Here is a 53759-nt window from a genome sequence, read left to right as displayed (position 1 = left end):
GGTAACTGCGATAGCCCTGGGAATGGCATGGTGTCATCCGCTCCGAGCCAGATCACCCTTTAGGCCTAAGTCGAATGTTGTTACCATGCCATCGCTCTGGTCGGCGTCACGTCCCATCGACGCACACATCCTCCGCAACTAGAGCATTCCCATACCTTCTACCCCACCCCCTGCACCCGCCAGGGCCTCGGCGCCGTCGCGCCTGGGCGACCCCATCGTGCTGCTGCTCACGGTCGGCTTCATCATCGCCTTCGTCGGCCTGTCGCTCTTCGACATCGACCTGGTGGCCGACAGCATCGGCGCCGGCTTCGCCTGGACGGCGGCCACCCTGGGCACCTACTTCCAGCTCCTGCTGCTGCTGACCTTCCTGATCGCCATCGGCGTGGCCATCTCGCCGGCGGCCGGCGCCCGGGTCGGCAACCTGGAGAGCCCGCAGATCGGCACCTTCAAGTGGCTGTCGATGATCATGTGTACCCTGCTGGCCGGGGGCGGCGTCTTCTTCGCCGCGGGCGAGCCGGTCTACCACTTCGTGGTGACCCCGCCGGCCTTCGACACCGAGGCGGGCACCGCCGAGGCAGTGGCCGGGGCCCTCGCCCAGTCGTTCATGCACTGGGGCTTTCTGGCCTGGGCGGTGCTGGGCTCGCTCTCCGCCATCGTGCTGGCCCACGCCCACTACGTGAAGGGCCAGCCGCTGCAGCCGCGCACCCTGCTCTACCCGGTGCTCGGCGAACGCGTCATGAAGGGGGCGCTGGGCAGCGTGGTGGATGCCTGCTGCGTGATCGCCGTGGTCGCGGGCACCGTCGGTCCCATCGGCTTCCTGGCCACCCAGATGAGCTTCGGCCTGCACGAGCTGTTCGGCGTCAGCGAGGGTTATGCCACCCAGCTCGGCATCTTGGTGCTGCTGGCGGGGGTCTATGTCACCTCGGCGATGACCGGCATCCACAAGGGCATCCAGATCCTGTCGCGCTTCAACGTCTTCCTGGCGCTGGCCATCGCCGCGGTGATCCTGGTGGCCGGCCCTACCCTGTTCCTGGTCAACGCCTTCAGCCAGGGCTTCGGCGAGTACCTGTCGTCGTTCTTCACCATGGCCACCATGACCGCCGAGACCGCCCCGGCCTGGTGGATGCAGTGGTGGACGGTGTTCTTCTTCGCCTGGTTCATCGGCTATGCGCCGCTGATGGCGATCTTCGTGGCACGCATCTCCCGCGGGCGCACCATCCGCGAGATGATCCTCGCCGTGGCGGTGATGGCCCCGCTGGCCACCGCGATCTGGTTCACCCTGCTGGGCGGCTCGGGCATCCACTACCAGCTGACCGGGGCGATCGACCTGGCCGAGGCGCTGAACAACTTCCAGTTCGACGTGGCGACATTGACCGTGGCCCAGGCGCTGCCGGGCGGCCCCCTGATGGCCCTGGCGATCCTGCTGCTGACCAGCATCTTCGTGGCCACCACCGGTGATTCCATGAGCTACGCCATCGCCGTGGTGTGCACCGGCCACGACGCGCCGAACCGCCTGGTACGCGCCTTCTGGGGCATCGCCAAGGCGCTGATGGCGGGCATCCTGCTCTACATGGGCGCCGGGCAGATCGGCGCCCTGCAGCAGTTCATCGTGATCACCGCGATCCCCGTCTCGCTGGTGCTGCTGCCCTCGCTGTGGGCGGGCCCCAGGGCCGCCTATGCCATGGCCCGGGAGCAGGGCATCATCGCCCCCGCGGCGAAGGCCGCCACCCGCGCCGACTGACCCGCCCCCGGCGGCCGGCACCAGGCGCGAAGGCGGCACCCGATCGGGTGCCGCCTTTCTCTTGTCTGGCCTTCTCTTGCCTGTCCGCCGGCCTGGCGCCTGGACGCCTAGGGTGTCTCCAGCCCCAGCCGACGATGCCACTCGGCGAGGCTCTCCTCGGGGTACTCGTCGAAGCAGCGGTCGTTCTCCCGCGCCTCGACCTCGACCCAGCCGGCCTTGCTGCCCAGCAGCAGGTGGACCCGCTCCGGCGGGATCGGCAGCTCGCTGTCGATGGCGGAGGCGAAGGGGTGCACCAGTTCCGGCCAGCGCGGGTCATAGACCCACAGCGCGCTGGCGCAGTGACGGCAGAAATGGCGCTCTCCAGGGCTCTGCTCGCCATCGATGACGGCGCGGTAGACGCCCGTGTTCTCCTTTCCCTGGACCTCGAGGGTCGCGGCGCGGCCGCCAAGGTTGATGGCGTAGCCGCCGCCTCCCGCGGTCTTGCGGCAGATGGAGCAGTAGCAGCGCTGGTAGGGATAGGGGTGCGGCGCCTCCAGGGTGAAGCGCACGGCACCGCAGTGACAGGAGCCTTCGAGTCGCATGGGAACCTCCGATGTCGGGATGACGCTATCGCGCCAGCTCAAGGCGCATGATGGTGACCCGTTCGCCGCGATAGTCACGCTCCTCCACGGCACGCCAGCCCAGCCGGCGGTAGAGCGCCTGGCGGTCCGGGGTGAACAGGTGCAGGGTGGCGATGCCGTGCTCGCTTGCCTCCTGCTCCACGCGGCGCACCAGGCGCGAGGCGATGCCATGGCCGCGCCACTCCGGGCGGACATAGACCGAGGCGAGCCAGGGGTTGAGCGCCGGGCGGTCAGGCATGTCGTCGTCGATCAGGCTGGCCATGCCCACCGGCGTGTCGCCGGCCATGGCGACGAACATCGAGGGCCGCCCGCCCTCGCCGCACTGGTCGCGGAAGTCGGCCAGCGCCTGGTCGAGGCGCCGGTCGGGGTCGAGGTGACCCCACTGGGCGAACGCCCAGCGCGCCAGGGTCAGCAGGTGGGGCGAGTCCGCTGCCAGGCGGGCGACCCGGACGCGCGCCGCGGTGGCGTCCGCCTCCCCGCCGGGCACCCGCGGCTCGGCCTCCGCCGCCGTGACCCTCACGCCCCCGGCTCCATCACGCCGGCGTAGCGAACCCCGCTGAGCAGCGCCATCTCGCGCTTCCAGGTGGCCAGGTCGTTGGGGTTGAGGCCGGCCAGGCGGTCGTGGCCGCAGGCACGGGCCATCACCTGCATCAGCCCGGTGGAGGCACGCAGGAAGCGTTCGAGCTGGGCGGCGGACCTGTCGACGTCGAGGCGCTGGCGCAGGTCGCCACGCTGGGTGGCGATCCCCGCCGGGCAGTTGTTGGTGTGGCAGATGCGCGCCGCCACGCAGCCGATGGACTGCATGGCGCTGTTGGCGATGGCCACGCCGTCGGCGCCCAGCGCCAGCGCCTTGACGAAGTCGATGGGCAGGCGCAGCCCGCCGGTGACGATGAGAGTGACGCGCCCGCTCACCCCCTCGTGGTCGAGGTAGCGCCGGGCGCGGGCCAGGGCGGGGATGGTGGGCACGCTGATATGGTCGCGGAACATCAGCGGCGACGCGCCGGTGCCGCCGCCGCGGCCGTCGAGGATCAGGTAGTCGGCGCCGGCGTCCAGGGCGAACTGGATGTCGCGCTCGATATGGTTGGCGCTGAGCTTGAATCCCACCGGGATGCCGCCGGTGACCTCGCGCACACGGTCGGCGAAGCGGCGAAAGTCATCCACCGAGTGCAGGTCCTCGAAGGTGGCCGGCGACTCGGCGGGCTGCCCCTCCTCAAGGCCACGTACCTCGGCGATCTTGCCGGTCACCTTGCTACCGGGCAGGTGGCCGCCGGTGCCGGTCTTGGCCGCCTGGCCGCCCTTGAAGTGGAACGCCTGCACCTTCTCGAGAAGCGCTTCCTCGTAGCCGAAGCGGGCGCTGGCCAATTCATAGAAGTAGCGGGAGTTCTCGGCCTGCTCCTCGGGCAGCATGCCGCCCTCGCCGGAACAGATGCCGGTGCCGGCCCGCTCGGCGCCGCGCGCCAGCGCCGTCTTGGCCTCCTCGGAGAGGGCGCCGAAGCTCATGTCGGAGACCAGCACAGGCGTCTCGAGGGTGAGCGGCTTCCTGGCCTCGGGGCCCACCACCAGGTGGGTGTCGACCTCGGCGTCGTCGAGCAGTGGCTGGGTGGCGAGCTGGGCCACCATCAGCTGCAGGTCGTCCCAGCTTGGCAGGCGGTGGCGCGGCACGCCCATGGCGTCGATGGGGCCATGGCGTCCCACGCCCTCGAGCCCCTCGCGGGCCAGCTGGTGAATGAACTCGACGGTGGGCTCCTCCTCGGTGGCCTTCGCCTCGGGCATGCCGTCACCCTTCGCCTCCTCCGGCTCCGGGGCCTCCTGGCCCACCTGATCGGCGTCGAAGTTCTGGTGGGTGCCGTCGCAGTAGGGGGCGTCACCGGTCTGCTTGCACTGGCACAGGAACGCCTCGCCGTCCTCCTCCGCGGTGAACATCTGCGGCGTGAAGCCGGTTCCCTGATGGGAGCCGTCACAGAAGGGCTGGTCCTTCGAGCGCCCGCAGCGACAGAAGGCGTACTCCTTGCCCTGCTCCAGGGTGACCTTCTGCGGCTTGTTGTCGGCGATGATCGGCTGACTCATGGTGCCCTCCTGTCGGCGTGGCCGCCGCGCGGGACGCGGCGGCGAGGATGTCACTCCAGTCTGGCGGAGGGGCGCCGGCGTAGCCAGGGGGCGGGCCGGGGAGCCGTCAACGCAGGCATGGCCGGGCAGCGTTGAGCCGGGCGATTCCCGCCCCGGCGGCGCTTCGCTACCATGGCCCTTTGTCGATTCACGAGACCCCACCATGCAAGCCACCCTCGAGCAGCGCGCCCTGAAGCTCTCCATCGTGATGACCCTGGTGGTCTCGAGCCTGGGGGTGAGCGTGGGCCTGGCGGCCGGCTCCCAGTCGATCCTCTTCGACGGCGTCTTCTCCACCATCGACGCGGCGATGTCGGGGCTGGCGCTGCTGGTGGCGCGCCTGGCGGTGCGCGAGGCCAGCGAGCGCTTCCAGCACGGCTACTGGCACCTGGAGCCGCTGGTGGCGGCGCTCAACGGCAGCATCCTGATGCTGCTGTGCTTCTACGCCTTCCTCACCGCGGTGCTCGACCTGCGCGAGGGCGGCCGCGAGCTCGCCTTCGACCTGGCCATCGCCTACGCGGTGGTGGTGGCCATCGTCTGCTTCGCCATGACCGCCTACCAGAGGAGCATCAACCGGCGCGCCCAGTCGGAGTTCGTGCGCATCGACATGCAGGGCTGGCTGATGGCGGCGCTGATCACCACCTCGCTGCTGGTCGCCTTCCTGGTCGCCCTCGTCCTGCAGCGAACCGCCTGGGCCCACCTCACCCCCTATATCGATTCGCTGCTGCTGATGGTGCTCACCGCCGGCTTCATGCCCGTGCCCATCGGCATCGTGCGCCGCGCGGTCAAGGAGATCTTCCTGATCGCCCCCAGCGCGCTGGACGAGGAGGTCCATGCCGCCATGGCCCCGGTGATGGCCCGGGAGGGGCTGCTGCGCTACTACAGCCACGTGGCCAAGGCGGGCCGCGGCCACTTCATCGAGATCCATATCGTCACCGCCCCCGAGTTCGCCGCCGGCCAGGGGGTGGCGCTGATGGACGAGATACGCGCCCAGATCGCCGAGCAGCTCACGCCACCGCCCGAACGGCGCTGGTTCACCGTGGCTTTTACCGCCGACGAGCGCTGGGCCTGAGCCTCGCCCCATCACGCTGACCCGCCGCCGGTGATGTCGTGGCGATCGACGGCGACCACCTCGCGCGGCCACCACGCCGGATGCTCGTCGCGAATGAAGGCCAGCAGCCGCTCGCGCAGGCGGTTCTCGGCGGCCCAGCCGCCGATCGGCTCACGGGTCATCAGGTAGCAGGTGACCTCGAGGGTCGCCTCGTGCTGGGCGGTCACGTGGCACTCCAGCTTATCCGGCTCGATCACCTCGGGCTCCTCCCGTGCCAGCTCGACGAAGCGTCGCCGCAGGCACTCGACGTCGGCGCTCAGGTGCAGGGTCAGCGTCACCCGGCGATAGAGCCGCGCGTCCTTGGCCGAGAGGTTCTGGAAGGGCCGCGAGACGAAGTACTTGATCGGCACGACCAGCCGCCGCTCGTCCCAGCTGCGTAGCCGGATGAAGGTGTAGAAGATCCCCTCCACATAGCACCACTGCCCCTCGAAGACGACCAGGTCGCCCATGCGGATCGGCTTGGCCAGCGATACCTGGAAGGAGGAGAGGATATTGCCCAGCACCGCCTGGCCGGCGATGCCCACCAGCACCGTGAGCACGCTGGCCGAGGCCAGCAGCGACAGCCCCAGGGTACCGAACAGGTTGATCTGGGCGAGGATGTAGATCGTCACCGCGGCGACGGTGACCAGGATGATGCCGCGGCGCAGCGCATAGAGCGAGGTGAGCAGGCGGCGCTCGTCGCGGTGGCGGGTGTCGTCGATCTCGCCCACCAGGCGATGGGTCATCTGCAGCAGGAAGGTGTCGACCAGGCGCAAGGCGGCCAGGCCCATGCCCCAGGCCATGATCACGATCAGCAGGACGCGGAAGGTGGCGGTGGCGACCCCCGAGAAGGAGACCACCCCACCCAGCAGCAGCTGGGCCAGCAGCGACATGGCGATGAAGGCCAACGGCACGGGGACCTGGGCCACGAAGCGCTTCGCCAGGCCACCCGCCGGCAGCCTGGCGGCCAAAGCCGCGGTGACCCGATGCACCGCCCACCCCAGCAGGCCCACCAGTACCAGGAACAGCGGAATCGCCAGCCACTCCCACAACTGCAGCATGCCCAGCTTGCGCTGGAAGCGCTCGGGGATGCGCTGCTCCAGCCAGGAGGGGCCGTAGGTCGCGTAGAGCACAGGGACGAAGGCCAGGGTGTCAGGGGTGATCAGCCACACCGGGTCGCGCTCGCCGACCCGATAGCGGGCGATACGGATGTCGTGGGTCTCGCCCTCGGCGTCCAGCGAGGTGAGGCGCAGGTTGCGCCGCGGCTGTCCCACCAGGGGGTGCTGGCCGGAGGGGTCCTCGACCATGGCGTCTCGCCGCCCGGGAAGGTCCGAGGGCTCGAGCCAGTCGCCCCGCTGCAGCGCCGAGGCAAGCTGGCGCGCCAGCTCCCCGCCCCGCGATGCCTGCTCCTCGGGTGACAGCTCGGAGAGGTTGAGCAGGTGGGCTGCCGCCGCGACGTCGCCTTCCCGGGCCAGGCTGAGGAAGCTGCGCAGCGCCTCGCGCGGGGTCTGGCGCCGCACCTGCTCGGGGGGCTCGCCGAGCCCGGTGTTGAGCGCATCCAGGGGGAACCAGGCGCCCTCCTCTCCCTCGGAAGACTGCGCCAGCGCCACGCCGGCCGTGAGCAGAAGGAACAGCAGGCACCACGAGAGCGCGCGTGTCATTTCGGTGACTCCCCGTCAGGACATCCGCCACCCAGTCATCCCGGACCGGGTCCCCTGGCAGTACACCCCATGGCCTCGCCCGCGTCCACCCTGCCCCCTTGTCTCTCCGTGTCGATGTCCCTCTGCGCGGCCACGCTTGCATCGATGATAGTTGGTAACGGACCCGGGGGCGCCTGGACATCCCCATGACGCTGGACGACGCTTCCCGGGACGCCACCCACCGCCCCGAGGATGCCCGCATGCCACAGTTCCAGAACGACCCCACCCTGCCCGCCCCGCTCTTCCCCGGCAGCCATATGGTGATCGACGATGACTTCGTCTTCCTCTCGGGGCTGACCGCCGAGGACATCCAGGGCGGGGAGACGGTGATCGGCGACATGGGCGAGGAGACCCGCCTGGTGATGCGCCGCGTGCAGCGCATGCTGGGCTCCATCGGCTGCGAGATGACTGACGTGGTGCGGGTCGACGTGCATATCACCGACCTCGACCTGATCCGCGAGATGGACGCCGCCTACGCCGAGTTCTTCGACGCCTGCCGCTATCCGGCGCGCACCTGCACGCAGTCGCCGCGCCTCTACGGCGGCGCCCACGTGGAGATCACCGTGATGGCCCGCCGCCCCGCCGAACGGCAGGCGGAGGGGCCAGTCGAGGAGGGGGCCACGGGGGACGCGAACGACGGGGCGAGCGAGTAAGGCAGGGCTGGTGGTCAGGCGCGCCGCGCCGTGCCGGTGCGTGCCCGGCAGGGGCCGAACAGGCAGGCGGCAAGCAGGATCAGCCCGGCGACGGTAGCGATCATGCCGGCGGCGCTGAGCGAGGCCTCGAGGCCCAGCCAGCGCGGGGCCTCCCCGGCCAGCAGGTAGCCGACCACCGCCGAGGCCACCGCGAAGGCCTGGCTCCAGGCGATCTGCACGCCCAGGCGGTTGGTCATCAGCCGCGCGGCGGCGGCCGGGCAGACGAACATGGCGATGACGATGATCGAGCCCACCGCCTCGAAGGCGGCGATGGCCGCCACCGCCACCAGGGTCACCAGCAGCAGGTCGACCAGCGCCGGCCGGGCACGCACGCTGGCGGCGAAGTCGGGGTCGAAGCTCGCCAGCACCAGCGGGCGACGCAGCACCACCACGAAGGCCAGCACCACCAGCGCCACCCAGGCGGCCCGCCCCAGCTGCGGCGGCAGGTCGGCCAGCGCCACCGGGTCGAGCAGCGCGGCCGGGGCGGTGCCCTCGAACCAGATCAGGCTCTCCAGGTTGCCGTAGAGGGCGTGCTCCACGTCCAGGTGCACCCCGCCGGCGCCGTGCCACTCCAGCAGCAGCACCCCCAGGGCGAAGAGGCTGGTGAATACTACGCCCATGGCGGCGCTGCCCTCCACCCGCCCCAGGCGGCGGATCAGCTCGATCAGCACCACGGTGACCAGGGCGGCCACCCCAGCGCCCAGCATCATCGCCAGCGACGCCAGGGTGCCAGTGATCAGGAAGCTGACCACGATGCCGGGCAGCGCCACGTGACTGATGGCATCGCCGATCAGGCTCTGGCGGCGCAGCACCAGGAAGTTGCCCAGCAGCGCGCAGGTCATGGAGATCAGGATCGCCACCGTCAGCGGCACCAGGCTGAACATCATGAACTCGCTCATCGCGCCTCCTCCGGCGGCAGCTCCCTCTCCAGGGCATGGATGGCATCCGCGGAGAGCACCTGGCCGATGGGGGTGAGGCCGGCGTGCTCGCGGTGCAGGGCGTCGTCGGGGTAGCGCCGCCGGTAGAGCGCCCAGAGGCGCTCCTCATGCTCGGCGTCCCGGGCCGCCGCCAGCCCGGCCGGGGTAGCGACCCCGTCGCGGCGCACATGACCACGGCGGCGCAGCAGCCTGAGGGTCAGGCCGTCGAAGATCGGCTCGTCGCGCCCCAGCGCCAGCAGCCCCTGGCGCAGGTGCACGCGCTGGCGCAGGCGGCGATAGGCGAGCAGCGAGGCGAGCACCCCGCGGCGCGGCGAGAACAGGAAGGAGACCAGGAACAGCGCGAAGGCGGCCAGCACGATCAGCGGCCCGGTGGGCAGCCCCTCCCGGGCGCTGGAGAGGGTGACGCCCAGGTAGCCGGCCAGCGCCCCGAGCAGTGCGGCCAGGACCACCATGCGCATCGGCTGGTCGGTCCAGAAGCGCGCCGCCACCGGCGGGATGATGGTCAGCGCCACCACCAAGATCAGCCCGGTCACCTTGAGCCCGATCACCACCACCGCCATCAGCAGCAGCAGCAGCAGCAGGTCGAGCCGGCCGGTGTCGAGCCCCTGACTGCGGGCGAAGGCGGGGTCGAAGCAGAGCAGCAGCAGGTCGCGCCGCCACACCAGCACCGCCACCAGCAGGGCGAGGCCACAGGCGGCGATCAGCAGCGCCTCGGCGTAGAGCATGCCGGCGGTGGCGCCAACGAGGTAGCCGGTGAGCCCCGATTGGCCACGCACCGAGAGGGTCTGGATCACCGTGATCAGCACTACCCCGAAGGCGAAGAAGGTGGAGAGCACCGCGCCGATGGCGGCGTCCTCGCCCAGGCGGGTGCGCTCGCCGATGCGCTGCACCAGCCACAGCCCCAGGGCGGCGCTGCCGGCGGCGCCGGCCAGCAGCGCCGGCAGCACCCGGCCATCGCCTTGGGCCAGCCCCACCACCAAGAAGGCCAGGGCCAGCCCCGGCAGGGTGGCGTGGCTGATGGCATCGCTGACCAGGGCACGCTTGCGCAGCAGCACGAAGCTGCCCACCATGCCGGCGGCGGCGGCGAGTAGCATGGCCCCCACGGTTACCAGGCTGGTGTTGTAGCCCAGGCTGAAGACGAGCGCCCGGCCCCAGGTCTCGATCATCGCACCGCCTCCCGGTGCGCCTCGGTCAGCCGCGCCAGCTGCACGGGGCTCAGCCGCCCGCCGTAGGTGGCCTGCAGGTTCTCCTCGGTGAAGACGTCGTCCACCGGGCCGGCGGCGATGCGGCGCACGTTCATCAGCAGCACATGGTCGAAGTAGTGGCGCACCGTGGCCAGGTCATGGTGCACGCAGAGCAGGGTGCGCCCCTCGTCGCGCAGCGCCTTGAGCACCTCGATGATCGCCGCCTCGGTGGCGGCATCGACCCCGGCGAAGGGCTCGTCGAGGATGGTGAGGTCGGCCTCCTGGACCAGCGCCCGGGCCAGGAAGACCCGCTGCTGCTGGCCGCCGGAGAGCTGGCCGATCTGGCGCTCGGCGAAGGGCTCCATGCCGACCCGGGCCAGGCTCTCCATGGCCCGGGCGCGCAGCCGGCGGGCGCCGAACTGCCACCAGCGCAGGTCGCGGTAGAGCCCCATGCCCACCACGTCGATGACCCGCGCCGGGAAGTCCCAGTCGACGCTGGAGCGCTGGGGCACGTAGGCCAGGTGGCGGGTCTCCTGCTCCAGCGGCCGGCCGAAGACGCGCACCTCGCCGGTGAGGCGCGGGGTGATGCCCAGCGCCGCCTTGAGCAGGGTCGACTTGCCAGCGCCGTTGGGGCCGATGATGGCGCTCATGCTCCCCGGCGGGGTGACGAAGTCCACCGAATGCACCACCGGGCGGTGGTCGTAGCTGACGGTGAGCCCCTGGATGGCCAGGGGGCTGGCGATCACCGCCTTGTCGAGACGCGAATCGGGCATGCTCATGGCTCCTCGTTGCCGGCGTCCTCCAGGCGGCCCAGGCGCCCCGCCTCGGGCGCCTCGCCGCCCAGGGCCCGGGCGATCACGGTGACGTTGTGGTCCAGCATCCCCAGCCAGGTCCCCTCGTAGCTCCCCTCGGGACCCATGGCGTCGGAGTAGAGCTCGCCGCCGATGCGCACCTCGTGGCCCACGGCGGCGGCGCCCTCGATCAGCGCCCTGACGTTGCGATCCGACACCGAGGTCTCCACAAACAGCGCGCCGATCTCGCGCTCCACCAGCAGGTCGACCAGCGACTCGATGCGCGCCAGGCCCGCCTCGCTCTCGGTGGAGAAGCCCTGGATGCCCAGCACCTCGATGTCGTAGGCCTCGCCGAAGTAGCCGAAGGCGTCGTGGGCGGTGACCAGCACCCGGGTCTGCTCGGGAATGCTCGCCAGGGCCTCGCGGGCGTAGGCGTCCAGCGCCTCGAGCTCCTCCAGATAGGCCTGGGCGCTGACCTCGTAGGCATCGGCGCCCTCGGGGTCGAGCTCGATCAGCGCATCGCGCACGGCGATCACCGCGTGGCGCCAGCGGCCCGGGTCCATCCATACGTGGGGATCGGGCTGGTCGGGGTACTCCTCGTCGGCCAGGCGCGCCTCCACGGGCACCGCCTCGCCCACGGCGATCACCGGGCGGCGCGCCTCCAGGCGGGCGAGCAGCTCGGTCAGCTGCACCTCGAGGTTGAGGCCGTTCCAGAACACCGCATCGGCGCGGCTCATGGCCATCACGTCACTGCGGGTCTGGCGGTAGAGGTGGGGATCGACGCCGGGCCCCATCAGACCCCGCACCGCGACCCGCTCGCCGCCCACCTCGCGCACCGCATCGGCGACCATGCTGGTGGTGGCGACCACCTCCAGCACGGGGGAGGATGGCGACTCGGCCGCGACCGGTGAGGCGGTCAGGGCAAGGAGCAGCAGCGTGGCGGCGGGGCGGCGGAGGAAACGGAAACGGGGCACTCGAGACTCCGGGAGCAGGCGTGAACCCATAGAGTAACGCGAAGCATCCACGCTGATAATCGCGGCCTGCCTATCACCCTCATCGAGACGCCCATACCCAGCGCCGCGCCGGGTCGGCTATGGTAGGCCCGGAATGCCAACGGAGCGCCGCTACATGCCGAAGATCGCCCCCCTCCCCGCCCTGGGCCTGACCCTGGGGCTGGCCCTCGCCCTCCCCGCCGCTCCCGTCATGGCCGACGCCTGCCCCGCCCCCGGGGAGTGGCAGCGCCACGGCGAGACGCTGGCCGCGGACAGCCTGCTGTCGGAGCTCGCCGCACACCGCGTGGTGCTGCTGGGCGAGCAGCATGAGCGGCTGGCCCACCATCGCTGGCAGCTGCACACCCTGGCGGCACTGCACGCCCTCGAGCCGGGGCTCGCCATCGGCCTGGAGATGCTGCCGCGGGAGGCGCAGCCAGCACTGGATGCCTGGGTCGCCGGCGAGCTAGACGAAGCGGGCTTCCTCGAGGCGAGCGGCTGGCACCAGGCGTGGGGCTACGATCCGGCACTCTACCTGCCGATCCTGCACTTCGCGCGCATGCACCGGGTTCCGCTGGTGGCGCTCAATGTCACCCCCGAGCTGCGCCGCCGGCTCGCCGACGAGGGCTGGACGGCGGTACCGGAGGCGGCGCGCCACGGCCTGAGCGAACCGGCACCAGCCTCCCCTGCCTATCGTACCGCCCTGGCCGAGGTCTACGCCGAGCACCCCGAGGCCGCCGACCCGACGGCCGACGCCCCGGACACCGCCGAAAACGCCGAGGGGCTCGAGCGCTTCATCGCCGCCCAGCTGGTCTGGGATCGCGCCATGGCCGAGGGCCTCGCCCGGGCCGCCGAGCAGGCGCCGCTGGTGGTGGGGCTGATGGGCGAGGGCCACGTGCGCCATGGCTACGGGGTGCCCCACCAGCTCGCCGCGCTGGGCATCGAGGCGACCTCAAGCGCCCTGGCCTGGGACCGGGAGCGTGGCTGCCCGGCGCCTGACGGCATCGCCGATGCCCTGTTCGGCCTGGGCGACGAGGCGCGCCACGAGCCCGCGGCGCCGCCGCGGCTGGGGGTGCTGCTGTTCCCCGACGAGGCGGGGGTCCGGGTGGCCCGGGTGGAGCCGGAGAGCGTCGCCGAGGCGAGCGGGCTCGTCGAGGACGACCTCATCGTCGCCGCCGCCGGGCGACCGGTGGCGGCCGCCGGGGAGCTGGTGGCGATCATCCGGCGCCAGGCCCCGGGCACCCTGCTGCCCCTGGAGGTGAGGCGCGACGGCGAGGCCCGGGAGCTGCTCGCCCGCTTCCCCGCCGAGGCGCCCTGAGCCCCGGGTGGCCGCTCGCCGGGGGGCGTGGCATCATGGCGCCCCCTGCGAGCCACCACGAGGACCCCACCCCATGCGACCCCTGATCCGCCTCTTCTTCCGCGGCCTGCGACTGGTACTGGCGCCGGTGGTGCTGATCGCCGAGAAGCTCTCTACCCCGCGGGCCGTGGAGCGCGGCGCGGAAGCTCAGGCCCAGGTCGATCGCGCCTGCGAGGACCTGGCCCTATACCAGTTCCGCACCTGTCCCTTCTGCGTCAAGGTGCGCAAGGAGATCGCCCGCCTGGGGCTGCCCATCGAGGTGCGCGACGCCCAGCTCGACCCGGACCACCGCCGCGAGCTCGCCGAGGGGGGCGGCCGCGTCAAGGTGCCCTGCCTGCGCATCGCCCGCGACGACGGCGAGGTGGAGTGGCTCTACGAGTCCGACGCCATCAACGCCTGGCTGAAGCGCCGCTTCCAACAGGCCTGAGCCCCCATCAGGACCACGCCGGCCGCCCGCGGATCAGCAGGTTGCGCGGGGTGAGCTCCCGCAGACAGAAAGTGCCGAGCTCCACGGCGTAGCCCGCCTCGGCGAGGAAGGCGGCGCGATCCAGCGCCAGCCACACCTCCAGCGGCCGGCGAAACAGGTGACGCAGCGTCTCCAGCCGCGCCACCTCGGCCTGGCGGCGCCATCCTTCGGCCTCTAGCAACGCCCAGTCGAGCCCGGCGGGCAGCGAGAGCCCCTTCTGCGCCGCGGCCCAGCGGCAGAATGCCGCGAAGCACGCCGGCATGCGCCCGTAGGCGAGGCTCGGCACCGGCAGGTAGGCGTCGACGCCGCGCAGCTCGCGCTGCAGGCGGTCGAAGCCCAGCCGCCAGGCGCCCGCCCGGTGGCGCTGGCGGCGCACGCCGCGCGGCGCGGTGACGGTCTCCTGCACCGCCAGGGCCAGGTCGTCGCGGGAGAGCGCCAGGCCATGTTCGACCATCAACGCCCCGGCCGCCCGGGAGAGCGGGCGGTAGTGCGCCGCGGCGGTGCGCTGGTAGCAGCAGGGTGCCAGGGTCACGGCGCTGCCCGCCGCCGCGGCCGCCTCCAGCAGGCGCCGGTGCAGGTCGCCACAGGCGTGCAAGGCACAGGCGTGGGTAGCGCGGGTGAGCCTGCGTGCCGCCTCCGGGGCCATCACGTCCTGGCGGATCGGGCGCACCGCGAGCCCCTGGGCCTGCGCCAGCGCCTCGCCGGCGGCGCACAGCGCCGGGTCCCACTCCAGGGCGAGCACCTCCCCGCCATGACGGCGGGCCAGGGCCCGTGCCAGGTGCCCCTTGCCGGCGCACCACTCCAGCGCCGCCTCCCCCGGGGCCAGGCGCACCCGCGGCAGGAAGGCCTCGATCTGGCGCCACTTGCGACCGCCGACATGCTGGCTCCACGCCTCGGGAAGCGGTTCGGGACGCGGCGCCAGCTCAGGCAGCGCACAGAGCGCCTCGAGCTCCGCCACCGGCAGCCACTCGACCAGAGGCGAGTCGATGAAGGGCTCGGCCTGCAGGCGGGCCAGGCGCTCCTCCCCCAGCGCCAGCAGCGCGGCCCGGAGGTCGGGGAAGGCCTCGGCCCAGGGCGGCGTGAGGTGCTGGAAGGGCTCGGGCCGCCACAGCGACTGATGGCGCGCCAGCAGCTCGGTAAGGCGCGCCAGGCGCCGGGCGAGGCTCGGGGAGTCGGTCACGTCGGGTTCCAGGCGCAAAGCCTCAGATGGTGTTGCGCAGCCCCAGCTCGTAGGGGTGCGGGTCGAGGTAGGTCTGGGCGCGGATATAGTCGGAGCCGTGGCGCTTCAGGTAGTGGTTGAGCAGGCGGATCGGCACCGCCAGGGGCACATGCCCCAGGCGATAGTCCTCGATGGCGGTGAGCAGGTCCTGCCGGGTCTCGGCGTCCAGGGCCTCCTTGAGGTAGCCGAAGACGTGCATCAGGGCGTTGGTGTGGGTCTTGCGGGTAGCGGGCCGCGCCAGCGCTGCCATGAAGCGCTGCAGGTAGTGCGCCATGGCCTCGGCCAGCGGGCGCCGGCTCGATTCCGCCAGGTAGCGTCCCAGCTCGCGGTAGGTCTCCACATGGTGGGCCATCAGCAGGTACTTCTGGCGGCTGTGGAACTGCAGCAGCGCATGGTAGCCGGGTGTGGCCTCGACGTGGCGCTTCCAGTCGTCGTAGGCGTAGACCCGGGTGATGAAGTTCTCGCGCAGCACGGCGTCGTTCATGCGCGCCTCCTCCTCCAGCGGCAGCTCGGGGAAGTGGCGGCGCAGCGCCCGCACGAAGGCGCCGGCATCGGAATGGCTGGGCATGCCGTTGTCGGGGCGGTAGACCTTGACCCGCGCCAGGCCGCAGCTGGGCGAGCCCTTCATCAGGATGAAGCCGCGCAGGTGGCGGTGGCCCTCGATGAAGGCCCGGCTGACGGCGTCCAGGCGCTCGGTGACATCGAGGCTGGCGTCCCGGGTGCCCACCACCCGGGGCGACTCCCCCTCGAGGCCGACCAGGCGGATCGGCTCCCGGGGCACTCCCAGGCCGGCCTCGAGCTCGGGGCAGAAGGGCTCCAGGGCGAAGCGCTCGGCGAGCACCTCGAGGCAGTAGCGGGAGCGCTTGTGCCCGCCGTTGTAGCGTACCTGCTCCCCCGTCAGGCAGCTGCTGATGCCTACCGGAATCCGCCGCTCGTCCGTCACCCGCTCCCCCATCTGCTGCTCTCCTCCTCGTCTCCTCGGCTGCCGGGGTCCATGCCGCCGCCATTGTGGCATAGCCGTGCCGGGTTGCCCTCCCCCTCGCTACCCTCACCCAGGCATCCTGCCTGCACCTTTCGGTCAACTGCCGAGGGGGCCCGGGCTATGGCATCATCGGGCGACATCCATCCGGCGAGGAGCCCTGCCATGAGCCAGATCATCACCCCGGACATCTGCGACGCCCACCCCGAGGTGCGCGTCCTCGACCCGCTGTTCGTCAACCTCGGCGGCCGCGAGGCCTTCTGCGGGCCGATCCGCACCGTGAAGTGCTTCGAGGACAACTCCCTGGTCAAGCAGGCGGTGGCCGAGCCCGGCGACGGCGCCGTGCTGGTGGTCGATGGCGGCGGCTCGACCCGCTGCGCCATGCTCGGCGACATGCTCGCCGCCCAGGCCGCCGGCAACGGCTGGAGCGGCGTGGTGATGTATGGCTGCGTGCGCGACGTCGACGAGCTGGCCGAGACCGACCTCGGCATCCAGGCGCTGGGCGCCCACCCGCGCAAGAGCGAGAAGCGCGGCGAGGGGCAGCGCGATATCCCGGTCACCTTCGCCGGGGTGACGCTCTCCCCCGGCGAGTGGCTCTACGCCGACAACAACGGCATCCTGGTGGCCGAGGCGCGCCTGCCGCTGGAGGGCTGAGCCGCCCCACCGCCCCTTGCCGTCGCGCTTGCCGTCGCGCTTGCCGGCCCTCTTGCCGACACAGGGCGGCAGCTGTCACCCTTGGCCCATGCAAGCCACCTCGAGCCCGCCATGCTGGCCCTCTCGCGACTGAGCCGGGACGTCCTGCGCACCCTGCGCGAGCACCTGCGCCCGCTGGTCGCCTACCACCTCTTCTTCACCCTGCTGGCCTCGAGCCTGCTGATGCCGGCGGCGGCCTGGAGCCTGGCCGCCCTGGTCGGGCGCTTCGGGCGCACCGTGATCAGCAACGCCGAGCTCCTCGACCTGCTGCTGACGCCGGGCGGGGTGCTGTGGCTGCTGGCCGCCATCGGGCTTACCTTCCTGGTGCTCTACCTGCAGCAGGCCGGCATGATCCTGGTGGCGGCGCGGCCGCGGGACAACCACCTGCGCCTGGCCTTCGAGGCGCTGTGGTGGACCCTGCACCGCCTGCCCTCCCTGGCGGGGCTGGTGGTGATCCAGGTCGGCACCCACCTGCTGCTCCTAGCGCCCCTGGCGCTGGGGCTGGTGTGGCTCCATGGGGCGCTGCTCGGCCACCTCGACCCCTACTATGTGCAGCGCGTGCGCCCGCCGGAACTCTGGCAGTTCCTGGCCCTGGCCCTGCCGCTGGTGCTGGCCTGGGCCTGGATCGCCGCCGGCCTCTACGTGCGCTGGATCCTGGCGCTGCCGCTGGTGGCCCTGGAGACGCTCTCGCCCCGCCGGGCGCTTTCGCGAAGCCGCGACCTTACCCGCGGCAACCGCCGCCCCATCGCCGTGGCCGCCCTGGCCCTGCTGGGGGTGATCGTGCTGCTGCCGGTGCTGGCCACCCTGCTCTTCGACCGCCTCTTCACGCCGCTGCTGTGGTGGCTGCCGGAGCGCAACGCCGTGCTGGTGCCGGCCACCCTGGCCTACCTCACCGCCTATGTGCTGGTGACCCTGGCCATCACCTTCGTGGGCATCGCCGCCAACGCCCTGCTCTCCGCCTGCCTCACCCTGCGCCTGGCCCATCGCGAGCCGCGCCCGGCGCCGCCACCTCCCGGCGCCCACCCGGGGGGCCTGGCCTGGGGGCTGGAGCTCGGCGTGGTGCTGTTCGCACTGTGGCAGGCGTGGCTGATCGTCAACAGCTTCGAACTGCGCGACCAGGTGAGCGTGATCGCCCATCGCGGCAGCTCGCTGGAGGCCCCGGAGAACACCCTGCCGGCGATCCATCGCGCCCTGGACCAGGGCGCCGACGTCGTGGAGCTCGACGTGCGCCTCACCGCCGACGACCGGGTGGTGCTCTACCACGACCGCACCCTGCAGCGCCTGACCGGCGACCCGCGCCGGCTGGGAGAGCTGACCCGGGCCGAGCTGGAGGCCTTCGACGTGGGCAGCTGGTTCGGCGACGCCTATGTGGGCGAGCGCATCCCCGGGCTCGGCGAGGCGCTGGCCGCGGTGCGCGGGCGCAGCACCCTGATGATCGACCTCAAGACCGACCCCGGCCGGGAGATGGCGCTGGTGGAGGCGGTGGTCGCGGCGCTCGAGGCGGAACGGGCCGAGCGCCTCGCCTGCCTCGCCGGGGCGGTGGTGGACCGCGAGGTGCGCGCCTGCGGCGACCCGGATGTGATCGCCGAGACCCGGGTGGCCACCGTCTCACCGCCCCTCTCACGCCGCATCCGCGAGCACCACCCCGAGCTGCGCCTCACCCTGCTGGCCCAGCTGGTGCTGCCAGGCACCCTCGACCGCCGCGGGCTCGATGCCCTGGGGCTGCGCCACAATCGCATCGACGAACGAGAGATCGCCCTGGCGAGCCGCTACGGCTACGAGCTCCACGCCTGGACCATCAACGACCGGGCGCGGATGTCGCAGCTTATCGACCTGGGGGTGGACGCCATCATCACCGACCACCCGGAACGCCTGGCCGAGCTGATCGCCGAGCGTCGCGAGCTCGGCGACGGCGCCCTGCTGCTGGTCAAGCTGCGCAACTGGCTACGGCAGTAGGCATCGGGTGGCACCGCACGACCCGGCGCCACCCGCGGGGCTCACTCCCCCATCACCACCCCTTCGCGACGCGGGTCGGCACCGCCGAAGAAGCCCTCGCCCACCACCTGGATGGCCTGCAGGCCGCTGACCAGCTCGCGCTCGCTGACCTCGTGGCCGCGCGCGGCCAGGCCCTCGAGGGTGGCGGCCGGGAAGCGCCCCTGCTCCAAGTAGACCGGCCCGCCCAGGGTGATGGCGTGGGGCAGGTCCAGCGCCTCCTGGGCATCCAGCCCCCAGTCGAGCATCGCCACCAGCGACTTGGCCGTGTAGTGGATGATCGCCGCGCCGCCGGGAGAGCCCAGGCTCGCCACCAGGTCGCCGCGTTCCTCGCCGTCACGGGCGAAGACCAGGGTCGGGCTCATGCTGGAGCGCGGCCGCTTGCCGGGCTCGACGCGATTGGCGATGGGCCGCCCCTCGTCGTCCTCGGGGGTGAAGGAGAAGTCGGTGAGCTCGTTGTTGAGCAGGTAGCCGCCGGGCAGGCCGGTGCCGCCGTCGGCCATGATCCGCGAGCCGAAGGCCTGCTCGATGGTGGTGGTCATGGCCAGGGCATTGCCCTGCTCGTCGACGATGCTGATATGGCTGGTGCCGTACTCCGGCTGCCGGGGGTGCTGCCCCCAGGCGGTGGCAAGCTCGCCGGGGTTACCGGGCTCGGCGCCGCCGCTGCCCAGGCTCTGCTCGCCGACCAGCGCGGCCCGCCCGACGAGGTAGTCGGGGTCGAGCATGCTCGACCAGTCGCCGCCGGGGGCATCGACGAAGGCCGGGTCGCCGATGTAGCGGCCGCGGTCGGCGAAGGCCAGCCGCGCGGCCTCGAGGAAGGGGTGCAACCAGGCCTCGCTAGGAACCCCGTCGACCAGCGGCGTCTCCACCGCCGGCAGCGCCTCGAGGATGCCGAGGATCTGCATCACGGTGAGGTGCCCCGAGGAGGGCGGCGGGAAGCCGCACACCACATAGGCCTGCCAGGGGGTGCAGAGCGGCGCGCGCTGCTTGGCCTCGTAGCCGGCCAGGTCCTCCCGGGAGAGCGTGCCGGGGCGCTCGGCGTGGCCCTGGACCCGCAGCACCAGGTCGTGGGCGATGGCGCCGGTGTGCAGCGCCGAGCTGCCCTCCTCGGCCACCCGGCGCAGGATCTCGGCCAGCGCCGGGTTGCGCAGGGTGGTGCCAGCGGCGAGGGGCTCGCCGTCGGGATAGTAGAAGGGGCCGGCCTGGGGATCGTCGCGCAGGCGCTCCTCGCCGGCGAGGCTGTCGGCCAGGCGCGGGCTGACCGTGAAGCCCTCCTCGGCCAGCCGGATCGCCGGCGCGAAGAGCTCGGCCCAGGGCAGCACGCCGTGCTGGTTATGCGCCATCTCCAGCATGCGCAGGGTGCCGGGCACCCCCACCGAGAGGCCGCTGGCGGCGGCGTCGAGGAACTCCAGGGGCTCACCCTGCTCGTCGAGGAATAGGCTACCATCGACGGCGGCCGGGGCGGCCTCGCGGCCGTCGAAGGTGACCACCTCCTCGCCGTCGAAGTGGACCAGGAAGGCGCCACCGCCGATGCCGCTGGACTGCGGCTCCACCAGGTTGAGCACCATCTGCACGGCGATGGCGGCGTCGATGGCGCTGCCGCCGGCCTTGAGCACCTGGTAGCCGGCATCGGTGGCCAGGGGGTTGGCGGCGGCCACGGCGAAGCGCTCGGTGGCCCAGCCGGGTTTCTCCTCGCTCTCCGACGACACCTCGGGGGCGATGGCAGGAATGTCGTAGGTGAAGGCGGTGTCCGCCGGGGCGGCCAGGGGCAGGCCGAGCAGCAGGGTGGCGGCGAGTGGCGCCAGCAGGCGGCGACGGGGACGCGTGGCAGGCAACATCATGGAAAGGTTCCTTGTCGTGGTGGGTAGGCCAGGCCGTGAGCCTCTCAGCATAGACGAAAGACGCCCGGTCGACGGGGGTCGACCGGGCGTTGAATGGCTTGAACCGGGAAGCCTTTCTTGTGGGAGCGAACTTCAGTCTGCGAAAGTACTGTTCCGTTCGCGCAGCAAGCTGCGCTCCCACATCGACATTAGCCCAGGGTTTCCCCGGCGAGCATGAACCAGGTCTCGAGCACCGCATCGGGGTTGAGCGATACCGAGTCGATGCCCTGCTCCATCAGCCACTTGGCGAGGTCCGGGTGGTCCGAGGGACCCTGGCCGCAGATGCCGATGTACTTGCCCTGGGCCTTGCAGGCCTGGATGGCCATGGCCAGCAGCTTCTTCACCGCCGGGTTCCGCTCGTCGAAGAGGTGGGCGACGATGCCGGAGTCACGGTCCAGCCCTAGGGTGAGCTGGGTGAGGTCGTTGGAGCCGATGGAGAAGCCGTCGAAGTGCTCCAGGAACTCCTCGGCGAGCAGGGCGTTGGCCGGCAGCTCGCACATCATGATCACCTTGAGGCCGTTGTCGCCACGCTTCAGGCCGTTGGCGGCCAGCAGCTCGACCACCTCGCGGGCCTCCTCGGTGGTGCGCACGAAGGGCACCATGATCTCGACGTTATCCAGGCCCATCTCCTCGCGCACCCGCTTGAGCGCCCGGCACTCCAGCTCGAAGCAGGCGCGGAAGGCATCGGAGATGTAGCGCGAGGCGCCGCGGAAGCCGAGCATGGGGTTCTCTTCGCCGGGCTCGTAGAGCTTGCCGCCGATCAGGTTCTCGTACTCGTTGGACTTGAAGTCCGAGAGGCGCACGATCACCCGCTCCGGGTAGAAGGCCGCGGCCAGGGTGGAGATGCCCTCCACCAGCTTGTCGACGTAGAACTCCACCGGGCTCGGGTAGCCGGCGGTACGCAGGTCGATGGTCTGCTGCAACTCCTCGGGCAGGGTGTCGTACTCGAGCAGCGCCTTGGGGTGCACGCCGATCATGCGGTTGATGATGAACTCCAGGCGCGCCAGGCCGACGCCGGCGTTGGGCAGCCCGGCGAAGCCGAAGGCTCGGTCGGGGTTGCCGACGTTCATCATGATCTTGAAGGGGATCTCGGGCATGGCGTCGACGCTGGTCACGGTACGGTCGAACTCCAGCAGCCCCTCGTAGACATGGCCGGTGTCGCCCTCGGCGCAGGAGACGGTGACGTCGCGACCATCGGCCAGCACTTCGGTGGCGTCGCCGCAGCCCACCACCGCCGGGATGCCGAGCTCGCGGGCGATGATCGCCGCGTGGCAGGTGCGCCCGCCGCGGTTGGTGACGATCGCCGAGGCGCGCTTCATGATCGGCTCCCAGTCGGGATCGGTCATGTCGGTGACCAGCACGTCGCCGGCGTTGACCTTCTCCATGTCGTCCGGGGAGGCCACCACCTTGACCGCCCCGCGCCCGATGCGCTGGCCGATGGCGCGGCCGCTGACCAGGTTGCGGCCCTTCTCCTTGAGCTGGAAGCGCTCGAGCTTGCCGCCCTCCTGCTGGGAGACCACGGTCTCGGGACGCGCCTGGACGATGTAGAGCGCGCCGTCGTCGCCATCCAGGGCCCACTCGATGTCCATGGGCCGGCCGTAGTGCTCCTCGATGGTCACCGCCTGGCGGGCCAGGGCCATCACCTGGGCGTCGTCGATGCAGAAGCGGCCACGCTCCTTGAGCGGCACGTCCACGGTTTCCACCGACTTGCCGGCGCTGGCCTCCTGGCCATAGACCATCTTGATCAGCTTGGAGCCCAGGTTGCGGCGCAGCACCGCGGGGCGGCCGGCGGCCAGCGTCGGCTTGTGCACATAGAACTCGTCGGGGTTCACCGCGCCCTGCACCACGGTCTCGCCGAGGCCCCAGGAGGCGGTGACGAAGACCGCATCGCGGTAGCCGGACTCGGTGTCCAGGGTGAACATGACACCGGAGGCGCCGGTCTCGGAGCGCACCATCTTCTGCACCCCGGCGGAGAGCGCCACGTTCTCGTGGGCATAGCCGCGGTGCACGCGGTAGGAGATGGCGCGGTCGTTGAACAGCGAGGCGAACACCTCGTGCACGGCGCGCTTGATGTTGTCGAAGCCCTCGATGTTGAGGAAGGTCTCCTGCTGGCCGGCGAAGGAGGCGTCGGGCAGGTCCTCGGCGGTGGCCGAGGAACGTACCGCCACCTTGAGGTTGGGGTGCTGGGTGGAGAGCTTGTCGTAGGCGGTGCGCAGGTGCTGCTCGAAGGTGGGTGGCAGCGGGGTGTCGATCACCCACTGGCGGATCTGGGCACCCACCCGGGCCAGCTCGGCGACGTCGTCGACGTCCAGGGTAGCGAGCGCCTGGTTGATGCGCTCGTTGAGGCCTTCATGGGAGAGAAATTCGCGGTAGGCGTGGGCGGTGGTGGCGAAGCCGCCGGGCACGGTGACGCCGGCGCCGGCCAGGTTGGAGATCATCTCCCCGAGGGAAGCGTTCTTGCCCCCGACACGCTCAACATCGTCCATGCCCAGTTCATCGAACCACAGAATGTAATCGTCCACGGGACCCCCTTGGTAGCGACGACAGGTGGTCATGCCGACAGGCATGACGGGATGCTGGCGACTCTATCAAGGGGTGGACATATTCGCCATTGGTCTAACATCGAAGTCACTGGAGGATTTTTACAACAGTCGATGCTTTTCGCGGATTCCTGTAGTCAGCGAACGTTCGATGGCTTGTCGCGGCCCGGCATGGCGCCGACAATGGAGCCCCCTTCCCCACAGCGACCACGCCATGACCCGCACCGCCTTCTTCATTTCCGACGGCACCGGCATCACCGCCGAGAGCCTGGGCAGAAGCCTGCTCGCCCAGTTCGAGAACGTCGAGATCCGCATGCTCACCAAGCCCTACATCGACACGGTGGAGAAGGCCGAGACCCTGGTGGAGGTGATCAACGGCGCGGCGGTCCGCGATGGCGAGCTGCCGATCATCATCGACACCATCGTCGACGGCCGCATCCGCGAGGTGATCCGCCAGGCCGAGGGCTTCAAGATCGACATCTTCTCGACTTTCCTCGAGCCCCTGGAGCAGGAGCTCAACACCCACTCCAGCTACACCGTGGGCCGCACCCACTCCATCGGCCAGGATGAGGTCTACATGGACCGCATCCACTCGGTGCACTTCGCCCTGGACAACGACGACGGCGCCCGTACCCACCAGTACGACAAGGCCGACGTGATCCTGATCGGCGTGTCGCGCTGCGGCAAGACACCGACCTCGCTCTACCTGGCGCTGCAGTTCGGTATCCGCGCGGCCAACTACCCGCTCACCGAGGACGACCTCGACGAGGACGGCACCCTCAAGCTGCCCCGCGTCCTGGCGCCCCACCGCCACAAGCTGTTCGGGTTGACCATCGACCCGCGCCGGCTGGCGGCGATTCGCCACGAGCGCCGCCCCAACAGCCGCTACAGCTCCATGGACCAGTGCGTGCAGGAGGTGGGCCAGGCCGAGGGGCTCTACCGGCAGATGCATATCCCCTTCATCGACACCACCCGCTTCTCGGTGGAGGAGATCTCCACCCGGATGATCGCCGAGATGGGGCTGACCCGGCGGTTCTCGCCGAGGTAGTCGCTGTCACTGCCGCGGCTTTCCCAGGGTCAGGCCTTCGCGGAGGCGCTGTGAACCCTTCCCTGGGCGCTACCGACGCCCTGCTTCGCTCTCGCGTCCTGCTTCGCTTGCAGGACCGGTGCTGGCCATCCATGGCCAGCCCGTTCGAAGCAGTGCTTCTCACCCCTGGCGTAGGACCTCCGCTGCGGCCTGGCCCTGGCGCTGCTGACTGGCCATCTTAGCGCACGACCCCCGCCCGTCTTAGCCTGACGATATCCTCCGCCGTGAGCCCCATTTCGGCCAGCAGGGCGTCGCTGTCCTGGCCCAGGCGAGGCGGGGCCACCTCGCTGGTGGCGGAGGCGCCGTCGAAGCGCAGCGGGTTGGCCACCTGGGGCACCTCGAGCTCGCCGCGCTTGAGGACACGCTTCATCTCGCGGTGGCGCACCTGGGGATCGTCGAAGGCCTCACCGACGGTGTTGATGGGCCCGGCGGGGATGCCGCGCGCCTCCAGCTCGGCGAGCCATTCGTCCCGGCGCCGGGTAGCGAGGATCGCCTGGATCATCGGCACCAGCACCTCGCGGTTGCCGACCCGTGCGGCGTTGGTCGCGTAGGCGGGATCCCGCGCCCACTCGGGGTGGCCGAGCAGCGCGGCGAAGCGTGAGAACTGGGCGTCGTTGCCCACGGTCAGCACCAGGTGGCCATCGGCGCAGGCGAACGCCTGGTAGGGCACGATGTTGGGGTGGGCGTTGCCGTGGCGTTCGGGGTCGCGGCCGCTGACCAGGGCGTTGAGCGCCTGATTGGCCAGGGTGGCCACCTGGACGTCGAGCAGCGCCACGTCCACATGGCGGCCGACCCCGGTGCGGCCGCGCTCCTGAAGCGCCGCCAGCACTCCCACGGTGGCGTAGAGGCCGGTCATCACGTCGGTGATCGCCACCCCGGTCTTCATCGGCATGCCGTCGGCCTCGCCGGTCAGGCTCATCAGCCCGCCCATGGCCTGGATCATGAAGTCATAGCCGGCGCGGTGGGCGTAGGGCCCCTCCTGGCCGAAGCCGGTGATGGAGCAGCCGATCAGCCGTGGGTTCTCGGCGTGCAGGCTGGCGTAGTCGAGGCCGTACCTGGCCAGGCCGCCGACCTTGAAGTTCTCCACCAGGATATCGGCCCCGGCGGCCAACCGGCGTACCAGCGCCTGCCCCTCCTCGGTGGCGATATCCACGGCCAGGGAGTGCTTGCCGCGGTTGGCGCAGAGGTAGTAGGCGGCGACCTTCTCCCGCTCGCTCTCCTCGGCCAGCCACGGCGGCCCCCAGCCGCGAGTGTCGTCGCCGCGGCCAGGATGTTCGATCTTGATCACCCGGGCGCCCAGGTCGGCGAGCAGCTGGCCCGCCCAGGGGCCGGCCAGCACCCGCGACATGTCGAGCACCGTAATGCCTTCCAGCGGTCCACTCATCGTGAGCTCCTTGCTACCGTGTGCCGATTAGTGGCACCACTCGGGGCTGCCCCGGCGTCAGGACTTCGAGGAGGCGCTGTGAATACCTCCCTGTACGCTACCTCGGCCATCCCTGGTCCTCGGACCTCCTCTACGCCCTGCCCCCGGCGCCCCGCGTTTTCATCCGCCTTTTATCAACCGGTAAAGGCCTGCAGGCCGGTCTGGGAACGACCGAGGATCAGGGCGTGGACGTCGTGGGTGCCCTCGTAGGTGTTGACCGCCTCGAGGTTCATCACGTGGCGAATCACATGGTACTCGTCGCTGATGCCGTTGCCGCCATGCATGTCCCGGGCGACGCGGGCGATATCCAGCGCCTTGCCGCAGTTGTTGCGCTTGATCAGCGAGATCGCCTCGGGCACCAGCTGGCCGTCGTCGATCATGCGCCCGACGCGCAGCGCCGCCTGCAGGCCCAGGGCGATCTCGGTCTGCATGTCGGCGAGCTTCTTCTGGATCAGCTGGTTGGCGGCCAGCGGGCGGCCGAACTGCTTGCGCTCCAGGGTGTAGTCGCGACCGGCGTGCCAGCACGCCTCGGCGGCGCCCATGGCGCCCCAGGCGATGCCGTAGCGGGCGCGGTTGAGGCACGAGAAGGGCCCCTTGAGCCCCTTGACGTGGGGCAGGCGCTGCGCCTCGGAGACCTCCACGTCCTGCATGGCGATCTGGCCGGTGATGGAGGCGCGCAGGCTGAACTTGCCCTCGATCTTGGGCGCGCTGAGGCCCTGCATGCCCTTCTCGAGGATGAAGCCGTTGATCACCCCCTCGTCATCCTTGGCCCACACCACGAAGACATCGGCGATGGGCGAGTTGGTGATCCAGGTCTTGGTGCCGTTGAGGCGCCAGCCGTCCCGGGTGCGGGTGGCACGGGTGGCCATGCCGCCCGGGTCGGAGCCGTGGTCGGGCTCGGTCAGGCCGAAGCAGCCCACCCACTCGCCGCTGGCCAGCCTGGGCAGGTACTTCTCGCGCTGCTCATCGCTGCCGAAGGCATGGATGGGGTACATCACCAGGCTCGACTGCACGCTCATGGCGCTGCGATAACCGGAGTCGACACGCTCCACCTCGCGGGCGATCAAGCCGTAGCTGACGTAGTTGAGGCCGGCACAGCCATAGCCGTCGATGGTGGCACCCAGCAGTCCCAGCTCGCCCATCTCGTCCATGATCTCGCGATGGAAGATCTCGTGACGGTTGGCCTCGAGGACCCGCGGCAGCAGCTTCTCCTGGCAGTAGTCGCGGGCGGTCTGGTGGACCATACGCTCCTCCTCGGAGAGTTGGTCGACGAGGCGGAAGGGGTCGTCCCAGGTGACGGGGGTGATCTGGCTCATGGTGGGCTCCTGTGGGATGGCGGCTCGATAATATCTACATTTTTTTCAAATGTAGACCACAAGCGGCGCGCTGCCAAGCCCCGAGGGCAAGAACCGTCCCTCAGCGGTAGCGGGCGAGCACCACCCGGACCTGCCACCAGGCGACCATCGCCATCAGCAGGTTGGCCAGGAGCATGCCGGCGAAGATGCCGGTGGTGCCGCCCAGGCGGCCGCCCAGCCAGGCCAGGGGCACGCTGAGCACGAACAGGCGCACCACCGAGAGGCGCATGGCCCGGGCCGGGCGGTGCAGGGCGTTGCACGACGAGACCGCCAGGATCACCACGCCCTGGGCGCCCAGCCCCAGGGGCACCAGCCACAGGAAGGCGCGCAGCACCTCCCCCACCGCCTGGCGCTCGGCATAGGCCGCCACCAGCCAGGGGGCGAGGCCCTGCAGCAGGCCCCACACCAGCAGCTGCCAGGCCAGCACGAACAGGAAGCAGCCGGTGATGGCGCGGCGCACCCGCGCGTACTGGCCGGCGCCAGCATTCTGGCTGACCAGCGGCGAGAGAGTCATGGAGAGCCCGAGCACGGCGATCTGGGCGATCGCCTCGAGGCGGGTGCCCACCCCGAAGGCGGCCACGGCGTCGTGACCATGGCCGGCGACGATGCGGGTCAGAAGCCCCATCGCCAGGGGCGTAAAGACGCTGGTCAGGGCCGCCGGCCCGGCGATGCGGCCGAGCTCGCGCCAGGAGCCGAGCAGCGCGGCCGGGGTCAGCCCGGCCAGGTCGATCAGGCCGCGCAGCTCGCGCTGGAACAGCAGCACCGTCGCCATCAGCGCCCAGCTCAGCACCGTGGCCAGCGCCGCCCCGCTGACCCCCAGCGCCGGGAAGGGGCCGACGCCGAAAATCAGCCACCAGTCGAGCACCACGTTGACCACGGCGGCCAGGGCCATCATCAGCCCCTGGGTGGCGGTGTTGCCGTTGGCCCGCAGGATGCTGTTGAGCACCCGGGGCACGATCATCGCCGCGGCGCCGAAGTACCAGACCCCCATGTAGGCGCGGATATGCGGCATCAGCACCGCGTCGGCGCCCAGCAGGCGGAACAGCGGCCCGAGGGTGGCGAGCCCCAGGGCGGTCATCACCAGCCCCACCAGCAGCCCCAGCAGGGCGGCATCGGTGGCGCGCCGGCGCACGACGTCGAACTCGCCGCGCCCCAGGCGCCGCCCCACCACCGCCGAGGTGCCGATCCCCAGGCCGATGGCCAGGCTGATCACGGTGAACACCACCGGGAAGGTGAAGGAGACCGCCGCCAGCTGCTCGGTGCCCAGCCGCGAGATGAACCAGGTGTCCACCAGGTTGAAGCTCATCATGGCGATCATGCCGCCGATCACCGGCAGGGTCTTGCGCAAGAGGGTGGCGGCGATGGGGCCTTCCAGGAGCTCGCGGCGGGCGGGCCGCGGCGGCGCGGCGGGTGCCTGGGACGGTGACGGGGCGCTCATCGGTGGCCTACTTGGTGTCGATGTAGCGGTGGTCGTTGAAGGTCGCCACCCACTGCGGGTAGTAGACCAGCAGGATGCTCATCAGCATGCCGGTGATGAAGGCCTCGGAGGGCATCAGCAGCGGCAGGAAGCGGGCATACTCCAGCGCCTGGTAGAGCGCGTGGGCATCGCTGGCGCCGAGCAGCATCAATCCCACCGCGGCAAGGCCCGCGGCCAGGGTCGAGAGCGCCGCGCCGAAGAAGCCGCAGACGAACAGGAACACCATCAGGTTGTCCGGCAGGAAGCGATCCACCAGCCGCCACACGACCACCATGACCAGGGCGGGGATCACCCCGGTGACCAGGTAGTTAACGCCGAGCAGCGGCCAGTCGACCCGCCCGGTCACCACCATCGCCAGGTTGACGACCAGCAGCGAGAGCAGCGCCAGCGGCGCCTTGAACACCAGCACCAGCAGCGCGGTGAACATCAGGTGCAGGGTCAGCCAGTCCACCGCCTGGGCACGCAGCTGCCACATCAGCAGCACCGCCACGCTGGCCGCCAGCCAGCGGTGCTGCAGGGCGCCATCGGCGAGCAGCGCGCGCCAGGGGCGCTGGGCCAGCGCCAGGCCCAGCACGCCGGCGGCCACCAGCGCGGCCAGCACCAGCAGCCAGGGGGCGAGCACCACCTCGGAGAAGGACATCGGCGCCTCCCCGCTTCAGGCGAAGACCACGGTCTTATTGCCGTGGATCAGCACGCGGTCCTCCAGGTGCCAGCGCAGCCCCCGGGCCAGCACCGCCTTCTCCACGTCACGGCCGAAGCGCACCAGGTCGCTCGGGGTGTGGCAGTGGCTGACGCGGTGGATGTCCTGCTCGATGATCGGCCCGGCATCGAGCTCGGCGGTGACGTAGTGACAGGTGGCGCCGATCAGCTTCACCCCGCGCTCGTAGGCCTGGTGGTAGGGCTTGGCGCCGGCGAAGCTGGGCAGGAAGCTGTGGTGGATATTGATCACCCGGCCGGCGAAGCGCTCGCAGAGGGCCGGCGGCAGGATCTGCATGTAGCGCGCCAGCACGATGCAGTCGGCGCGCCGTTCCTCCACCAAGCGCTCCACCTCGGCGAAGGCCGCGGACTTGTCGTCGGCCGGCACCGGGACATGGTGGTAGGGGATCCCGTGCCACTCCACCAGGCCACGCATCGCCTCGTGGTTGGAGATCACCGCGGCGATCTCGCAGTCGAGCTCGCCGGCGGTCCAGCGGTAGAGCAGGTCCACCAGGCAGTGAGACTCCTTCGACACCATCAGCACCACCCGCGGCCGCTGGCGGGTGTCGGTGAGCGCCCAGGTCATCTCGAACTCGGCGGCGATGGGGGCGAAGGCCTCGCGGAGTGCCTCGGGGGGTATGCCGATGGAGTCGGCCAGGATCTCGTAGCGCATGAAGAAGCGCCCCGTCTCGAGGTCGGAGTGCTGGCTCGCCTCGGTGATCGAGCCGCCGTGGCCGGCAATGAAGCCGGAGACGCGGGAGACGATCCCCACGCGATCCGGGCAGGAAACCACCAGGCGGTAGTAGTGCGACATGTCGTGCTCCAGGCTCTGCGGGACGGGCGCGACAGTGTAGCGAAAACAGCGAGTTCCGGCATCCAGCGCGGCGCCGCGCGTTGTGGGCGCCGGCGGGCATCCCGTATAGTGAAGCCACTATGTCCAAGGACGCCCCCGCCGCGATGCACAAGCCCCGAGTCGAGATTCGCCCCCGCCGCCGCCCTCCCCTGCGCTTCCTGCCGCTGGGCGGCTGCGGCGAAATCGGCATGAACCTGAGCCTCTACGGCTTCGGGGCGCGAGAGGAGGACGAGGCCTGGATTGCCGTGGACTGCGGCATGATGATCCGCCAGGACCTGCCCGACACGCCGCTCCAGGTGCCCAACCAGGCCGGCCTGGACGCCCTGGGCATCGCGCCCCGCGCTCTGGTGATCACCCATGGCCACGAGGACCATATCGGCGCGGCCGCCTGGCTGTGGCCAACCTGGGGCTGCCCGATCCACGCCACGCCGCTGGCCGCCGGCCTGCTGCGGGCCAAGTTCCAGGAGCGCGGCCTGGCCACCGACGCCATCCGGGTGATCGAGCCCGGCGAGGCGATCGAGGTGTCCCCCTTTACCCTGCGCTTCCTGCCGGTGCCCCACTCCATCCCCGAGAGCTGCGCGCTGCTGATCACCGCCGGCGAGCACCGGGTGCTGCACACCGGCGACTGGAAGCTCGACCCCGACCCGCTGCTGGGGGCGCCGATCGACCCCGCCACCTTCCGCGCCCTGGCCCCGGTGGACCTGGTGGTGGGCGACTCCACCAACGCCCCGCTGCCGGGGGAGTCGCGCAGCGAGGGCGAGGTCGGCGAGGCACTGGAGCACACCATCGCCCGCTGCGAGGGCCGCGTGGTGGTCTCCTGCTTCGCCAGCAACCTGGCGCGGGTGCTGGCCATCGGCCGCGCCGCCGAGCGCTGCGGGCGGCGGGTCAGCCTGATGGGGCGCTCCATGGAGCGCATGGTGGCAGTGGCCCGGGGGCTGGGCTACCTCGACGACTTCCCGCCCCTGGTGCCCAGCAATGACCTCGGCTACCTGCCCCCCGAGGAGGTGCTGGTGATCGCCACCGGCAGCCAGGGCGAGCCCCGCGCCGCGCTGCAGCGCCTCGCCCGTGGGCGCCATCGCTCGCTGGAACTGGGGCCCGGCGACAGCGTGATCTTCTCGGCCAAGGCGATCCCCGGCAACGAACTGCTGATCGAGCGACTCAAGGCGGGCCTGCGCCACCTGGGGGTCGCCATCCTCGACGAGTTCAACCATCCCGAGCTCCACGCCTCCGGCCACCCCGCCCGGGAGGAGCTGCGTACCCTCTACGGCTGGGTGCGCCCGCGCCACCTGCTGCCGGTGCACGGCGAGCCGCGCCACCAGCAGGCCCACCGAGAGATCGCCGAGGCGCTGGGCATCCAGGCCCCGCTCTCCCCCGCCAATGGCGACCTGATCCGCTTCGATGGCGACGGCCTGACCCTCGAGGCCCGCCATCCCCAACCGCCGGTGATCGTCAGCCAGGACGCGGTGGCCCCGCTACCGGGGCTGGGCGGGGGCCGCGACGCAGGTGGCCGCCACGGCAGCCTCTACCTGGCGGTCTCGGTGGCCGCCACCGAGGCGGGGGGCTGGACGCGCATCGGCCGCCTGATGCTGGATGGCGGCGACGCGGCGCCCTTCGACGAGGACGCCTTCGCGGACTGGCTGGACACGGCGCTCGCCGAGCTCAGCGCCGATACCCTGGCCGACCTGCGCCTGGCCCTGCAGCCACGGCTGATCGGCTGGTTCGCCGACCACCTGCGTCGACTGCCCGAGATCCACCTGCAGCTGCTGGCGGTAGAGATGCCGGAGCTCGACAGCCCGGGATGACCCGCCGATGCGGCGCCTCAAGACCCGAAGAAGCCGCTCCGAGGAGCGGCTTCTTCATGGCACCGTGTTTCAGGTCATCGGCAGGTTGACGTTACCCGGTGCGGCCGGTGGAACGGCAAGGCGCTCGGCTTTTAACGCATCAGTAAGGCATCAGGCCTTGCTGGCGTTCTTGGGCGGACGTCCGCGCTTGCGTCGCGGCGGTTCCTCCACCAGGTCATTGACCGAGAGACCCGCCTCGCTGATCGCCTCGAGGATCTCCGAGCGCTTGCGCTCCTTCTCGGCCTCCTCCTCCTGGCGCTGGCGTTCCTCGTCCTTCTTCTGCTCGATGACCTCCTCGACCACCTCGGCGAGCTTGTGCAGCTGCTCCATGCTGAGCTGGCGTGCCGCGGCACGGGCCACGTTCTTGTTGCGAGCGATGCGCTCCAGGGTGTCGCTGGACATCAGTCCCTCCTGAGCTGGATAGTCGAGACGGTTTCGGTGTGGTTGCGTAAGCAAAAGTATATGCTGTTACACCGAATTGGCAAGGAAGTCGGGAAGAATTTGTGCACCGAAAACACCGCCTAATTCGCACCGATAATCCGCCGCCAGGAACGCGAAACGGCGCCCGAAGGCGCCGTCGATGTGGGCGGAAGCCGGCGTCGGTCGGGCTCAGCCCCCGGTCATGTTCATGAAGCGCACCACCTGCACGGCGCCATCGGTGGAGAAGTGATGACGCTCGGGCTTGAGCGGCATGGCGGCGACGATGGCCCGCTTGAGTGCCTCGATATCGCCGGGGTGGGCACGCAGCACACGGCGCAGATCCACCGAGTGCTCATTGCCCAGACACAGCAGCAGGCGCCCCTCCACGGTGACGCGGACCCGGTTGCAGCTGGCGCAGAAGTTGTGGCTGTGGGGCGAGATGAAGCCGATCCGCGAGTCGCTGTCGGCCATGCGGAAATAGCGCGAGGGTCCCGGCGTGGTTTCGGTGGTGGGGGTCAGCGGGTAGCGCGCCTCGATCATCGCCTGCACCTCGTCGCTGGAGCAGTAGGTCTCGGCACGGCTATGGTCGGAGACATCCCCCAGCGGCATCTCCTCGATGAAGCTGATATCGAGCCCCTCCTGCCGGGCAAAGTCGACCAGGTCGAGCACCTCGTCGTCGTTGCGCCCCTTGAGGATCACGGCGTTAAGCTTGATACGCTCGAAGCCCGCCTCACGGGCGGCCCGGATGCCATCGATGACGCGAGCGAGATCCCCGGTGCGGGTCAGCCGGCGGAAGCGTTCGGGATCCAGGGAATCGAGGCTGATGTTGAGCCGCTTGAGTCCGCCTTCGCGCAGCTTGTCGGCATACTTCGGCAGGCTGGCGCCATTGGTGGTCATGGCGAAGTCCTTGAGCCCGGAAAGGCCGCCGACCTGCGCCACCAGGCTGTCGATGTCCCGGCGCACCAGCGGCTCACCACCGGTAAGACGTATCTTCTCGACGCCCAGCTCCACGAAGGCACGCGCCACCAGCGCCAGCTCCTCGAGGGTCAGCACCTGGGCCCGGGGCAGGAAGGTCATCTCCTCGCTCATGCAGTAGACGCAGCGGAAGTCGCAGCGGTCGGTGACCGAGATCCGCACGTAGTTCACCCGGCGGCCGAAGTCATCGATCAGTTCGCGAGGCAGGGTCGTCATGGGGTCGTCTCCCGTGTCAGGGTTCCCAGCGTCGGGCATCGGCGTGGTCGCTGTCGCGCTCCGACACCCAGTAGTCGCCGTCGCTGGCGTGCTCCTTCTTCCAGAAGGGGGCGCGCGTCTTGAGGTAATCCATGATGAAGTCGCAGGCCTCGAAGGCCGCGCGGCGATGCGCGCTCGCGACCACTACCAGTACGATAGGGTCTCCCGGGGCCAGGCGTCCAACCCGGTGGATCACGCTGACGCCATCGAGGGGCCAGCGCTCCCGGGCCTCGTCGACGATCGCCGCGAGGGCCGCCTCGGTCATCCCCGGGTAGTGCTCCAGGGTCAGGGCCGCCACCTCGGGGCGCTCGTTGAAGTCGCGCACCAGGCCGGTGAAGCTGACCACCGCGCCGATATCGGTGCGCCCGGCGAGCAGCGCACGCTGCTCTTCGCCGGCATCGAAGGGGGCCTGCTGGACGCGGATCATGCCTCAGCCCCCCGTCACCGGCGGGAAGAAGGCGACCTCGTCCTCGTTGGTCACCGGGGTGCTGTCGCCGGCCATCACCTGGTTGACGGCGCACAGCACCCGCCCCTCGTCGAGGCGCGAGAAGCGCGGGTCCAGCGCCTTGAGGGCCGCCTTGAGGCCGGCCACATCCTGACGCTCGAGGCTGTCAAGGGGCACGCTCACCTCGCCGATGCCGAGGCGCTCACGCAGCTCGGCCAGGCACTTGACGCGGATGCAGGGCGAGGCGATGTCGCAGCGACTGCCCAGGCTCACCTCCCCGGCATGCCCCTCGCCGGTGACGATGGGCGCCGGCCGCGGCGCGACGGCCTCGCGGCGGTAGTCACCGGAGCGCCCGCCCTGCTTGGTGTCGAGGTGGATGGCGCCGATCTCCATCGACTTGTCCACCGCTTTGCACATGTCGTAGAGGGTGAGGCAGGCCACCGAGACCGCGGTCAGCGCCTCCATCTCCACGCCGGTGCGCCCATTGAGGCGGCAGCTGGCGGTCACCTCGACGCAACCCTCGGCCTCGTCGAGGCGGAAGTCGACGGCCACCCTGGAGAGCGCCAGGGCGTGGCACAGCGGGATCAGTTCATGGGTGCGCTTGGCGGCCTGGATGCCGGCGATGCGCGCGGTGGCCAGGACATCGCCCTTGGGCAGGCCGCCCTCGGCGAGCAGCGCCAGGGTCTCCGGGCGCATATGGATGCGTCCCGAGGCGGTCGCCTCGCGCCGGCTCTCGGGCTTGTCGGCGACATCGACCATGTGGGCCTCGCCGCGGGCGTTGAGATGGGTCAGTGACATGGGAAACGGCACCTCATGGCAGTCGGAACAGGGGTTGGATGGTGACGGCCTCGCCCGCCGCCACCGCGCCGCGGGCGTCGTCGATCTCGATCAGGCAGTTGGCCTGGACCATGGAGGAGAGGATGCCCGAGCCCTGGGCCCCGGTGTCGCGCACCACCAGCCGGCCCTCGCCGTCGCTGGCGAAAATGCCGCGCAGGTAGTCGACACGCCCCTCGCGGCTGCGCAGCGGGACCTCGGCGATCGCCGAGAGCCGCCGCGGCCAGGCGGCGTCGCGCCCCTGCAGCCTGGCCAGCAGCGGCGCGGCGAACTGCAGGAAGGTGACCAGGCTGGCCACCGGGTTGCCGGGCAGGCCCAGGAAGGGCACGCCCCGCTCGCCGAGCCGCCCACAGGCGAGCGGCCGACCCGGGCGGATGGCGATCTTCCAGAAGCCCAGCTCACCCTGCTCGAGCAGCGCCGCGCGGGTATGGTCGGCATCCCCCACCGAGACCCCGCCGCTAGAGAGCACCAGGTCGGCCTCGGCGGCGGCCCGGGCCAGGGCCGCGGCAATGGCCTCGCGGCGGTCGGGCAGGATGCCGAGGTCGAGCACCTCGCCGCCGTGCTCCTCCACCAGCGCCATCAGCGCGAAGCGGTTGGCGTCGAAGATGCCGGCGGCGGGCAAGGGGTCGCCCGGGGCGGTGACCTCGTCGCCGGTAGAGAAGAGTGCCACGCGGGGACGGCGCACCACCGCGGCCCGGGGCGCCCCCAGCGAGGCCAGCAGGCCCAGCTCGGCGGCGCCCAGGCGCGTGCCGGCGGGCAGCGCCACCGCGCCGCGGGCGATGTCCTCGCCGGCGCGGCGCACGTTCTGGCCGCGACGCACCCGCTCGGGGTGCTCGACCCGGACCCGGACTGCGCCGTCGGCGGCGGTCTCCCACTGGAGTTGCTCGCGCATGATCACGGTATCGGCGCCGTCGGGCAGCGGCGCCCCGGTGGTGATGCCGGCGCACTCGCCGGGGGCCAGGGCGCGACCGGCGCCATGGCCGGCGACGATCTGTGCCACCCGCCGGAAGCCCGCGGCGGGCGGTCCCGCCTCGGGCCAGGCCAGGGCGATGCCATCCATGGCGGCATTGGTGTTCTGGGGCACGTCGATGGGCGAGAGCACATCCTCGGCCAGCACCCGCCCACGCAGCGCGGGCAGGGCCACCCGCTCCGCCGGCAGCGCCCCCGGCACCAGCGCGAGCACCGCGGCGCGGGCCTCCTCCACGGGCAGCATGCGCTCCCCCAGTTCGAAGCAGGAGAGGCTCATGACGGGCTCCCCTCCCTCACCGCCCGCGGGTGACGCTCGGCCGGCCAGCGTGTCGCCCAGGCGGCGATCCACTCGGTCAGGCCGGCATGGTCGTTGAGGTCCAGCCGTTCGACCCCCTCGGGCAGGGTCAGGGGGGCATCGCTGGCCACGGCGCGCACCCAGGGGTCCTCGCTCGCCCGCAGGGACTTGCCCAGCGCCGGACGGTGGAGCTCCAGCTTGGGCAAGGGCCAGGCCTTGAAGCCCTCCACCAGCACCAGGTCGGGTCGCTGGGGCGCCACCATGGCGAGCAGCGCCGCCAGGTCCGCCTCCGGCTGGCCGGGGGTCTCCATCATCAGCGCCAGCCGTGACCGCGAGGCCACCAGCATGGGGCTGGCCCCGGCCTGGCGCAGGCGATGGCTGTCCTTGCCCGGCTGGTCGACATCGAAGGTGTGGTGGGCGTGCTTGATCACCGCCACCCGCAGGCCGCGAGACCGCAGGCGGGGCAGCAACGCCTCGAGCAATGTGGTCTTGCCGGTGCCGCTCCAGGCGGCGATGCCCAGCAACGGCAGGCTCTCGTCCAGGGTCAGGGAGGCGACAGGCTCGCTCATCGGTTGACGGGCTCCTCGGCGAGGGCGCGCTCCAGGCGGCGCCGCTCGTCGTCGGTGTTGAGATTGGCGAAGGCCGCAGGGCCCGCGGCGACGTCGACCCGCACCCAGGCGTGGCGGGCATACCAGCGGTCGATCTTGCGCTCGCCCTCGGCCAGGGCCGCGGCCAGGTCATCCGCCAGGGCGGTGCGGATCAGCGCCACCACCGGATGCAGGCGCTCGCCGTCACCGGCCACGGCGATATCGGCATCGCCGATGGCCGCCACCAGGCGGGTGACCAGGTCGGCAGGGAGTGCCGGCGTGTCGCAGGGCACCACCAGCAGCCAGGGGGTGTGGGCCGCCCGCAGGCCGCTGTAGATGCCCATCAGCGGGCCCTGGTAGCCGCCCTCGGCGTCCTCGATCACCCGGTCGGCGTAGGCGGCGTAGGCGTCCTGGCTGCGATTGGCGTTGACCAGCAGCTCGCCCACCCGCCCCGCGAGGCGCTCGCGCACATGGGCCACCAGGGGCCTGCCGGCGAAGGGCACCAGCCCCTTGTCGACGCCGCCCATGCGGCGCCCCTGGCCACCGGCCAGGATCAGGCCGGTGAGGTCGTGTTGCGGGATCATGCGGGCCTCCTTCTCGAACCCTCATGATGCCTGACGCGACGGCCCGGTGCCACGCCATATGCCAACGCAAGTCATTGTCATGACGCGGATCAAGCGAGCGCTCCCGTGACCCGCCCGCCCTTATCGACGCCGCCGCCAGCGGGTATCATATGTGCAGTTTTCTTGACAGGACGTGCCATGCAAGCGGAAAGCGGATTCGATGTGGGCGGCCGCCTGCGCCAGCTGCGCCTGGCGCGGGGGCTTTCCCAGCGCGAGCTGGCCAAGCGCGCCGGCGTGACCAACAGCACCATCTCGCTGATCGAGCAGAACAGCGTCAGCCCTTCGGTGAGCTCGCTGAAGAAGATCCTTGACGCCCTGCCGGTGTCGATCAGCGCCTTCTTCGCCGGCGACGAGCCCAGCGCCCCCAAGGCGTTCTACCGCGCCGAGGAGCTCACCGAGATCGGCGACGGCCGGCTCTCCTTCCGCCTGGTGGCCGCCCGCCGCCCGGAGCGCGGCATCTCGATCATCCATGAGCGCTACCCGCCGGGGGCGGACACAGGCGAGGAGATGCTCGAGCACGAGGGCGAGGAAGGCGGCGTAGTGGTGGCCGGCGAGATCGAGATCACCGTCAACGGCGAGAGCGAGGTGCTCAGGGCGGGCGACGCCTACTACTTCGACTCCCGCCTGCCCCACCGCTTCCGCAACCTCGGCGAGGCGGAGTGCGTCATCGTCAGCGCCAACACGCCCCCCGGCTTCTCGGATGGCGACCAGGAGCTGCACCACGTCTGAGGCCTCGTCTTACACCTCTCAGGCGGGCTCCGTCGCCGGCCGGCGGCGCGGGCTCGCCAGGATGCGCCGCAGCACGAGCCAGGCGGCGACCCCCGCCAGCAGGTTGCCGACCGCTGCCCCGACGGCGAGCCCGAGGAGCCCACCGAGCCAGGCCCCCAGCGCCAGGCAGGGCAGGTAGAAGGCGAACAGCCGCGCCCCCGACATCAGCATGGCCCGCAGCGGCCATCCCAGGGCATTGCCCGCCGAGACCACGATCATGCACACCCCCAGTGCCGCGTAGCTCGGCAGCAGGAAGCGGATCAGCAGCGCCAGGTCGTCGCGCACCTCGGGGTTGCCGGCGAGCGCCTGGGCCACCCAGGGGGCTGCCACGGCCATCGCCAGCCCCAGCGCCAACTGCCAGGCCACGATCACCTTGAGCGCCAGGCGCATCAGGCGGTGCACCTGGGCCCAGTCGCCGGCGCCATAGCAGCGCCCCAGCCACGGCGGCAGCGACATGGTCATCGCCAGCACCACCATCAGCGACAGCGTCTCCAGGCGGCTGGCCAGGCCCCAGGCCGCCACCTGGGCCTCGCCGAGGCTGGCCACCACGGCGATGGCAAGCATCGCCGCCAGCGGCGGCATCAGCTGGCTGACCATGGCGGGCCCGGCGATGCCGGCGAAGGGCCGCGCCGAGGCCTTGAGCTCCTCGGCGAGCCCGCTGCCGGCCAGCCAGTCGGTCTGCCACAGCCGCCGGCCCAGCACCGCGAGGCCCACACCGAAGGCAAGCGTGGTGGCCCAGGCGGCGCCGGGCAGCCCCAGCCCCTCCCAGGGGCCCACCCCGAAGATCAGCAGCGGGTCGAGGACCAGGTTCACCAGGCTGGTCACCACCATTATGGTGCCCGGCAGGCGGGTGTTGCCGTGGGCGCGGAAGAGGCTGTAGCCGAAGTAGAGCGCCGCCCCCAGCCAGGCGGCCAGCAGCTGGGGCGACCAGTAGCCGCGGATCAGCTCGCGGGTCGGCGCATCGGCGCCCAGCGCCGCGAACACCGGCCCCTGGAGCGCCCAGAGGACGACCGCCAGAAGCGCGATGACGCCAGCTCCCAGCATCAGCACCAGGCTGCCCAGGCGGCGCGCCCGGGCCTGCTCCCCGGCCCCCAGCGCCCGGGAGATCAGCGCGGCGATGGCGATGCCCATGCCCACCTGGACGCCGATGATCAAAAAGCTCAGCGGGAAGGTGAAGGACTGGGCGGCCAGCGGCGCGGTGCCCAGCCGGGCGATGAAGGCGCTGTCCACCAGCTGGAAGCCGAGCAGCGCCAGCACGCCGATGGCCATGGGCCAGGTCTGGCGCCACAGGGTCACGCCGAGGGGAACGCGGTCGTCGTCAGTTCGGGTCACGGCCACTCCACAGGAAAGGCAGGGCGGCCCATTCTAGCCGCCTCTCACAACGCGAACACCCCCGCCGGTGGGCGGGGGTGTTCGTGGGTCGCGGCCACGGGGCCGCGCGGGCAGGCCTTACTGGCGCACGCCCTCGAAGGTGACGTAGAGCTCGAGCTGGTGCATCACCTCGGGGAAGTCGCTCATGTCGATGCCATAGTCGGCCAGGGTCAGGGTCGTGCTGCCCTCGAAGCCGGCGCGGTAGCCGCCCCAGGGATCCTCACCCTCGCCCAGCAGGGTGACCGGCATCTCGATGGTGTTGGTCTCGCCGTGCAGGGTCAGCTCGCCGGAGAGCAAGCCCTCGCCCTCGCCGGTCGGCTCGAAGCCGGTGGAGGTGAAGGTGGCGGTGGGGTACTCGCCGGCGTCGAGGAAGTCACCGCTCAGGAAGTGCTTGTCGCGCTCGGCGTGGTTGGTGTCGAGGCTGTCGACCTGGACCTCGACCTCGGCGCTGGACGCCTCGAGGTTCTCGGGGTCGTAGTGGAAGCTGCCCTCGAACTCCTTGAAGCTGCCGAGGATGTAGGAGTAGCCCAGGTGGTTGATCTTGAACTGCACGAAGGCGTGCTGGCCGTCGGTGTCGATGGCGTACTCGGCGGCCTGGGCCTGGCTCACGCCCACCAGGGCAGTGACACTCAGGGCGGCGGCGATGGCGGTCTTCTTGAACATGTCTCTCTCCTTTAGGGTGGTCTTCTTGACGATGCGTGGGGGAACGACGAGGCGGGCCGTCAGCGACGCCCCACCCGGGGGTCCAGCATCCGGGTTAGCACCGGATGACGGTCGATGAGGTGGTGCTTGAGGGCCGCGGCGGCGTGGCCGGCGGCCAGCACCATCAGCGCCAGGGCGGCATACCAGTGGATGTCGCCTGCGAGCGTCTCCTGGTTGGGCAGCCCGGTGATCAGCGCGGGCACGCTGAAGGCGTCGAAGACGCTGATGCCGCGACCATCGGCGGTGGAGATCAGGTAGCCGCTGACCAGCACCACCAGCATCAGGACATAGAGGGCGAGGTGGCCGAGGTGGGCGGCGAGGCGTTCCAGGCGATGGCCCAGGGCCCGCGGGGTGGGGTTGGCCAGCCGCCAGGCGATCCGCGCCAGGGTGGCGAAGAGCACCAGCATGCCCAACGAGCGGTGCCACCAGGGCCCCAGGTTGTACCAGGGGTCGTAGTAGCCCAGGCCGGTCATCCACCAACCCAGCACGAAGAGGCCGACGATCAGCACCGCCAGGATCCAGTGAAGCAGGATGCTGACGAGGCCCCAGCCCTTCTCGGTATTACGCCACATGCTCGTCCCTCTGGTGAATCGATGGGCAAAGCCTACCCGAGGCGACCTTTCGCGTCCGCTGAATAATGCCGAACCAACCATTCGGAAAAACCACATGCGCAGACAACGACGCCCGCCCCGCCGAGGGCGGGACGGGCGTCACGGAGCGCGGGAAGCCACCCTCAGGCCAGGGCGTCGAGGCCCCGGGCCAGGTCGCCCCGGATGTCCTCGAAGGCCTCCAGGCCCACCGCGACCCGGATCAGCCCCTCGGTGATGCCGGCGGCGGCCTTCTGCTCTGGGGAGAGCCGCCCGTGGGTGGTGGTGGCGGGATGGGTGATGGTGCTCTTGACGTCACCCAGATTGCCGGTGATGGAGAGCAGCCGGGTGGCATCGATCACCGACCAGGCCGCCTGGCGGCTGCCCTCGGCGCCGCTGCCTCTAACCTCGAATCCCAGCACCGCCCCGAAGCCCTGCTGCTGGCGGGCGGCCAGGGCGTGCTGGGGATGGCTCTCGAGGCCACTGTAGTGCACCCGGGCCACCGCGGGGTGCGCCTCGAGCCACTCGGCCAGGGCGCGGGCGTTGTCGCAGTGGGCGCGCATGCGTAGCGCCAGGGTCTCGAGCCCCTTGGTGAAGATCCAGGCGTTGAAGGGGCTCAAGCAGGGCCCGCAGGTGCGTACCACCCCGAACACCTCCTCGAGCTCGCGGTCGCGGCCGACCACGGCGCCGCCGATCGCCCTGCCCTGGCCATCCAGGTACTTTGTGGCGGAGTGGATCACCAGGTCGGCGCCGAGCGCGAGCGGCTGCTGCAGCGCCGGGGTCAGGAAGCAGTTGTCGATGGCCAGCAGGGCGTCGTGGCGATGGGCGATCTCGGCGAGAGCCGCGATATCCACCACCTCGGAGAGCGGGTTGGAGGGCGTCTCGGCGAACAGCAGCCGGGTGGCCGGCGTCATCGCCGCCTCCCAGGCGTCGAGGTCCGAGAGTTCCACGTAGCGGGTGGTGATGCCGAGCTTACCCAGGTACTTGTCGAACAGGCTCACCGTGGAGCCGAACAGCGAGCGCGAGGCGACGATTTCGTCGCCAGCCTTGAGCAGCGCCAGGGCCGTGGAGAGGATCGCCGCCATCCCGGAGCTGGTAGCCACGCAGCGCTCGCCCCCCTCCAGCGCCGCCAGGCGGCGCTCGAAGGTGCGTACCGTGGGATTGGTGAAGCGCGAGTAGATGTTGCCGGGTTCCTCGCCGGCGAACTTGGCCGCCGCCTCGGCGGCGCTGCCGTAGACGAAGCTCGAGGTCGGGAAGATCGGCTCGGCGTGCTCCTGCTCGGCGGTGCGCTCATGGCCGGCGCGGATCGCCAGGGTCGCCAGCGCCCAGTCCGGCTCGGGGGGTACGTTCGGGTCCATGGCTGCCTCAGTCCTCGATGTCGTCGTCGAGATTGTGGGTGCCCACCAGGGCATGATCCCCGGCGCTCTGCTGCTGCTTGGCATCGTCGTTGCGCGAGGCCTCCAGCGCCGCCAGGTAGGCGTCGTCGATGTCGCCGGTGACGTAGTCGCCGTCGAAGACCGAGCAGTCGAAGGCGTCCAGGTTCGGATTCACCTCGCGACAGGCCGCCTTGAGGTCCTCGAGGTCCTGGTAGAAGATCCGGTCGGCGCCGATCAGCTCGCCCACCTCGGCCTCGCTGCGGCCATGGGCGATCAGCTCGCCGGCCGCCGGCATGTCGATGCCGTAGACGTTGGGGTAGCGCACCGGCGGCGCGGCGGAGGCGAAGTAGACCTTGCGGGCCCCCGCCTCCCGAGCCATCTGGATGATCTGCTTGCAGGTGGTGCCACGCACGATGGAGTCGTCCACCAGCAGCACGTTCTTGCCCTTGAACTCGACGCCGATGGCGTTGAGCTTCTGGCGCACCGACTTCTTGCGCTGGGTCTGGCCCGGCATGATGAAGGTCCGCCCGATGTAGCGGTTCTTCATGAAGCCCTCGCGGTAGGTCACCCCCAGGTGCTGGGCGAGCTCCAGCGCCGAGGTGCGCGAGGTGTCGGGGATCGGGATCACCACGTCGATGTCATGCTCCGGCCACTCGCTCTGGATGCGATCGCCCAGCTTGCGGCCCATCTGCATGCGAGTGCCGTAGACGTAGGCGCCATCGAGGATGGAGTCGGGGCGTGCCAGGTAGACGTGCTCGAAGATGCACGGCGCCAGGCGCGGCGCGTCGGCGCACTGCTGGGTGTGGATCTCGCCCTCCATGTCGACGAAGATCGCCTCGCCCGGGGCGAGGTCGCGATGCAGCTCGAAGCCGCCCACGTCCAGCGCCACCGACTCGGAGGCGATCATCACCTCCTGGCCGGCGCCCTCGTCACGGGTGCCGAACACCACCGGACGAATGCCGTGGGGATCACGGAAGGCCACCAGGCCCACACCGTTGATGATCGCCACCGCGGCATAGCCACCCTGGCAACGACGATGCACACGGCGCACCGCGTCGAAGACGTCGCCGGGGGTGAGGTGGAGCCCCTGCTTGCCCAGCTCGTGGGCGAAGACATTGAGCAGCACCTCGGAGTCCGAGCTGGTGTTGATATGGCGCAGGTCGGAGGAGAACAGCTCCTGCTTGAGGCGGTCCGAGTTGGTCAGGTTGCCGTTGTGGGCCAGCGCGATGCCGTAGGGGGAGTTGACGTAGAAGGGCTGGGACTCCGCCTCGCTGGAGGAGCCGGCGGTGGGATAGCGCACGTGGCCGATGCCGAGGTTGCCCTTCAGGCGCGCCATGTGGCGGGTATGGAAGACGTCCCGCACCAGGCCGTTGCTCTTGCGCAGCAGGAAGCGGCCCTCATGCCAGGTCATCATGCCGGCGGCGTCCTGTCCGCGATGCTGTAGCACCGTCAGGGCGTCATAGATGCCCTGGTTCACCGCCTGCTTGGCCATCAGGCCCACGATACCGCACATTCCACCTTACCTCGCTTGCCTTGAGCTTGCTTTCATGGGGTCGGACGGCCGGGGCCGCCGCGACGCCGTCGTCAGGGGTCGGCGGCGGCGTCATCCGCGCCGTCGCCGGGGAGGACCGCCTCCAGGGAGGCGGGCGCCTCGGGGATACGGCCGTCCCAGGCCTCGAACTGGCTCACCACCCAGTCGCGCAGCTGCTCCAGGTGCGGGCGCGTCACCGCGCCCTGCCACGCCTCGAGCCGGGCCAGGGGCGTGAGGCCGATCACGATGGTCACCAGCACCAGCACCGCCGCCCCCTTGGCCAGCCCGAAGGCGGCACCGAGCAGGCGGTTGACCAGGCCCATGCCGACCCACTCCACGGCGGCCTGGAGCAGGCGGATGACGATGCCGCAGGCCAGCACCACGCCGAGGATGACCAGCACGAAGGCCAGCACCAGGCGTCCATCGGGGCTGTCGATCACCCCGGCCAGCAGGTCGGCCAGCGGCTGGGCCAGCACCCTGGCCGCCAGCAGGGCGACGATCCAGGCCGCCAGCCCCAGTGCCTCGCGCACCAGGCCACGCAGCAACCCGGTGATGCCGGTGACCGCCAGCAGCGCGATGAACAGCCAGTCGAGCCAGGTCAGGGCCATCACTCCTTCACCCGCACCAGCAGGCCCTGCAGGTTGACCCTGGCCTTGACCTCGGCGACGGCGCGCTCGCCGGTCTCGGCGCTGGCGTAGGGGCCCACATAGACGGTGGTCAGGTCATCGCCACGCGGGCGGCTGTAGGCGTCGAAGCCCTCGTCACGCAGCCGCGCCAGCAGCCGTTCGGCGTTGGCCGGCTCGCCGAAGCTGCCTACCTGCACCGCCCACTCGCCCTGAGCGACGGCCTCGGGCACGGCGTCCTCGTCGCCCCGCGACGGCTCGCCGGACGCCTGGGCGAGGCGCTCATCGGCGGCCCGGGCCAGCTCGGCGATAGGATCGACGGTTTCGGCGGGTTCGGGCGCCGTGGCCTCGGCGGTGGCCGGGGCCTCGGCGGCCTCGCCCTCCGCGCTTGGCTCGGGCCGGCCGGCCTCGGCACCTGTCGACGGAGAGGGGGCCTCGCTCGGCGCCGTCGCGTCGCCGGTATCCAGGCTTGCCGGCGGCACCGGCGCCGGCACGTCGTGGCGCTCCACCTCGATGGGGGCCTCGATGCGCTGGGCCGGTTCGGGGCGCTCGCCGCGCGGTGCCGGCTCGTCGAAGAGCATGGGCACGAAGATCACCGCCAGAGCGATCAGGATCACCGCGCCGCTCAGGCGCTCTCGCATGCCGTACTTCACGGGGCTACCTCCCTGGAGCTCGTGTCCGTGTCAGTCTGACCCGCCGGGGTCGACGGCGCCAGCCACTCCAGCACCTCGCCCACGGTGAAGAAGGAGCCGCACACCAGCACCCGGTCCTCGGGGGCCAGGCGACCGGCCAGCCAGGCCGCCGCCGCGGCGGGCGAGTCGGCGCGATGCAGCACCTCGGCCCCCTGCCCCTCGAGGGAGTCGGCGAGTTCCGCCGCGCCCCGCCCCCGCTCGCCCTCGAGGGTCGCGGTGACCCAGGCGTCCACCACCGGCGCCAGGGCGGCGATGACGCCCTCGACATCCTTGTCGGCGAGCATCCCCAGCAGGCCCAGGGTGCGACCGGCGCAGGGATGCGCCGCCAGGCGATCGGCCAGGTAGGCGGCAGCGTGGGGGTTGTGGCCCACATCGAGGCACCACTGGCCGAGCCACTGCATGCGCCCGGGCAGGCGCACCTCGGTGAAGGCCCGGCGGCAGGCTGCCGGCTCGAGGGTAACGTCGGCGCAGCGCAGGGCCTGGAGCGCTGTGGCGGCGTTGTCCAGGGGCAGGCCCGGGTCGGGGAGGTCGGTGATGCTGTCGGGGTCGGACCCCAGCGGTGTCACTGTCGTCGCCTGTGCGCAGGTCGACGAATCTTGCGTCTCGGCCGGGGGCTGCTCCCGAAGGCTCCGGAAGGTCCAGCCCGCCCCATCCCCGTCGCGCCCGAAGGCCTCGCCCAGGGCCTGGACCTCGGCACCCAGCGCATCGGCCACCCGGCACACGCTGCGGGGCAGGTCTCGGCTGCCCAGCACCGCGGGGCGGCCGGGACGCAGGATGCCGGCCTTCTCGCGACCGATCCCCTCCAGGTCCGTGCCCAGGAAGGCGGCATGGTCCTGGGCCACGGTGGTGATCACCGCCACGTCGGGGTCGATGACGTTGACCGCATCCAGCCGCCCGCCGAGCCCCACCTCCAGCAGCGCCAGGTCGGGCGCCCGCCGGGAGATGGCCCACAGCGCCCCCAGGGTGCCCACCTCGAAATAGGTGAGGCTGACGGGCTCACCGTCGAGACGCGCCCGCTCCACGGCGGCGAAGCCGGCGATCAGGGTGGCGTCGTCGGCCTCCTCGCCGTCCAGGCGCAGGCGCTCGTTGTAGCGGATCAGGTGTGGGGAGGTGTAGGTCGCCGTGGTCAGGCCGTGGACGCGGGCCAGCGCCTCCAGCATGGCCACCGTGGAGCCCTTGCCGTTGGTGCCGGCCACGGTGATCACGCGCCCGGCCAGGGGCCGGCCGAGCAGCCCCATGCGCCGGGCGACCTCGGCCACGCGCTCGAGGCCGAGGTCGATGCCCAGGGGGTGGGCGGCCTCGAGCCGCGCCAGCCAGGCATCCAGGGTGGTGGGCAGCGCCTCGCTCATGGGCGCGTCAGCGCCGCTCGTCGTCGGACGGCGCCGGGTCCGCCGCGGGCGCGTCGCCCTCGGCGGGGGCCTCGGGGGCCATGGCCTCGTCGGTCGGCTCCGGCGCCTCGACCTCGGCCCGCTCGGCGGCCTCGACCAGGTCCGGCTCGGCCACCGCGACTTCGGGCTCGCCGACCGCCGGCTGGCCGGTCAGCTTGCGCAGCACGCGCCCCAGGGTGTCGCGCATCTCGCGGCGGTGCACGATCATGTCCACCGCGCCGTGGTCGAGCAGGAACTCGCTGCGCTGGAAGCCCTCGGGAAGCTTCTCGCGCACCGTCTGCTCGATCACCCGGGGACCGGCGAAGCCGATCAGGGCGTTGGGCTCGGCCACGTTGAGGTCGCCGAGCATCGCCAGCGACGCCGAGACGCCGCCGAACACCGGGTCGGTGAGCACCGAGATGTAGGGCACGCCGGCCTGCTTGAGCTTCTCCAGCGCCGCCGAGGTCTTGGCCATCTGCATCAGCGAGAAGAGTGCCTCCTGCATGCGCGCCCCACCGGAGGCGGAGAAGCAGATCAGCGGGATGCCCTCTTCCAGGGCCACGGTGGCGGCGCGCACAAACTTCTCGCCCACCACGGTGCCCATGGAGCCGCCCATGAAGGAGAACTCGAAGGCCACCGTGACCACCGGCAGGCCGTCCAGGGTACCGCGCATGGCGATCAGCGCGTCCTTCTCGCCGGTCTCCTTCTGGGCCGCGGCCAGGCGGTCCTTGTACTTCTTGGTGTCGCGGAACTTGAGGCGGTCGACGGGTTCCACCTCGGCGGCGAGCTCCTCTCGGCCCTCGCGGTCGAGAAACCAGTCGAGGCGCTTGCGTGCCGTCAGGCGCAGGTGATGGTCGCACTTGGGGCAGACGTTGTGCTGCTTCTCGAGCTCGGGCAGGTAGAGCACCGCCTCGCACTTGGGACACTTGCGCCACAGGCCGTCGGGCACGCTTGCGCGGCGATCGTGGCGCTGAATACGCCCGATGGAGGGCACGATCTTGTCTAGCCAGCTCATGTCAGAAAGGGTCCGTGGTCGGGTCGGCGCCCGGCGCGTGCCGGGCGCATGGAACATTGCGTGACGAGGCTCAGCCGCTCAGGGCGTCCAGGGCCTGGCGCATCTCGCCGAGTACCGCCTTGAGCTCGGCGGGCACCGCCTCGGGGCGCTCGGCGTTCTCGGCGATGCGGCCGACCAGCGCCGAGCCGACGATGACGCCGTCGGCCACCTTGCCCACCTCGGCGGCGGAGGCGCCATCGCGGATGCCGAAGCCGACGCACAGCGGCAGGTCGGTCATGCGTCGCAGCGGCGCCAGGTGGTCGGCCACGTCCGCCGCGTTCAGCGTGGCGGAGCCGGTGACCCCCTTGAGCGAGACGTAGTAGAGGTAGCCCTCGCCATGGGCGCATATTGTAGCGGCCCGCTCCTCGGAAGTGGTAGGGGCCACCAGGAAGATCGAGGCGAGTCCATGCGACTTGAGCAGGGGGCCGAGCTCCTCGGACTCCTCGGGGGGCATGTCCACCGCCAGCACGCCATCGACGCCGGCCGCGGCGGCCTGCTCGGCGAAGGCGGCGAGGCCCAGGCGCTCCATGGGGTTGAGGTAGCCCATCAGCACCACCGGGGTGGTGACATCGCTCTGGCGGAACTCGCGCACCATCTCGAACAGGTGGCTGAGGCGCACGCCGTGCCTGAGCGCCCGCTCGCAAGCCTTCTGGATCACCGGGCCATCGGCCATGGGGTCGGAGAAGGGCACGCCCAGTTCGATGATGTCGGCACCCGCCTCCACCAGGGCGTGCATGTAGCCCACGGTGTGCTCTGGGGCGGGGTCGCCGGCGGTGATGTAGGGGATGAGGGCGCGGCGCCCCTGGGCCTTGAGCTCGGCGAAGCGTTGGTCGATACGATTCATGGTCTGGGCCGTCATCTAGAATTCGATCCCGTCGAGCTTGGCGACGGTCATGATGTCCTTGTCGCCGCGACCGGAGAGGTTGACGACGATGTTCTGGTCGGGACGCATCGTCGGCGCCAGCACCTTGGCGTAGGCCAGGGCGTGGGCGGACTCCAGCGCCGGCATGATACCCTCGACGCGGGTCAGCTCGCGGAAGGCCGCGAGCACGGCGTCGTCGTTGGCGGCCACGTAGTTGACCCGGCCGACGTCCTTCCACAGGGCGTGCTCGGGGCCGACGCCGGGGTAGTCGAGGCCCGCCGAGATGGAGTGGGTGTCGGAGACCTGGCCACCCTCGTCGGACATCAGGTAGGTGCGGTTGCCGTGGAGCACGCCGCGGGGCGCCCCGGAGGAGAGCGGTGCGGCGTGGCGGCCGGTCTCGACGCCGTCACCGCCGGCCTCGACACCGTACATCGCCACCTCGTCATCCTCGACGAAGGGGTAGAAGAGCCCCATGGCGTTGGAGCCGCCGCCCACGCAGGCGATGAGCGCATCCGGCAGCCGGCCGAACTCCTCGACGGACTGGCGACGCGCCTCGCGGCCCACCACGGCGTTGAAGTCACGCACCAGCATCGGATAGGGGTGGGGGCCGGCCACGGTACCGATGATGTAGAAGGTGTTGTCGACGTTGGTGACCCAGTCGCGCAGCGCCTCGTTCATGGCGTCCTTGAGGGTGCGGGTGCCGGACTCCACCGGGATGACGTTGGCCCCCAGCAGGCGCATGCGGTAGACGTTGAGCTTCTGGCGCTGCACGTCCTCGGCGCCCATGTAGACGTCGCACGCAAGCCCCAGGCGCGCCGCCACCGTGGCAGTGGCCACGCCGTGCTGGCCGGCACCCGTCTCGGCGATCACCCGCGGCTTGCCGCTCTTCTTGGCCAGCAGCGCCTGGCCGATGGTGTTGTTCACCTTGTGGGCGCCGGTGTGGTTGAGGTCCTCGCGCTTGAGCCAGATCTGTGCCCCGCCGAGCTGCTTCGACCACCGCTCGGCATGGTAGAGCGGCGAAGGACGACCCACGTAGTGGGCCAGGTCATAGTCGAATTCCGCCTGGAAGGCCGGGTCGTCGCGAAGACTCAGGTAGGTCTTCTCCAGCTCGTCCAGGGCGAAGCTCAGGGTCTCCGAGACGAACCGGCCGCCATAGGGGCCATAGTGGCCGCGGGCATCCGGCAGTCGGGTCAGGTCACTGAACTTGCTCACGAAAGACACCTCACAGGTCGCCATTGGGGGGCTTGGGGGATGACAGGCAGTGCCGGGCGCAGTGCGCCCGCGACGCTCAGGGGTGGCGGGCGTCGCCCTCGTGCACCGCGGCCATGAAGGCCGCCATGCGCTCGGCATCCTTGACGCCGGGGGCCGCCTCGATGCCACCGGAGACATCCAGCGCGAAGGGCGCCACGGCGGCGATGGCGTCGGCGGCATTGGCCGCGCTCAGGCCGCCGGCGAGGATAACAGGTTTTGCCAGGCTTGCGGGGATTCGCGACCAGTCGAAGGTGGCCCCGGTGCCCCCCGGCACCCCCGGTCGGTAGGCATCGAGCAGCAGCGCCCGGGCGCCGGCATAGGCATCGACGGCCGCCGGCAGGTCGAGGCCGTCGCGCATGCGCAGCGCCTTGATCCAGGCACGCTCGAAGCGGGCACACTCGGCCGGCGCCTCGTCGCCGTGGAACTGCAGCAGGTCGAGGTGCGCGGCACAGCGCTCGATCAGCGCCGGGTCCTGGTCGACGAAGAGCCCCACCCGGGTCACGAAGGCCGGCACGCGTTCGGCCAGCGCGGCCAGCCGGGCCTCGTCCACGGCGCGGCGGCTGCCGGGCCACAGCACGAAGCCCAGGGCGTCGGCGCCGGCGGCCACCGCGGCATCCACGTCCTCGGGGCGGGTCAGGCCGCAGAACTTCACGCGGGTGCGCCTCATGTGGCCTCCCCTTCCGCCGCCACCGGCCGGCCGCGGCGGAACGCGACCCAGGGGCAGTCCGGCAGCGGGCGCTCCCCGGTCCACTCGCCAAGGAAGGCGAGCAGGTTGGGTCCCAGCGGCTCGGCGGGCAGGCCCCAGGCCTCGTCGTAGAGGGAGTCGACGAAGTGCAGGCCGCAGGCCGGCGCGGTGACGTCGGCGCGGGTGCGATCCCGAAGCGCCATCAGCTCGGCCAGGTAGTCGTCGCCGGCCTCGCCACGGCCGACCGTGACCAGGGCACCGGCGATGTTGCGGATCATATGGTGCAGGAAGGCATTGCCCTGGACGTCGATCACCACCAGCGGGCCGTGGCGATGCACCTCGATGAAGTGCAGGTGCCGCCAGGGGGTCTTCGACTGGCAGCCCGCGGCGCGGAAGCTCGAGAAGTCGTGCTCGCCCACCAGCGCCTGGGCGGCGCGATGCATGGCGTCGGCGTCCAGCGGGTCGCGGCACCAGGTCACGTTGGCGCGCTCCAGCACCGGGCGGCTGGGCTGGTTGAGCAGCACGTAGCGGTAGCGCCGCGCCAGGGCCTTGAAACGGGCGTGGAAGTCGTCGGGCACCTCGGTGACCCAACGCACGGCAATGTCCCGCGGCAGGTTGGCGTTGACCCCGAACACCCAGGCCTTCTCGGAGCGCGGCGCCGGGGCGTCGAAGTGGATGATCTGGCGGGTGGCATGCACACCGGAATCGGTGCGCCCGCTGGCGTGCACCGTCACCGAGGCGCTTGCCACCCGGGCGAGGGCCGCCTCCAGGGCGCCCTGCACCGAGGCGGCGTGCTTGAGGCGTTGCCAGCCGCAGTAGCCGCTGCCGTCGTACTCGACCGCCATGGCCAGGCGTCCGGCCAGGGGGGTCCTGTCATCGAGGGGGTGAAACAGGGTCATGAAGGGATCAGGGTTCCAGTCGTCTGCGCAGCGCCAGCGCCTCGTCGCGGATGGCCGGGTCGTCGCTGCGGGCGAGCTCATCGAGCAGCTCCCGGGCGCGCCCGGCCTCGCCAGCCTCGACCAGCCGGTGGGCCTCGGCCAGGCGGTCGGACGGGGTCGCGGCGGACAAACCGCCATTATCCGGCTCCAGGGGCGGGAAGGAAACCTCCTCGACCTCCCAGGCCTCGGGCAACGGCCTGTCGGCGGCCGCAGCGCCCTGCTCGCCGCCCTGATCGTCCCCATCGGGCTCGGCATCGAGCCGTGGCAGGCTCTCGTCGGTATCGAAGCCGTCCCCCTTCTCGGCCAGCCCCAGCCCCTGCGGGGTGAAGTCGACGCTGGGCTGCATCGGCGTCTCCTCCCGCGGGGCCGCGGCGGTGTCGAGGCTGGGCGGGCAGTAGTCGATCACCTCGCGGCCATCGTCGCCGCGGCGCGTGGGCACCTCGGGAAGCGCCTCCTCCGGCTCGGCGGCATGTGCCTCGTCGGGGGTGCCAACCTCCCCGACGGCCGTCATGCCCTGCCCTGCCGACGGCGTCACGCCAGGGTCGCCGTCGGCCGTGGCGGCCTCGTCCGGCCGCCGAGTGGAGGCGGCATCGTCGGGTACGGCATCCTCGGAGGCGGTCTCGTCCGCAACCTCGGCCTCCCTCTGGGCATCCTCCTCGGGATGCGCCTCGCCGGTCTCGTCGAAGCGCCACGGTGGCAGGGCGACGGCCTCCACGAAGTGGGCGCGTTCCCCGCGTGGCTCGGCAGCGGCCTGGCCGGACGCCTCCGGGGCGAGCCCATGGCGTGCCATCAGGCCCTCGGCCTCCTCGATCACCGCCGGGTTGCCTCCCTCGCGCAACCGCGCCAGCTCGCGTTCGGCGGCCTCGCGACTGCCCTGCTCGAGGTGGACCCCCAGCAGCTTGAGGCGCAGGTCGTCGCGCTCCGGCTCGCGGGCCAGGCTCGCGTCGAGCAGCTCGCGGGCCTGGTCATAGCGGCCGTAGGCGATGAAGATGTCGGCCTCGTTGATCGCCTCCGCCTGGGGCAGGCTGGCGCGTACCGAGCGCTCGGCAGGCGCCTGCTCGACAGGTTCCCCGGGAGCCGCGGCGGCACCCGGCGCGGCGGCCCCGGGCGTGGCCACCCGCACCTGACCGGCCGAGGCCTCCTCGCGCGCCTCGCGACCCCGGCGCCGGCGTACCGCCAGCCACAGCGCCAGCAGCGCGGCGAGGCCGGCGCCGCCCAGCATCAGGTTGCGGTCCACCTGCCCCGGGAAGAAGGCCCTCCACCAGGGGGGCTCCTGGCCCTCCTCGGCGGGCGCGGCGAGGCCACCGGCCCCGGGACCCTCGGCACCGCCGGCGCTGGCACCGAGCCGGGCCAGCTGGTCGCGCAGGGCGTCGAGCTCCTGGCGCATGTCGCCGAGCTGGTCGCGCAGCTCGTCGCGCTCGGCCTGCACCGCCTCGAGCTCCGCCTGGCTCTGCTGCCAGCGGCTCTCGAGACGCAGCAGGCGCTGGTCCTCGGTGAGCTCGCCATCGCCGAACAGCGCCGCGAGAAGCTCGGGGTCGACCTCGACCCTGGCCTCCCCCGCATTCCCCTCGGCGGCGAGCGTCCCGGTCGCCTCCGACTCGGCGGCAGTCTCGGCATCGCCTGCCCCGGCGTCGCCCTCCCCCGCCCCGGCCGACGACCGGGTCTGCTCCGCCGCCAGCTCGGCGTCGGTCAGCAGGGTGAGGCGCGGCTCGGGGCCCTCGGCGTCGGCCCCAGTCTCGCCAGATTCGTTCGCCGTGGCCGGCTCGGCGTCGGTGACCGATGTTGGCTCGGCGTCCGGCGCGGCCGCCTGGGAAGGAGCAGTGTCGGTCGGCGCCTGCTGGGCGCTCGCCACCGCGGTCGCGGCCGCCTCTTCGCCCCCCAGCGGTACCCGCGCGGGGGCACCGCCACCCCGGTTGGCCCAGGCCTGGTTCATGGCAGTGACGATACGGTCGACCTCGGCCTGGGAGCGCGCGGCGATGCGCTCGCGATCGGGCACCGCCAGGGTGAAACCGGCGCGCATGGCGTTGATGTTGCCCGAGGGGAAGGCCTCGGGGTTGGCCGCCACCAGCGCCACCATCATCTGGCTCATGCTGATGCCGCTGTCCGGCCGCAGGCGGCCGGCCACCGCCCAGAGGGTATCGCCGCTGCGCACCCAGGCGGGTTCGCCGGCGGACGACGCACCACCCGGCGCGGGCGCAGGGGGCGCGGGGGCCGGACGCGCCTCCCGGGTCGCGGTGGCGGCAGGCGCCGCCACCTGGCGGGAGGGCGCCACCAGCGCCGGCATCTCGTCGTAGTTGGGCGGGTCGAGCAGCAGGGTCACCTCGCGTACCTGCTGCCCGGTGGGCCAGTCGAAGCGCAGCAGCAGGTCGAGCCAGGGCTCGCGCACCGGCCGTTCGGTGGTGAGGTCCACCACCAGGCCGCCGCGGCGCCGGGCGACCTCGGCCCGCACGCTGGCGGCCAAGGGGGTGCGCGCCAGGCCGACGGCGGCATAGGCCCGTTCGTCCGCCACCGTGACGTTGAGCAGGCCGGGCTGGATGCCGCCGGCGTCGGTCAGGGGAATCGTGGCACGCAGCGGCGCATTGAGGGTGGAGCGCACGTCCGTCTCCCCCAGCCCCAGGCCGAGCGCCATGGGACTTGCGGCGGAGAGCGAGAGCAGCATGGCGAGTGTCAGCTTGCGTTTCATGAGATTCCCTTGCAGACGTCGGCGAAGCCTGACGCGTCGCGTCGGCCGAGGCGGTGCCGTTATGTCATCTTCTTCTTACCGCCTATGTATCATAAATCTGATTCTGCTGCGCTCAGAGGCGTCATGCCGGATCTCCTGACAGTAAGTATCCCCCGGCAAA

At 71.2% G+C, this 53759-nt stretch carries 48 protein-coding genes; 10 read left to right on the top strand and 38 right to left on the bottom strand.

Annotated features, from left to right (window positions below):
• The first annotated feature begins 217 nt into the window (after positions 1-217).
• A complete protein-coding gene (locus tag Q673_RS30265) occupies positions 218-1741 on the top strand; it encodes a BCCT family transporter (protein WP_023006488.1) in 1524 nt (507 codons plus the stop codon).
• A 107-nt stretch (positions 1742-1848) separates the two neighbouring features.
• Here Q673_RS30265 and Q673_RS30260 read toward each other — a convergent pair whose 3' ends face one another.
• From Q673_RS30260 to Q673_RS30250, 3 genes are read right to left on the bottom strand one after another with little or no spacing between them, the layout of a single operon-like run.
• Complete coding sequence (locus tag Q673_RS30260) at positions 1849-2322, bottom strand: GFA family protein (RefSeq protein WP_023006487.1); 474 nt, start codon at positions 2320-2322, stop codon at positions 1849-1851.
• Between the two features lie 25 nt (positions 2323-2347).
• The gene (locus Q673_RS30255; RefSeq protein ID WP_023006486.1) at positions 2348-2881 is read right to left on the bottom strand and encodes a GNAT family N-acetyltransferase; all 534 of its coding nucleotides are present in this window, start codon (positions 2879-2881) and stop codon (positions 2348-2350) included.
• Positions 2878-4428, bottom strand: a complete 1551-nt coding sequence (locus Q673_RS30250) for a glutamate synthase-related protein (protein ID WP_023006485.1) — start codon at positions 4426-4428, stop codon at positions 2878-2880. The genes Q673_RS30255 and Q673_RS30250 overlap by 4 nt, the downstream gene beginning before the upstream one ends.
• A gap of 202 nt (positions 4429-4630) precedes the next feature.
• On the opposite strand from Q673_RS30250, the gene Q673_RS30245 reads away from it, so the two are divergent.
• Positions 4631-5536, top strand: coding sequence for a cation diffusion facilitator family transporter (locus Q673_RS30245; RefSeq protein WP_023006484.1), 906 nt, complete (start codon positions 4631-4633; stop codon positions 5534-5536).
• Positions 5537-5547: 11 nt separating this feature from the next.
• Here the strand turns inward: Q673_RS30245 and Q673_RS30240 are convergent, their stop codons facing one another.
• Positions 5548-7215 carry a mechanosensitive ion channel family protein gene (locus tag Q673_RS30240; RefSeq protein WP_023006483.1) on the bottom strand — a complete coding sequence of 556 codons (1668 nt, stop codon included), beginning with the start codon at positions 7213-7215 and terminating at the stop codon, positions 5548-5550.
• 185 nt (positions 7216-7400) lie between these two features.
• Between Q673_RS30240 and Q673_RS0118520 the strand changes: the two genes are divergently transcribed.
• Complete coding sequence (locus Q673_RS0118520) at positions 7401-7907, top strand: RidA family protein (RefSeq protein WP_023006482.1); 507 nt, start codon at positions 7401-7403, stop codon at positions 7905-7907.
• A gap of 14 nt (positions 7908-7921) precedes the next feature.
• On the opposite strand, the gene Q673_RS30235 is transcribed toward Q673_RS0118520, so the two are convergent.
• From Q673_RS30235 to Q673_RS30220, 4 genes are read right to left on the bottom strand one after another with little or no spacing between them, the layout of a single operon-like run.
• Positions 7922-8845, bottom strand: coding sequence for a metal ABC transporter permease (locus Q673_RS30235; protein ID WP_023006481.1), 924 nt, complete (start codon positions 8843-8845; stop codon positions 7922-7924).
• Complete coding sequence (locus Q673_RS30230) at positions 8842-10050, bottom strand: metal ABC transporter permease (RefSeq protein WP_023006480.1); 1209 nt, start codon at positions 10048-10050, stop codon at positions 8842-8844. The genes Q673_RS30235 and Q673_RS30230 overlap by 4 nt, the downstream gene beginning before the upstream one ends.
• Entirely contained in the window at positions 10047-10841 is a 795-nt protein-coding gene (locus tag Q673_RS30225; protein WP_200861411.1) for a metal ABC transporter ATP-binding protein, read from the bottom strand. Before Q673_RS30225 ends, Q673_RS30230 begins: the two co-directional genes overlap by 4 nt.
• 2 nt (positions 10842-10843) lie before the next feature.
• Positions 10844-11833 (bottom strand): metal ABC transporter solute-binding protein, Zn/Mn family, encoded by a 990-nt coding sequence (locus tag Q673_RS30220; RefSeq protein WP_023006478.1) that lies wholly within the window; start codon positions 11831-11833, stop codon positions 10844-10846.
• 154 nt (positions 11834-11987) lie between these two features.
• Between Q673_RS30220 and Q673_RS30215 the strand changes: the two genes are divergently transcribed.
• The gene (locus Q673_RS30215; protein ID WP_023006477.1) at positions 11988-13166 is read left to right on the top strand and encodes a ChaN family lipoprotein; all 1179 of its coding nucleotides are present in this window, start codon (positions 11988-11990) and stop codon (positions 13164-13166) included.
• 73 nt (positions 13167-13239) lie between these two features.
• Positions 13240-13632, top strand: a complete 393-nt coding sequence (locus Q673_RS30210) for a glutaredoxin family protein (protein ID WP_023006476.1) — start codon at positions 13240-13242, stop codon at positions 13630-13632.
• Positions 13633-13639: 7 nt separating this feature from the next.
• Here the strand turns inward: Q673_RS30210 and Q673_RS30205 are convergent, their stop codons facing one another.
• Both Q673_RS30205 and Q673_RS30200 read right to left on the bottom strand, forming a co-directional pair.
• Complete coding sequence (locus tag Q673_RS30205; RefSeq protein WP_023006475.1) at positions 13640-14851, bottom strand: methyltransferase; 1212 nt, start codon at positions 14849-14851, stop codon at positions 13640-13642.
• 22 nt (positions 14852-14873) lie between these two features.
• On the bottom strand, positions 14874-15845 hold the full coding sequence (locus Q673_RS30200) for a YbgA family protein (RefSeq protein WP_023006474.1): 972 nt from the start codon (positions 15843-15845) through the stop codon (positions 14874-14876).
• Positions 15846-16034: 189 nt separating this feature from the next.
• Here Q673_RS30200 and rraA point away from each other — a divergent pair, with 189 nt between their 5' ends.
• Together rraA and Q673_RS30190 are read left to right on the top strand one after the other, a co-directional pair.
• Complete coding sequence (gene rraA / locus Q673_RS30195; RefSeq protein ID WP_023006473.1) at positions 16035-16523, top strand: ribonuclease E activity regulator RraA; 489 nt, start codon at positions 16035-16037, stop codon at positions 16521-16523.
• A gap of 111 nt (positions 16524-16634) precedes the next feature.
• Positions 16635-18518, top strand: a complete 1884-nt coding sequence (locus Q673_RS30190; protein WP_023006472.1) for a glycerophosphodiester phosphodiesterase family protein — start codon at positions 16635-16637, stop codon at positions 18516-18518.
• Positions 18519-18559: 41 nt separating this feature from the next.
• On the opposite strand, the gene Q673_RS30185 is transcribed toward Q673_RS30190, so the two are convergent.
• Together Q673_RS30185 and ppsA are read right to left on the bottom strand one after the other, a co-directional pair.
• The gene (locus tag Q673_RS30185) at positions 18560-20395 is read right to left on the bottom strand and encodes a gamma-glutamyltransferase family protein (RefSeq protein ID WP_023006471.1); all 1836 of its coding nucleotides are present in this window, start codon (positions 20393-20395) and stop codon (positions 18560-18562) included.
• 188 nt (positions 20396-20583) lie between these two features.
• Positions 20584-22956 carry a phosphoenolpyruvate synthase gene (ppsA, locus tag Q673_RS30180; RefSeq protein WP_031218354.1) on the bottom strand — a complete coding sequence of 791 codons (2373 nt, stop codon included), beginning with the start codon at positions 22954-22956 and terminating at the stop codon, positions 20584-20586.
• Between the two features lie 232 nt (positions 22957-23188).
• Here ppsA and ppsR point away from each other — a divergent pair, with 232 nt between their 5' ends.
• A complete protein-coding gene (ppsR, locus tag Q673_RS30175; protein WP_023006469.1) occupies positions 23189-24022 on the top strand; it encodes a posphoenolpyruvate synthetase regulatory kinase/phosphorylase PpsR in 834 nt (277 codons plus the stop codon).
• 217 nt (positions 24023-24239) lie between these two features.
• On the opposite strand, the gene Q673_RS30170 is transcribed toward ppsR, so the two are convergent.
• The 5 genes from Q673_RS30170 to purU all read right to left on the bottom strand — a co-directional run bounded on the left by Q673_RS30170 (position 24240) and on the right by purU (position 29826).
• Complete coding sequence (locus tag Q673_RS30170; RefSeq protein ID WP_023006468.1) at positions 24240-25445, bottom strand: CaiB/BaiF CoA transferase family protein; 1206 nt, start codon at positions 25443-25445, stop codon at positions 24240-24242.
• 173 nt (positions 25446-25618) lie between these two features.
• A complete protein-coding gene (locus tag Q673_RS30165) occupies positions 25619-26800 on the bottom strand; it encodes an acyl-CoA dehydrogenase (protein ID WP_023006467.1) in 1182 nt (393 codons plus the stop codon).
• 100 nt (positions 26801-26900) lie between these two features.
• Positions 26901-28277 carry an MATE family efflux transporter gene (locus tag Q673_RS30160; protein WP_023006466.1) on the bottom strand — a complete coding sequence of 459 codons (1377 nt, stop codon included), beginning with the start codon at positions 28275-28277 and terminating at the stop codon, positions 26901-26903.
• A 7-nt stretch (positions 28278-28284) separates the two neighbouring features.
• Positions 28285-28956 carry an energy-coupling factor ABC transporter permease gene (locus Q673_RS30155; protein ID WP_023006465.1) on the bottom strand — a complete coding sequence of 224 codons (672 nt, stop codon included), beginning with the start codon at positions 28954-28956 and terminating at the stop codon, positions 28285-28287.
• Between the two features lie 15 nt (positions 28957-28971).
• Positions 28972-29826: a formyltetrahydrofolate deformylase gene (gene purU, locus Q673_RS30150; RefSeq protein WP_023006464.1), complete on the bottom strand. Its 855-nt coding sequence runs from the start codon at positions 29824-29826 to the stop codon at positions 28972-28974.
• Positions 29827-30053: 227 nt separating this feature from the next.
• Here purU and Q673_RS30145 point away from each other — a divergent pair, with 227 nt between their 5' ends.
• A complete protein-coding gene (locus tag Q673_RS30145; RefSeq protein ID WP_031218352.1) occupies positions 30054-31667 on the top strand; it encodes a ribonuclease J in 1614 nt (537 codons plus the stop codon).
• Positions 31668-31817: 150 nt separating this feature from the next.
• Here Q673_RS30145 and Q673_RS30140 read toward each other — a convergent pair whose 3' ends face one another.
• From Q673_RS30140 to mobA, 7 genes are all read right to left on the bottom strand, one after another.
• Positions 31818-32108, bottom strand: a complete 291-nt coding sequence (locus Q673_RS30140; protein WP_023006462.1) for an H-NS family histone-like protein — start codon at positions 32106-32108, stop codon at positions 31818-31820.
• 207 nt (positions 32109-32315) lie between these two features.
• On the bottom strand, positions 32316-33308 hold the full coding sequence (moaA, locus tag Q673_RS30135; RefSeq protein ID WP_152527118.1) for a GTP 3',8-cyclase MoaA: 993 nt from the start codon (positions 33306-33308) through the stop codon (positions 32316-32318).
• 25 nt (positions 33309-33333) lie between these two features.
• On the bottom strand, positions 33334-33783 hold the full coding sequence (moaE, locus tag Q673_RS30130) for a molybdopterin synthase catalytic subunit MoaE (RefSeq protein WP_023006460.1): 450 nt from the start codon (positions 33781-33783) through the stop codon (positions 33334-33336).
• A 3-nt stretch (positions 33784-33786) separates the two neighbouring features.
• Positions 33787-34599, bottom strand: coding sequence for a cyclic pyranopterin monophosphate synthase MoaC (moaC, locus tag Q673_RS30125; RefSeq protein WP_023006459.1), 813 nt, complete (start codon positions 34597-34599; stop codon positions 33787-33789).
• Positions 34600-34612: 13 nt separating this feature from the next.
• Positions 34613-35881 carry a molybdopterin molybdotransferase MoeA gene (moeA, locus tag Q673_RS30120; protein ID WP_023006458.1) on the bottom strand — a complete coding sequence of 423 codons (1269 nt, stop codon included), beginning with the start codon at positions 35879-35881 and terminating at the stop codon, positions 34613-34615.
• Entirely contained in the window at positions 35878-36468 is a 591-nt protein-coding gene (gene mobB, locus Q673_RS30115) for a molybdopterin-guanine dinucleotide biosynthesis protein B (RefSeq protein WP_023006457.1), read from the bottom strand. The genes moeA and mobB overlap by 4 nt, the downstream gene beginning before the upstream one ends.
• A complete protein-coding gene (mobA, locus tag Q673_RS30110; RefSeq protein WP_023006456.1) occupies positions 36465-37070 on the bottom strand; it encodes a molybdenum cofactor guanylyltransferase MobA in 606 nt (201 codons plus the stop codon). Before mobA ends, mobB begins: the two co-directional genes overlap by 4 nt.
• A gap of 177 nt (positions 37071-37247) precedes the next feature.
• Here mobA and Q673_RS30105 point away from each other — a divergent pair, with 177 nt between their 5' ends.
• Entirely contained in the window at positions 37248-37838 is a 591-nt protein-coding gene (locus Q673_RS30105) for a cupin domain-containing protein (RefSeq protein WP_023006455.1), read from the top strand.
• An 18-nt stretch (positions 37839-37856) separates the two neighbouring features.
• Here the strand turns inward: Q673_RS30105 and Q673_RS30100 are convergent, their stop codons facing one another.
• The 14 genes from Q673_RS30100 to Q673_RS30035 all read right to left on the bottom strand — a co-directional run bounded on the left by Q673_RS30100 (position 37857) and on the right by Q673_RS30035 (position 53599).
• Entirely contained in the window at positions 37857-39146 is a 1290-nt protein-coding gene (locus Q673_RS30100; RefSeq protein WP_052004255.1) for an MATE family efflux transporter, read from the bottom strand.
• 180 nt (positions 39147-39326) lie between these two features.
• On the bottom strand, positions 39327-39911 hold the full coding sequence (locus Q673_RS30095; protein WP_023006453.1) for a YceI family protein: 585 nt from the start codon (positions 39909-39911) through the stop codon (positions 39327-39329).
• Between the two features lie 59 nt (positions 39912-39970).
• Positions 39971-40522 carry a cytochrome b gene (locus Q673_RS30090; protein WP_023006452.1) on the bottom strand — a complete coding sequence of 184 codons (552 nt, stop codon included), beginning with the start codon at positions 40520-40522 and terminating at the stop codon, positions 39971-39973.
• A 161-nt stretch (positions 40523-40683) separates the two neighbouring features.
• A complete protein-coding gene (locus Q673_RS30085) occupies positions 40684-41895 on the bottom strand; it encodes an O-succinylhomoserine sulfhydrylase (protein ID WP_023006451.1) in 1212 nt (403 codons plus the stop codon).
• Between the two features lie 7 nt (positions 41896-41902).
• Positions 41903-43426, bottom strand: a complete 1524-nt coding sequence (gene purF, locus Q673_RS30080) for an amidophosphoribosyltransferase (RefSeq protein WP_023006450.1) — start codon at positions 43424-43426, stop codon at positions 41903-41905.
• A 71-nt stretch (positions 43427-43497) separates the two neighbouring features.
• Complete coding sequence (locus tag Q673_RS30075; RefSeq protein WP_023006449.1) at positions 43498-44052, bottom strand: CvpA family protein; 555 nt, start codon at positions 44050-44052, stop codon at positions 43498-43500.
• Entirely contained in the window at positions 44052-44720 is a 669-nt protein-coding gene (locus tag Q673_RS30070) for an SPOR domain-containing protein (protein ID WP_023006448.1), read from the bottom strand. Before Q673_RS30070 ends, Q673_RS30075 begins: the two co-directional genes overlap by 1 nt.
• Positions 44717-46108 (bottom strand): bifunctional tetrahydrofolate synthase/dihydrofolate synthase, encoded by a 1392-nt coding sequence (folC, locus tag Q673_RS30065; RefSeq protein ID WP_023006447.1) that lies wholly within the window; start codon positions 46106-46108, stop codon positions 44717-44719. Before folC ends, Q673_RS30070 begins: the two co-directional genes overlap by 4 nt.
• 7 nt (positions 46109-46115) lie before the next feature.
• Positions 46116-47141, bottom strand: a complete 1026-nt coding sequence (accD, locus tag Q673_RS30060; protein ID WP_023006446.1) for an acetyl-CoA carboxylase, carboxyltransferase subunit beta — start codon at positions 47139-47141, stop codon at positions 46116-46118.
• 70 nt (positions 47142-47211) lie between these two features.
• Positions 47212-48024 (bottom strand): tryptophan synthase subunit alpha, encoded by an 813-nt coding sequence (trpA, locus tag Q673_RS30055; protein ID WP_031218346.1) that lies wholly within the window; start codon positions 48022-48024, stop codon positions 47212-47214.
• Between the two features lie 15 nt (positions 48025-48039).
• Positions 48040-49278 (bottom strand): tryptophan synthase subunit beta, encoded by a 1239-nt coding sequence (gene trpB, locus Q673_RS30050; protein ID WP_031218344.1) that lies wholly within the window; start codon positions 49276-49278, stop codon positions 48040-48042.
• Positions 49279-49330: 52 nt separating this feature from the next.
• Complete coding sequence (locus tag Q673_RS30045; protein WP_023006443.1) at positions 49331-49960, bottom strand: phosphoribosylanthranilate isomerase; 630 nt, start codon at positions 49958-49960, stop codon at positions 49331-49333.
• Positions 49957-50877, bottom strand: a complete 921-nt coding sequence (gene truA, locus Q673_RS30040; RefSeq protein WP_023006442.1) for a tRNA pseudouridine(38-40) synthase TruA — start codon at positions 50875-50877, stop codon at positions 49957-49959. The genes Q673_RS30045 and truA overlap by 4 nt, the downstream gene beginning before the upstream one ends.
• A 7-nt stretch (positions 50878-50884) precedes the next feature.
• Complete coding sequence (locus Q673_RS30035) at positions 50885-53599, bottom strand: FimV/HubP family polar landmark protein (RefSeq protein ID WP_023006441.1); 2715 nt, start codon at positions 53597-53599, stop codon at positions 50885-50887.
• Positions 53600-53759: the final 160 nt, after the last annotated feature.

Source organism: Halomonas sp. PBN3 (genome assembly GCF_000475415.1).
Classification (GTDB): domain Bacteria; phylum Pseudomonadota; class Gammaproteobacteria; order Pseudomonadales; family Halomonadaceae; genus Halomonas; species Halomonas shengliensis.
The sequence above is the reverse complement of the archived record's forward strand: the minus strand, read 5'-3'. Positions and strand labels throughout refer to the sequence as shown.

Coding starts and splice junctions, on each gene's coding strand:
- Q673_RS30260 (WP_023006487.1), bottom strand. CDS start 2,322: ATGCGACTCGAAGGCTCCTGTCACTGCGGTGCCGTGCGCTTCACCCTG.
- Q673_RS30250 (WP_023006485.1), bottom strand. CDS start 4,428: ATGAGTCAGCCGATCATCGCCGACAACAAGCCGCAGAAGGTCACCCTG.
- Q673_RS30245 (WP_023006484.1), top strand. CDS start 4,631: ATGCAAGCCACCCTCGAGCAGCGCGCCCTGAAGCTCTCCATCGTGATG.
- Q673_RS30240 (WP_023006483.1), bottom strand. CDS start 7,215: ATGACACGCGCGCTCTCGTGGTGCCTGCTGTTCCTTCTGCTCACGGCC.
- Q673_RS0118520 (WP_023006482.1), top strand. CDS start 7,401: ATGACGCTGGACGACGCTTCCCGGGACGCCACCCACCGCCCCGAGGAT.
- Q673_RS30235 (WP_023006481.1), bottom strand. CDS start 8,845: ATGAGCGAGTTCATGATGTTCAGCCTGGTGCCGCTGACGGTGGCGATC.
- Q673_RS30230 (WP_023006480.1), bottom strand. CDS start 10,050: ATGATCGAGACCTGGGGCCGGGCGCTCGTCTTCAGCCTGGGCTACAAC.
- Q673_RS30225 (WP_200861411.1), bottom strand. CDS start 10,841: ATGCCCGATTCGCGTCTCGACAAGGCGGTGATCGCCAGCCCCCTGGCC.
- Q673_RS30215 (WP_023006477.1), top strand. CDS start 11,988: ATGCCGAAGATCGCCCCCCTCCCCGCCCTGGGCCTGACCCTGGGGCTG.
- Q673_RS30210 (WP_023006476.1), top strand. CDS start 13,240: ATGCGACCCCTGATCCGCCTCTTCTTCCGCGGCCTGCGACTGGTACTG.
- Q673_RS30200 (WP_023006474.1), bottom strand. CDS start 15,845: ATGGGGGAGCGGGTGACGGACGAGCGGCGGATTCCGGTAGGCATCAGC.
- rraA (WP_023006473.1), top strand. CDS start 16,035: ATGAGCCAGATCATCACCCCGGACATCTGCGACGCCCACCCCGAGGTG.
- Q673_RS30190 (WP_023006472.1), top strand. CDS start 16,635: ATGCTGGCCCTCTCGCGACTGAGCCGGGACGTCCTGCGCACCCTGCGC.
- Q673_RS30185 (WP_023006471.1), bottom strand. CDS start 20,395: ATGATGTTGCCTGCCACGCGTCCCCGTCGCCGCCTGCTGGCGCCACTC.
- ppsR (WP_023006469.1), top strand. CDS start 23,189: ATGACCCGCACCGCCTTCTTCATTTCCGACGGCACCGGCATCACCGCC.
- Q673_RS30170 (WP_023006468.1), bottom strand. CDS start 25,445: ATGAGTGGACCGCTGGAAGGCATTACGGTGCTCGACATGTCGCGGGTG.
- Q673_RS30165 (WP_023006467.1), bottom strand. CDS start 26,800: ATGAGCCAGATCACCCCCGTCACCTGGGACGACCCCTTCCGCCTCGTC.
- Q673_RS30160 (WP_023006466.1), bottom strand. CDS start 28,277: ATGAGCGCCCCGTCACCGTCCCAGGCACCCGCCGCGCCGCCGCGGCCC.
- Q673_RS30155 (WP_023006465.1), bottom strand. CDS start 28,956: ATGTCCTTCTCCGAGGTGGTGCTCGCCCCCTGGCTGCTGGTGCTGGCC.
- purU (WP_023006464.1), bottom strand. CDS start 29,826: ATGTCGCACTACTACCGCCTGGTGGTTTCCTGCCCGGATCGCGTGGGG.
- Q673_RS30145 (WP_031218352.1), top strand. CDS start 30,054: ATGAACCTGAGCCTCTACGGCTTCGGGGCGCGAGAGGAGGACGAGGCC.
- Q673_RS30140 (WP_023006462.1), bottom strand. CDS start 32,108: ATGTCCAGCGACACCCTGGAGCGCATCGCTCGCAACAAGAACGTGGCC.
- moaE (WP_023006460.1), bottom strand. CDS start 33,783: ATGATCCGCGTCCAGCAGGCCCCCTTCGATGCCGGCGAAGAGCAGCGT.
- moaC (WP_023006459.1), bottom strand. CDS start 34,599: ATGTCACTGACCCATCTCAACGCCCGCGGCGAGGCCCACATGGTCGAT.
- moeA (WP_023006458.1), bottom strand. CDS start 35,881: ATGAGCCTCTCCTGCTTCGAACTGGGGGAGCGCATGCTGCCCGTGGAG.
- mobB (WP_023006457.1), bottom strand. CDS start 36,468: ATGAGCGAGCCTGTCGCCTCCCTGACCCTGGACGAGAGCCTGCCGTTG.
- mobA (WP_023006456.1), bottom strand. CDS start 37,070: ATGATCCCGCAACACGACCTCACCGGCCTGATCCTGGCCGGTGGCCAG.
- Q673_RS30105 (WP_023006455.1), top strand. CDS start 37,248: ATGCAAGCGGAAAGCGGATTCGATGTGGGCGGCCGCCTGCGCCAGCTG.
- Q673_RS30100 (WP_052004255.1), bottom strand. CDS start 39,146: ATGGCCATCGGCGTGCTGGCGCTGCTCGGCTTCCAGCTGGTGGACAGC.
- Q673_RS30095 (WP_023006453.1), bottom strand. CDS start 39,911: ATGTTCAAGAAGACCGCCATCGCCGCCGCCCTGAGTGTCACTGCCCTG.
- Q673_RS30090 (WP_023006452.1), bottom strand. CDS start 40,522: ATGTGGCGTAATACCGAGAAGGGCTGGGGCCTCGTCAGCATCCTGCTT.
- Q673_RS30085 (WP_023006451.1), bottom strand. CDS start 41,895: ATGGACCCGAACGTACCCCCCGAGCCGGACTGGGCGCTGGCGACCCTG.
- purF (WP_023006450.1), bottom strand. CDS start 43,426: ATGTGCGGTATCGTGGGCCTGATGGCCAAGCAGGCGGTGAACCAGGGC.
- Q673_RS30075 (WP_023006449.1), bottom strand. CDS start 44,052: ATGGCCCTGACCTGGCTCGACTGGCTGTTCATCGCGCTGCTGGCGGTC.
- folC (WP_023006447.1), bottom strand. CDS start 46,108: ATGAGCGAGGCGCTGCCCACCACCCTGGATGCCTGGCTGGCGCGGCTC.
- accD (WP_023006446.1), bottom strand. CDS start 47,141: ATGAGCTGGCTAGACAAGATCGTGCCCTCCATCGGGCGTATTCAGCGC.
- trpA (WP_031218346.1), bottom strand. CDS start 48,024: ATGAATCGTATCGACCAACGCTTCGCCGAGCTCAAGGCCCAGGGGCGC.
- trpB (WP_031218344.1), bottom strand. CDS start 49,278: ATGGCGACCTGTGAGGTGTCTTTCGTGAGCAAGTTCAGTGACCTGACC.
- Q673_RS30045 (WP_023006443.1), bottom strand. CDS start 49,960: ATGAGGCGCACCCGCGTGAAGTTCTGCGGCCTGACCCGCCCCGAGGAC.
- truA (WP_023006442.1), bottom strand. CDS start 50,877: ATGACCCTGTTTCACCCCCTCGATGACAGGACCCCCCTGGCCGGACGC.
- Q673_RS30035 (WP_023006441.1), bottom strand. CDS start 53,599: ATGAAACGCAAGCTGACACTCGCCATGCTGCTCTCGCTCTCCGCCGCA.